Source organism: Mycobacterium sp. (genome assembly GCF_002863225.1).
Classification (GTDB): Bacteria; Actinomycetota; Actinomycetes; order Mycobacteriales; family Mycobacteriaceae; genus Mycobacterium.
Map to the genome: position 1 here is coordinate 1 of NZ_PKEK01000005.1, position 55367 is coordinate 55367.

The 55367-nt window shown below is 66.8% G+C and carries 62 protein-coding genes and 1 pseudogene (1 of these 63 running past the window's edge); 26 read left to right on the forward strand and 37 right to left on the reverse strand.

Translation table 11 applies throughout. From position 1 onward, the window contains the following. Positions 1-285: pseudogene (locus CYU59_RS00345) on the forward strand (hypothetical protein); the annotation flags it as partial. Here the strand turns inward: CYU59_RS00345 and CYU59_RS00350 are convergent. From CYU59_RS00350 to CYU59_RS00365, 4 genes are read right to left on the reverse strand one after another with little or no spacing between them, the layout of a single operon-like run. After that, a complete protein-coding gene (locus CYU59_RS00350; protein ID WP_292974734.1) occupies positions 282-638 on the reverse strand; it encodes a DUF732 domain-containing protein in 357 nt (118 codons plus the stop codon). The pseudogene CYU59_RS00345 and the gene CYU59_RS00350 sit on opposite strands and share 4 nt — an antisense overlap. A 45-nt stretch (positions 639-683) precedes the next feature. Beyond that, positions 684-1583, reverse strand: coding sequence for an alpha/beta fold hydrolase (locus CYU59_RS00355; RefSeq protein WP_292974735.1), 900 nt, complete (start codon positions 1581-1583; stop codon positions 684-686). Continuing rightward, on the reverse strand, positions 1583-1783 hold the full coding sequence (locus tag CYU59_RS00360) for a hypothetical protein (RefSeq protein ID WP_292974736.1): 201 nt from the start codon (positions 1781-1783) through the stop codon (positions 1583-1585). Before CYU59_RS00360 ends, CYU59_RS00355 begins: the two co-directional genes overlap by 1 nt. Before the next feature lie 49 nt (positions 1784-1832). Then, on the reverse strand, positions 1833-2306 hold the full coding sequence (locus tag CYU59_RS00365; RefSeq protein ID WP_292974737.1) for a VOC family protein: 474 nt from the start codon (positions 2304-2306) through the stop codon (positions 1833-1835). A 106-nt stretch (positions 2307-2412) separates the two neighbouring features. On the opposite strand from CYU59_RS00365, the gene CYU59_RS00370 reads away from it, so the two are divergent. Beyond that, positions 2413-3276 (forward strand): alpha/beta hydrolase, encoded by an 864-nt coding sequence (locus CYU59_RS00370; protein WP_292974738.1) that lies wholly within the window; start codon positions 2413-2415, stop codon positions 3274-3276. Between the two features lie 21 nt (positions 3277-3297). Here the strand turns inward: CYU59_RS00370 and gnd are convergent, their stop codons facing one another. From gnd to CYU59_RS00385, 3 genes are all read right to left on the reverse strand, one after another. Next, positions 3298-4329: a phosphogluconate dehydrogenase (NAD(+)-dependent, decarboxylating) gene (gene gnd, locus CYU59_RS00375; RefSeq protein ID WP_292974739.1), complete on the reverse strand. Its 1032-nt coding sequence runs from the start codon at positions 4327-4329 to the stop codon at positions 3298-3300. Between the two features lie 16 nt (positions 4330-4345). Beyond that, complete coding sequence (locus CYU59_RS00380; protein ID WP_292974740.1) at positions 4346-5746, reverse strand: glucose-6-phosphate dehydrogenase; 1401 nt, start codon at positions 5744-5746, stop codon at positions 4346-4348. A 215-nt stretch (positions 5747-5961) separates the two neighbouring features. Continuing rightward, a complete protein-coding gene (locus CYU59_RS00385) occupies positions 5962-6408 on the reverse strand; it encodes a PaaI family thioesterase (protein WP_292974741.1) in 447 nt (148 codons plus the stop codon). A 93-nt stretch (positions 6409-6501) separates the two neighbouring features. Here CYU59_RS00385 and CYU59_RS00390 point away from each other — a divergent pair, with 93 nt between their 5' ends. After that, positions 6502-7296 (forward strand): adenylate/guanylate cyclase domain-containing protein, encoded by a 795-nt coding sequence (locus CYU59_RS00390; RefSeq protein WP_292974742.1) that lies wholly within the window; start codon positions 6502-6504, stop codon positions 7294-7296. 19 nt (positions 7297-7315) lie between these two features. Here the strand turns inward: CYU59_RS00390 and CYU59_RS00395 are convergent, their stop codons facing one another. Continuing rightward, entirely contained in the window at positions 7316-7474 is a 159-nt protein-coding gene (locus CYU59_RS00395; RefSeq protein WP_292974743.1) for a hypothetical protein, read from the reverse strand. A 59-nt stretch (positions 7475-7533) separates the two neighbouring features. Here CYU59_RS00395 and CYU59_RS00400 point away from each other — a divergent pair, with 59 nt between their 5' ends. Next, entirely contained in the window at positions 7534-8229 is a 696-nt protein-coding gene (locus tag CYU59_RS00400; protein ID WP_292974744.1) for a guanylate cyclase, read from the forward strand. Here the strand turns inward: CYU59_RS00400 and CYU59_RS00405 are convergent. Both CYU59_RS00405 and CYU59_RS00410 read right to left on the reverse strand, forming a co-directional pair. Continuing rightward, positions 8190-9251, reverse strand: coding sequence for a hypothetical protein (locus tag CYU59_RS00405; RefSeq protein WP_292974745.1), 1062 nt, complete (start codon positions 9249-9251; stop codon positions 8190-8192). The genes CYU59_RS00400 and CYU59_RS00405 overlap by 40 nt on opposite strands. Beyond that, on the reverse strand, positions 9251-10156 hold the full coding sequence (locus CYU59_RS00410) for a metal-dependent hydrolase (RefSeq protein ID WP_292974746.1): 906 nt from the start codon (positions 10154-10156) through the stop codon (positions 9251-9253). Before CYU59_RS00410 ends, CYU59_RS00405 begins: the two co-directional genes overlap by 1 nt. Before the next feature lie 87 nt (positions 10157-10243). Here CYU59_RS00410 and CYU59_RS00415 point away from each other — a divergent pair, with 87 nt between their 5' ends. Continuing rightward, positions 10244-10909, forward strand: coding sequence for a TetR/AcrR family transcriptional regulator (locus tag CYU59_RS00415; protein ID WP_292974747.1), 666 nt, complete (start codon positions 10244-10246; stop codon positions 10907-10909). On the opposite strand, the gene CYU59_RS00420 is transcribed toward CYU59_RS00415, so the two are convergent. From CYU59_RS00420 to CYU59_RS00430, 3 genes are all read right to left on the reverse strand, one after another. Continuing rightward, a complete protein-coding gene (locus CYU59_RS00420) occupies positions 10829-11227 on the reverse strand; it encodes a VOC family protein (protein ID WP_292974748.1) in 399 nt (132 codons plus the stop codon). The genes CYU59_RS00415 and CYU59_RS00420 overlap by 81 nt on opposite strands. A gap of 35 nt (positions 11228-11262) precedes the next feature. Continuing rightward, positions 11263-11562 carry a hypothetical protein gene (locus CYU59_RS00425; RefSeq protein ID WP_292974809.1) on the reverse strand — a complete coding sequence of 100 codons (300 nt, stop codon included), beginning with the start codon at positions 11560-11562 and terminating at the stop codon, positions 11263-11265. A gap of 84 nt (positions 11563-11646) precedes the next feature. Then, positions 11647-12162: a restriction endonuclease gene (locus CYU59_RS00430; protein ID WP_292974749.1), complete on the reverse strand. Its 516-nt coding sequence runs from the start codon at positions 12160-12162 to the stop codon at positions 11647-11649. Positions 12163-12423: 261 nt separating this feature from the next. On the opposite strand from CYU59_RS00430, the gene CYU59_RS00435 reads away from it, so the two are divergent. Beyond that, complete coding sequence (locus CYU59_RS00435) at positions 12424-12801, forward strand: hypothetical protein (RefSeq protein WP_292974750.1); 378 nt, start codon at positions 12424-12426, stop codon at positions 12799-12801. A gap of 55 nt (positions 12802-12856) precedes the next feature. Beyond that, entirely contained in the window at positions 12857-13804 is a 948-nt protein-coding gene (locus CYU59_RS00440; protein WP_292974751.1) for a peroxiredoxin, read from the forward strand. On the opposite strand, the gene CYU59_RS00445 is transcribed toward CYU59_RS00440, so the two are convergent. The 4 genes from CYU59_RS00445 to CYU59_RS00460 form a co-directional block, all read right to left on the reverse strand. Continuing rightward, the gene (locus CYU59_RS00445; RefSeq protein WP_292974752.1) at positions 13801-14694 is read right to left on the reverse strand and encodes a PE-PPE domain-containing protein; all 894 of its coding nucleotides are present in this window, start codon (positions 14692-14694) and stop codon (positions 13801-13803) included. The genes CYU59_RS00440 and CYU59_RS00445 overlap by 4 nt on opposite strands. A 466-nt stretch (positions 14695-15160) precedes the next feature. Next, positions 15161-15454 (reverse strand): antibiotic biosynthesis monooxygenase, encoded by a 294-nt coding sequence (locus tag CYU59_RS00450; RefSeq protein ID WP_292974753.1) that lies wholly within the window; start codon positions 15452-15454, stop codon positions 15161-15163. Next, on the reverse strand, positions 15451-15966 hold the full coding sequence (locus CYU59_RS00455; RefSeq protein WP_292974810.1) for an ATP-binding protein: 516 nt from the start codon (positions 15964-15966) through the stop codon (positions 15451-15453). Before CYU59_RS00455 ends, CYU59_RS00450 begins: the two co-directional genes overlap by 4 nt. Before the next feature lie 186 nt (positions 15967-16152). Further along, the gene (locus CYU59_RS00460; protein WP_292974754.1) at positions 16153-16788 is read right to left on the reverse strand and encodes a TetR/AcrR family transcriptional regulator; all 636 of its coding nucleotides are present in this window, start codon (positions 16786-16788) and stop codon (positions 16153-16155) included. 80 nt (positions 16789-16868) lie between these two features. On the opposite strand from CYU59_RS00460, the gene CYU59_RS00465 reads away from it, so the two are divergent. The 3 genes from CYU59_RS00465 to CYU59_RS00475 are packed head-to-tail and all read left to right on the forward strand — an operon-like array spanning position 16869 to position 20249. After that, positions 16869-18125, forward strand: a complete 1257-nt coding sequence (locus CYU59_RS00465) for a saccharopine dehydrogenase NADP-binding domain-containing protein (RefSeq protein ID WP_292974755.1) — start codon at positions 16869-16871, stop codon at positions 18123-18125. Between the two features lie 13 nt (positions 18126-18138). Further along, the gene (locus CYU59_RS00470; protein ID WP_292974756.1) at positions 18139-18831 is read left to right on the forward strand and encodes a transporter; all 693 of its coding nucleotides are present in this window, start codon (positions 18139-18141) and stop codon (positions 18829-18831) included. Positions 18832-18875: 44 nt separating this feature from the next. Next, complete coding sequence (locus CYU59_RS00475; RefSeq protein WP_292974757.1) at positions 18876-20249, forward strand: FAD-dependent oxidoreductase; 1374 nt, start codon at positions 18876-18878, stop codon at positions 20247-20249. Between the two features lie 165 nt (positions 20250-20414). On the opposite strand, the gene ychF is transcribed toward CYU59_RS00475, so the two are convergent. After that, positions 20415-21488 (reverse strand): redox-regulated ATPase YchF, encoded by a 1074-nt coding sequence (gene ychF, locus CYU59_RS00480; RefSeq protein WP_292974758.1) that lies wholly within the window; start codon positions 21486-21488, stop codon positions 20415-20417. Between the two features lie 87 nt (positions 21489-21575). Here ychF and CYU59_RS00485 point away from each other — a divergent pair, with 87 nt between their 5' ends. After that, on the forward strand, positions 21576-22655 hold the full coding sequence (locus CYU59_RS00485; RefSeq protein WP_292974759.1) for a DUF6542 domain-containing protein: 1080 nt from the start codon (positions 21576-21578) through the stop codon (positions 22653-22655). A gap of 13 nt (positions 22656-22668) precedes the next feature. Here the strand turns inward: CYU59_RS00485 and CYU59_RS00490 are convergent, their stop codons facing one another. Next, complete coding sequence (locus CYU59_RS00490; RefSeq protein ID WP_292974760.1) at positions 22669-23673, reverse strand: 4-hydroxy-3-methylbut-2-enyl diphosphate reductase; 1005 nt, start codon at positions 23671-23673, stop codon at positions 22669-22671. An 87-nt stretch (positions 23674-23760) separates the two neighbouring features. Between CYU59_RS00490 and CYU59_RS00495 the strand changes: the two genes are divergently transcribed. The 7 genes from CYU59_RS00495 to CYU59_RS00525 all read left to right on the forward strand — a co-directional run bounded on the left by CYU59_RS00495 (position 23761) and on the right by CYU59_RS00525 (position 29696). Beyond that, positions 23761-24321 carry a lipid droplet-associated protein gene (locus tag CYU59_RS00495; RefSeq protein ID WP_292974761.1) on the forward strand — a complete coding sequence of 187 codons (561 nt, stop codon included), beginning with the start codon at positions 23761-23763 and terminating at the stop codon, positions 24319-24321. Then, positions 24318-25592: an exodeoxyribonuclease VII large subunit gene (gene xseA, locus CYU59_RS00500; RefSeq protein ID WP_292974762.1), complete on the forward strand. Its 1275-nt coding sequence runs from the start codon at positions 24318-24320 to the stop codon at positions 25590-25592. Before CYU59_RS00495 ends, xseA begins: the two co-directional genes overlap by 4 nt. Continuing rightward, complete coding sequence (locus CYU59_RS00505) at positions 25546-25809, forward strand: exodeoxyribonuclease VII small subunit (RefSeq protein WP_292974763.1); 264 nt, start codon at positions 25546-25548, stop codon at positions 25807-25809. The genes xseA and CYU59_RS00505 overlap by 47 nt, the downstream gene beginning before the upstream one ends. Before the next feature lie 63 nt (positions 25810-25872). After that, on the forward strand, positions 25873-26991 hold the full coding sequence (locus CYU59_RS00510) for an NAD-dependent epimerase/dehydratase family protein (RefSeq protein ID WP_292974764.1): 1119 nt from the start codon (positions 25873-25875) through the stop codon (positions 26989-26991). A 37-nt stretch (positions 26992-27028) separates the two neighbouring features. Next, positions 27029-28105 carry an NAD(P)-dependent oxidoreductase gene (locus CYU59_RS00515; protein ID WP_292974765.1) on the forward strand — a complete coding sequence of 359 codons (1077 nt, stop codon included), beginning with the start codon at positions 27029-27031 and terminating at the stop codon, positions 28103-28105. After that, the gene (locus tag CYU59_RS00520) at positions 28102-28857 is read left to right on the forward strand and encodes an SDR family NAD(P)-dependent oxidoreductase (protein WP_292974766.1); all 756 of its coding nucleotides are present in this window, start codon (positions 28102-28104) and stop codon (positions 28855-28857) included. The genes CYU59_RS00515 and CYU59_RS00520 overlap by 4 nt, the downstream gene beginning before the upstream one ends. Beyond that, a complete protein-coding gene (locus CYU59_RS00525; protein ID WP_292974767.1) occupies positions 28854-29696 on the forward strand; it encodes an SDR family oxidoreductase in 843 nt (280 codons plus the stop codon). Before CYU59_RS00520 ends, CYU59_RS00525 begins: the two co-directional genes overlap by 4 nt. On the opposite strand, the gene CYU59_RS00530 is transcribed toward CYU59_RS00525, so the two are convergent. Together CYU59_RS00530 and CYU59_RS00535 are read right to left on the reverse strand one after the other, a co-directional pair. Further along, positions 29677-30474 (reverse strand): dienelactone hydrolase family protein, encoded by a 798-nt coding sequence (locus CYU59_RS00530; RefSeq protein ID WP_292974768.1) that lies wholly within the window; start codon positions 30472-30474, stop codon positions 29677-29679. The genes CYU59_RS00525 and CYU59_RS00530 overlap by 20 nt on opposite strands. Beyond that, the gene (locus CYU59_RS00535) at positions 30471-31142 is read right to left on the reverse strand and encodes a DUF4245 domain-containing protein (RefSeq protein WP_292974769.1); all 672 of its coding nucleotides are present in this window, start codon (positions 31140-31142) and stop codon (positions 30471-30473) included. Before CYU59_RS00535 ends, CYU59_RS00530 begins: the two co-directional genes overlap by 4 nt. A gap of 112 nt (positions 31143-31254) precedes the next feature. On the opposite strand from CYU59_RS00535, the gene glpX reads away from it, so the two are divergent. The 3 genes from glpX to CYU59_RS00550 are packed head-to-tail and all read left to right on the forward strand — an operon-like array spanning position 31255 to position 34176. Continuing rightward, the gene (glpX, locus tag CYU59_RS00540) at positions 31255-32283 is read left to right on the forward strand and encodes a class II fructose-bisphosphatase (protein ID WP_292974811.1); all 1029 of its coding nucleotides are present in this window, start codon (positions 31255-31257) and stop codon (positions 32281-32283) included. Between the two features lie 25 nt (positions 32284-32308). Next, positions 32309-33709, forward strand: coding sequence for a class II fumarate hydratase (locus tag CYU59_RS00545; protein WP_292974770.1), 1401 nt, complete (start codon positions 32309-32311; stop codon positions 33707-33709). 2 nt (positions 33710-33711) lie between these two features. Continuing rightward, positions 33712-34176, forward strand: coding sequence for an ester cyclase (locus CYU59_RS00550; protein WP_292974771.1), 465 nt, complete (start codon positions 33712-33714; stop codon positions 34174-34176). 43 nt (positions 34177-34219) lie between these two features. Here CYU59_RS00550 and CYU59_RS00555 read toward each other — a convergent pair whose 3' ends face one another. From CYU59_RS00555 to CYU59_RS00575, 5 genes are all read right to left on the reverse strand, one after another. After that, positions 34220-35104, reverse strand: coding sequence for a polysaccharide deacetylase family protein (locus CYU59_RS00555; protein ID WP_292974772.1), 885 nt, complete (start codon positions 35102-35104; stop codon positions 34220-34222). A 36-nt stretch (positions 35105-35140) separates the two neighbouring features. Then, the gene (locus tag CYU59_RS00560; RefSeq protein ID WP_292974812.1) at positions 35141-36436 is read right to left on the reverse strand and encodes a PhoH family protein; all 1296 of its coding nucleotides are present in this window, start codon (positions 36434-36436) and stop codon (positions 35141-35143) included. A gap of 433 nt (positions 36437-36869) precedes the next feature. After that, positions 36870-37700, reverse strand: coding sequence for an acyl-ACP desaturase (locus CYU59_RS00565; RefSeq protein WP_292974773.1), 831 nt, complete (start codon positions 37698-37700; stop codon positions 36870-36872). A gap of 82 nt (positions 37701-37782) precedes the next feature. Next, positions 37783-39057 (reverse strand): serine hydroxymethyltransferase, encoded by a 1275-nt coding sequence (gene glyA, locus CYU59_RS00570; protein WP_292974813.1) that lies wholly within the window; start codon positions 39055-39057, stop codon positions 37783-37785. Between the two features lie 49 nt (positions 39058-39106). Continuing rightward, the gene (locus tag CYU59_RS00575; protein WP_292974774.1) at positions 39107-40315 is read right to left on the reverse strand and encodes a DUF885 domain-containing protein; all 1209 of its coding nucleotides are present in this window, start codon (positions 40313-40315) and stop codon (positions 39107-39109) included. Positions 40316-40449: 134 nt separating this feature from the next. Here CYU59_RS00575 and coaA point away from each other — a divergent pair, with 134 nt between their 5' ends. Together coaA and CYU59_RS00585 are read left to right on the forward strand one after the other, a co-directional pair. Then, positions 40450-41388: a type I pantothenate kinase gene (gene coaA, locus CYU59_RS00580; RefSeq protein WP_292974775.1), complete on the forward strand. Its 939-nt coding sequence runs from the start codon at positions 40450-40452 to the stop codon at positions 41386-41388. Then, positions 41385-42230: an NHL repeat-containing protein gene (locus CYU59_RS00585; protein WP_292974776.1), complete on the forward strand. Its 846-nt coding sequence runs from the start codon at positions 41385-41387 to the stop codon at positions 42228-42230. Before coaA ends, CYU59_RS00585 begins: the two co-directional genes overlap by 4 nt. 76 nt (positions 42231-42306) lie before the next feature. Here CYU59_RS00585 and CYU59_RS00590 read toward each other — a convergent pair whose 3' ends face one another. From CYU59_RS00590 to CYU59_RS00600, 3 genes are all read right to left on the reverse strand, one after another. Next, on the reverse strand, positions 42307-42729 hold the full coding sequence (locus tag CYU59_RS00590) for a hypothetical protein (RefSeq protein ID WP_292974777.1): 423 nt from the start codon (positions 42727-42729) through the stop codon (positions 42307-42309). 200 nt (positions 42730-42929) lie between these two features. After that, positions 42930-44294 (reverse strand): hypothetical protein, encoded by a 1365-nt coding sequence (locus tag CYU59_RS00595; protein WP_292974778.1) that lies wholly within the window; start codon positions 44292-44294, stop codon positions 42930-42932. Between the two features lie 20 nt (positions 44295-44314). Next, on the reverse strand, positions 44315-45118 hold the full coding sequence (locus CYU59_RS00600; RefSeq protein WP_292974779.1) for a (2Z,6E)-farnesyl diphosphate synthase: 804 nt from the start codon (positions 45116-45118) through the stop codon (positions 44315-44317). 122 nt (positions 45119-45240) lie between these two features. Here CYU59_RS00600 and CYU59_RS00605 point away from each other — a divergent pair, with 122 nt between their 5' ends. Continuing rightward, positions 45241-45957: a hemolysin III family protein gene (locus CYU59_RS00605; RefSeq protein ID WP_292974814.1), complete on the forward strand. Its 717-nt coding sequence runs from the start codon at positions 45241-45243 to the stop codon at positions 45955-45957. A 12-nt stretch (positions 45958-45969) separates the two neighbouring features. Here CYU59_RS00605 and CYU59_RS00610 read toward each other — a convergent pair whose 3' ends face one another. The 5 genes from CYU59_RS00610 to mca form a co-directional block, all read right to left on the reverse strand. Continuing rightward, positions 45970-46341 carry a nuclear transport factor 2 family protein gene (locus CYU59_RS00610; protein WP_292974780.1) on the reverse strand — a complete coding sequence of 124 codons (372 nt, stop codon included), beginning with the start codon at positions 46339-46341 and terminating at the stop codon, positions 45970-45972. Positions 46342-46425: 84 nt separating this feature from the next. Then, positions 46426-47514, reverse strand: coding sequence for an FAD-binding domain-containing protein (locus CYU59_RS00615; RefSeq protein WP_292974781.1), 1089 nt, complete (start codon positions 47512-47514; stop codon positions 46426-46428). A gap of 190 nt (positions 47515-47704) precedes the next feature. Further along, the gene (locus tag CYU59_RS00620) at positions 47705-49690 is read right to left on the reverse strand and encodes a thioredoxin domain-containing protein (protein ID WP_292974815.1); all 1986 of its coding nucleotides are present in this window, start codon (positions 49688-49690) and stop codon (positions 47705-47707) included. A 125-nt stretch (positions 49691-49815) separates the two neighbouring features. After that, entirely contained in the window at positions 49816-50070 is a 255-nt protein-coding gene (locus tag CYU59_RS00625; RefSeq protein ID WP_292974782.1) for a hypothetical protein, read from the reverse strand. Next, a complete protein-coding gene (gene mca, locus CYU59_RS00630) occupies positions 50067-50939 on the reverse strand; it encodes a mycothiol conjugate amidase Mca (RefSeq protein WP_292974783.1) in 873 nt (290 codons plus the stop codon). The genes CYU59_RS00625 and mca overlap by 4 nt, the downstream gene beginning before the upstream one ends. A 123-nt stretch (positions 50940-51062) precedes the next feature. Here mca and CYU59_RS00635 point away from each other — a divergent pair, with 123 nt between their 5' ends. Together CYU59_RS00635 and greA are read left to right on the forward strand one after the other, a co-directional pair. Beyond that, entirely contained in the window at positions 51063-51494 is a 432-nt protein-coding gene (locus tag CYU59_RS00635; RefSeq protein ID WP_292974784.1) for a DUF4307 domain-containing protein, read from the forward strand. Positions 51495-51756: 262 nt separating this feature from the next. Then, complete coding sequence (greA, locus tag CYU59_RS00640; protein ID WP_292974785.1) at positions 51757-52251, forward strand: transcription elongation factor GreA; 495 nt, start codon at positions 51757-51759, stop codon at positions 52249-52251. Between the two features lie 85 nt (positions 52252-52336). Here greA and CYU59_RS00645 read toward each other — a convergent pair whose 3' ends face one another. The 3 genes in view from CYU59_RS00645 to CYU59_RS00655 are tightly spaced (at most 25 nt apart) and all read right to left on the reverse strand, a layout consistent with a single transcriptional unit that may run on beyond the window. Then, positions 52337-53497 carry a cystathionine gamma-synthase gene (locus CYU59_RS00645; protein WP_292974786.1) on the reverse strand — a complete coding sequence of 387 codons (1161 nt, stop codon included), beginning with the start codon at positions 53495-53497 and terminating at the stop codon, positions 52337-52339. 11 nt (positions 53498-53508) lie between these two features. Continuing rightward, on the reverse strand, positions 53509-54177 hold the full coding sequence (locus CYU59_RS00650; protein WP_292974787.1) for an RDD family protein: 669 nt from the start codon (positions 54175-54177) through the stop codon (positions 53509-53511). Positions 54178-54202: 25 nt separating this feature from the next. Then, positions 54203-55367, reverse strand: partial view of a cystathionine beta-synthase gene (locus CYU59_RS00655; RefSeq protein ID WP_292974788.1) — the 3' portion only. It continues 227 nt past the right edge of the window; only the last 1165 of its 1392 coding nucleotides appear in the window; the start codon falls outside the window, past its right edge; it ends in the stop codon at positions 54203-54205.

Sequence of the window (55367 nt, forward strand, 5' to 3'; positions counted from 1 at the left end):
GCCAGAGACCGCGGCTGCACCTTCCCCGGCTGCACCGTGCCCGCCTACCAGTGCCAGGTCCACCACAACAACCCCTACCGCACCCACCCCGAAACCGACGCCAACACCATGACCCTGACCTGCAGCCCCAACCACGACCTCACCGAGAAGGGCTGGACCACCCACAACAACACCCACGGCCAAACCGAATGGATCCCACCACCCCACCTCGACCACGGCCAACCCCGCACCAACACCTACCACCACCCCGAAAAACTCCTCCGAGACGACGACGAAGAGCCCTAACTATGGGCGCCCGGACAGTAGACGCTGATGGCATCAAGCAAAAACGGCCGCACCTGTGGACCGCTCAGGCCCTGACTTTCCAGCTTGGCCGAGAGCTGCAGCTGCGCGGTGCTGAACGGGCTGGGCCAGGCGCCGAGACGAAGCGTGAATATGTTTGAGCGAGAGAGATTCTCGTTGTCGCACCGCTCGTGTGCCAACGCAATCAGCTGGTCTGGCGGGCCGGCGGTGATGCCGTCTCTCGCCAGCAGCTTCAAGAACTCGTCGTCCTGCGGGTCGGCGTGGGCAACGACTCCGGCTAGTAGCACCACCGCCGCGCTGGCAGCGGCAAACGCGACGGACGAGTGGACGATCATGGCTAAGGGTGGCACCAATCGTGCCGGCTTGCGACCCGAAACGAATTATTTCGCGGACCCGATGAAACCCAACACCAGATCGGCGACCTTGTCCGGCTCGTCGAGCTGCATGAAGTGCCCGGCACTGTCGACGATGCTCACGTCGCTGTCGGCGGGAAGCGCGTCGGGCACCCAGCGGGTGAAAGCCGATGTCACGCAACCGTCGTTGCGGCCGTGCAAATACAGGCTCGGTAGTTTCGGCCGTGACGTCCAGTGCCGGTGCAGGTCGCGGTATTGCGCTGGCGGACGGGTGTTTCGGACCGTCGCCCGGTACGGCCCGAGCGCGGCGCGCCAGCTCTCCGGTGTACCGATCGCCGCGTCGACGTGACGGAGATCCACCTTGGCGTCGTACCCCGGCGACCACTTCTTCCACAGCCGCGGCAGCACCCAGGAGGCGGAACGCTCAGGCAGCCAGGGCAATTGGAAATACATGATGTACCAACTGCGAAGCAGCTGCGGCGGGAACTGGGCCAGCAGCCGAGCGGTGTCGGGGATTTGACCCCGAAGCGCCCCCACCGGGGGCACCGACATGATCACTGCCTTGGCGAATGGGCTGTCCGGAATCGCGGCCAACCCATTGGCGGCCATCGCTCCCCAGTCGTGGCCGATCACCACGTCATGTTCGGTGCCGCCGATCGCGGCGCGCACCTGAAGCGCGTCGTCCATCAGCGCGCCGATGTGGTAGCTGCCGTCGGAGGGAATCGACGACGGCGCGTAACCGCGCATGAATGGCGCCACTACCCGCCAGCCGGATTCGGCCAGCCGCGGCGCGACCTTGCGCCAGCCGTACGCGGTGTCAGGAAAACCGTGCAGGCACAACGCGATTGGACCGTCAGGAGGCCCCCACGTCAGGGCCTTCAGCTCTACGGCCGGAGCTTTGACGTCGATCCAGCGGTGTTTGGACATCACCTGAACCCTCCCTGCACGAAGAGGCTGCGCTGCGCCTCCCGGCTTTGCGCCTCAGCGGTCCGGAACCAGAGCCAGCCGACCAGTCCCGCCAGCGCCACCGCCGCGATCACGCCTGCGATCAGCGCGATTCGTTCCACCTGGACGGCAGGCTGGGTCGGTCGCAGATATACGACGTCCGCCGGCGCATCGTCGGGCATGTTTTCCAACGTACGTGGTTAGCGCACACCGCACGTCGTGGTGCGGAACTCAGACCGATGCCGCGGCTTTCTCGAGATCGGCGACGACGATCTTGCGCATGCCGTACATGGCCTGGGTGGCGGCGGTGGCACGCGCCGGATCCGGGTGGCTGACCAGTTCATAGAGCCGGTCGGGCACCACCTGCCAACTCAGGCCGAATCGGTCTTTGCACCAGCCGCACTGCGACTCCTCGCCGCCGTCGGTCAGCCGGTCCCAGTAGAAGTCGACCTCGTCCTGGTCTTTGCAGTTGATCGTGAAGGACACCGCTTCGTTGAACGTGAAGTGCGGACCGCCATTGATTCCGATGAACCGCGCACCATCCAATACGAAGGTGGCCGAGAGCAGCGACCCAGGCTCACCGGGACCGGCGTCGGTGCTGCGGTTGAGCTGCTCGAAGTGCGAGTTCGGGAAGACCGAGGCATAGAACTCCACTGCCTCTTCCAGGTTGTTGTCGAACCACAGCGAGGGCGTGATCGCAGGCACGGGCGTCTCCTAAAGCGTTGTCGTAGTTGTCTGAAGAGGTAGACCCCGGCGAACACCGAAACTCATCTGAGTAACGTCGAAGAGCGATCGACCGAGAGGACCGCCCGTGACTGCCGTGCGCAACACTCCCAAGACTGCCGAGTTCTCCGGGATTCAGGGCCTCACCCTGGTCGCGGACGAGTGGGGCCGCGGCTCCGACACGGCCGCCGACCGGCCGAGCATCCTGATGCTGCACGGCGGCGGCCAGAACCGGCACTCCTGGAAGAACACCGGACAGGTGCTGGCTGACCACGGCTTTCACGTGGTCGCCGTCGACAGCCGCGGCCACGGCGACAGCGACCGCTCGCCCGACGCCGACTACGACGTCGAGACGCTGACCGCCGACGTCATGGCAGTCCTCGACGCCATCGCCCGGCCGGTGATCCTGATCGGCGCCAGCATGGGTGGGCTGACCGGCATTCTCGTCGCGGACCGCGCCGGGCCCGACCGGGTGACGCGGCTGATCCTCGTCGACGTCGTACCGCGGTTCGAGAAGGACGGCAGCGCACGCATCCGCGACTTCATGTTCAGCGGGCTGCACGGGTTCGCCACCCTCGACGAGGCCGCCGACGCCGTCGCCGATTACCTGCCACACCGCACGCGGCCGCGCAGCCCGGAAGGGCTGAAGAAGAACCTCCGACTGCGGGACGGCCGCTGGTACTGGCATTGGGATCCGGCGTTCATGACCAAGCCCGGCGACGACCCGGAGTTGCGCACCGAGAGCTTCGAGCGCGCCGCGGCCGACCTGAAGATCCCGGTGCTGCTGATCCGCGGCAAGCTCTCCGACGTGGTGAGCCCCGAGGGCGTGAAGCACTTCCTCGACACCGTGCCAAACGCGGAGTTCGTCGAGCTGTCCGGTGCCGGTCACACCGCGGCCGGCGACGACAACGACGCGTTCAGCGACGTCGTGGTCACCTTCGCGACCCGCTAGGCGGATCGCCGCCGGGCCCGGTTACCCGCCGACGCCTGGTTTCTCGGCGTGACCGCCGAACTGCTTGCGCATCGCCGACAGCGCCTTGTTCGCGAAGTCGTCGAGGCTGCGCGAGGCGAAGCGGGACTGCAGCGCTGTCGTGAGCACCGGAGCGGGAACGCCTTCGTCGATCGCGGCGATGGCTGTCCAGCGGCCCTCGCCGGAGTCGGACACCCGCCCCGAGAACTCCTTGAGTTCCGGCGACTCGTTCAGCGCGATCGCGGTCAGATCCAGCAGCCACGACCCGACCACGCTGCCCCGGCGCCACACCTCGGCGACGTCGGCGATGTCGAATTCGTATTGGTAGGCCTCGGGATTCGACAGCGGTGCGGTTTCCGCATCACCGGCTTCGATGATCCGCTTGCCGATGTCGGCGTTGCGCAGGATGTTCAGCCCCTCGGCGAGGCTCGCCATCATCCCGTACTCGATACCGTTGTGCACCATCTTGACGAAGTGCCCGGCGCCGGTCGGCCCGCAGTGCAGATAACCCTTCTCGGGCTGGGCGACCTCACCTTCCCGGCCGGGGGTACGCGGTGCCGTATCGACACCCGGCGCGATGACCGAGAACAGCGGCTCGGCGTGCTCGAAGGCGTAGTCGTCGCCGCCGATCATCAGACAGTAACCGCGCTCGCGCCCCCACACGCCACCGCTGGTTCCGCAGTCGATGAGATGAATGCCCTTCTCGGACAGCGTTTTTGCGTGTGTGATGTCGTCGCGGTAGTAGGAGTTGCCGCCGTCGATGACGATGTCGCCCTCGTCCAGCGTCTCGGCCAGTTCGTCGATCACCCCGGTCGTGATCGTCCCGGCGGGCACCATGACCCAGACAACCCTTGGTGCACTGAGCTTTTCCGCCAACTCGGCCAGCGAGGACGCCCCAGTGATGTTGTCGACGCCTTCGAACAGTTTCACGACGTCCGGATCGTGGTCGTAGACCACACCCTCGTGTCCGGCATCCACCACTCGGCGGATGATGTTGCCGCCCATTCGGCCCAGGCCGATCATTCCCAGCTGCATGGCGTCGTGTCTCTCCTTAGTGGTGGTTACCGGCTAGCCACGGCTGTTGCCAGCCGCGATGTCCTCGTAGCAAATCCCCCGCCGCGTCCGGTCCCCACGAACCGGGTTCGTACTCACGGACCGGCCCCGGGCGGTCCAGCAGCGGCTGCACGATCCGCCAAGTCTCCTCGATGCCGTCCTCGCGGGCGAACAGTTGATGATCACCCGTCAGCGCTCCCTGCAACAACCGCTCGTACGGCAGCAAAGGCTGGCCGAGGTCGGCCATGAACGACGAGTCGAGATGCAGGTCGCGCCAACGGTCGCCCTCGAGCGCGGTCAGCTGCAGTCGCAACCCCGGGTCGGGGTCGATGCGCAACACGATCTGGTTCGACTGGGCCCGTCGGCGGTCCGGCAGGAAGGCCAACGAAGGGACGCGGTGGGTGAACAGTCGCACCTCGGTGACTCGCTCGGTCAGCGCCTTGCCGGCCCGCAGGAAGATCGGCACCCCGGCCCAGCGCCAGTTGTCGATCTCGACCCGCAGCGCCACGAACGTCTCGGTCTCGGAATCCTTCGCCACCCCGTCGATGTCGCGATAGCCGCGATACTGGCCGCGCACCGTGCGTTCCGGGTCGATCTCCGGTATCGCCCGCAGGACGTCGGCCTTCTTGTCGTTGAGGTCGTCCGCAGCCGGCCCGACCGGCGGCTCCATCGCCACGCCGGCGAGCACCTGCAACAAGTGGTTCTGCACGACGTCCCGCAGGGCGCCGACCCCGTCATAGAAGCTGCCCCGGTCTTCCACGCCGAAATCCTCGGCCATGGTGATCTGGATTTCGGAGATGCTGGTGCGGTTCCAGATCTCGGCCAGGGCCAGGTTCCCGAACCGTAGATACTCCAGTTCGACCACCGGCTCCTTGCCGAGGAAGTGGTCGACCCGGAAGATCTGGTCCTCGTCCAGCACCGCGCGCAGGCGGGCATTGAGCTCGCCCGCGGACTTCAGGTCGTGGCCGAACGGCTTTTCCACCGCGACGCGGGAATGGGTCAGCAGTTGCGCCGCGGCCAGATTCTCCACGATGGGCGCGAACAGCTTGGGCGGCATTTCCAGGTAGAAGGTGCAACGGCGGCCCGAGCCGATCTCGCGGGCCAGTGCGTCGTAGAGCGCGGAGTCGGTGACATCGCCGGACAGGTAGGACAGGCGCTTGGCGAACCGCGCGAACACCGTCTCGTCGATTTCGTCACCGGCGCCCTCGACCGCCGCGCGCGCCCGCTTGGTCAGCTCGTCGACGTCGATGTCGTCGCTGGCGACGCCGAGAATCGGGCACTGCAGAAGTTTCCGGCGCTCCAGTCGGTACAGGGCCTGGAAGGTCATCTTGCGCGCAAGATCGCCGGTGATTCCGAAAATCACCAGCAAATCCGAGGCATTCGCGCCGGGTTCGGCCAACAGGGACCTCCACGAGTATTCGACTCGGCTCCCGCCGTGGCCAGCTACAACCCTAAACACTGCCGATCGGACCGACAACCGGAGATCGGTCTACGTAGCCGCTAACCCGGTCCGCCAAACACGCGGGCTGCAGAATTCGCGGAATATACACGCCCAGTTGACCTTTCGCTCTCTGAGCGGAAAGGCGGCAGGTCTAGCGAGTGGCCGTGGGTGGACTAGCCCGGCTCGGCGATGCCGGTCATGGTAGCCAGGATGGTGGCCACATGCTTCTGACTCTCGCCGACTCCGGTGTAGGCGTCGCCGCGGCAAACGGTGAGATTTCGACCGGGTCGTATCACTTCACCACGCGCCCTGAGTGAGTCGCCGACGGCCGGGGCGAGAAGGTTGACCTTGAGTTCCACGGTCAGCACGCGCGTTCCCGGTGCCATCAGCGTGAGTGCCGCGTATCCACAGGCACTGTCGAGAACGGCGATACCTACCCCGGCGTGAAAGAAGTCGTCCTGCTGGGTGAGCTTCGGCGAAAACGGCACCTCGATCTCCACCACGCCGGGCTGCACGCGGAGGAGTCCGGCCGCGAACGTGGTCATCAGGCCCTGACGGGCGAAGCTGTCCCGAACGCGTTGCTCGAACTCGGGATCGCGGGGCTCGAAAGCGGCAGCCATCCGCCGAACATTACCGAGCGCGGTCAGTCGTCTCGGCGGGCCGACGGGCAAAGCTCGACCTGGCGGCCGACGGGACGTGTTGAATAGTGCACCGTGGGTGATGTGCTGCATCTCGCGGTCTACGTCTTGGCCGGAACTGCTGTTGCCGAGGCAGTGGCCATCGGCATCCTGTGGCGCCAACTGTCCCGCAGCAAGGCACTGGTCGAGGAACTCCAGCGGCCACCCGACTTGCTGAGCTTCGGGTCGAAAGCGGTCAAAACGGTCTGGCAGACCGCGAACCTGGTGCGCAAGGAGGGGTTCGGCGCCGTGGTGCGCAGCTCGATCGAGGACCTCGCCGACTGGGCCGAGGTGGAGCGCCCCGACCTGGCCCGCGTGACGCAAGACGGCAAGGTCGCGATCCTGTTCTCCGATATCGAGGAGTCCACCGCGCTCAACGAACGGGTGGGCGACCGGGCCTGGGTGCGGCTGATCGGCGAGCACGACAAGCAGGTGCGCAAGCTGGTCAAGGCGCACTCGGGGCACGTGGTGAAAAGTCAGGGTGACGGGTTCATGATCGCGTTTTCCCAGGCCGAAGAGGCGGTGCGGTGCGGCATCGACATGCAGGATGCGCTACATCGGGACGCACAGCGCAAGCGGCGCAACGGAATACGAGTTCGGATCGGTGTCCATGTCGGACGATCGGTGCGCCGCGGCGACGACCTGTTCGGCCGCAATGTCGCCATGGCGGCCCGGGTGGCCGCGGAGGCCTGCGGCGGCGAGGTGTTGGTGAGCGACACCGTGCGCGACGCGCTCAGCGATTGCACCGACCTCGAATTCGACGGCGGCCGCGACACCGAGCTGAAAGGGTTCGCCGGCACGCATCGGCTCTACGCCGTGGCCGCCGCCTAGTCTCCACCGGCTTCGGCGCCTAGCCTTCACCGGCTTCGGCAAGGCGCTGCTGCAGCCGGTCGCGGATTTCGTTGGGGGTGTAGGCCCGCCTACGGCGTTGATCGCGGGCGACCAGTACGCCACCGGCCGCCACCCCGACGACCCCGGCCAATCCCAGCAGCTTCCAGACGGTGCGCATCGCAACAGGTTATTCGCGAGCGCGTCCCGGCGGGAACCGTATGTGCATATGGTGCGGTGGTGGAAACGCACACCGTGAGCTTGAGCCAAGCCCTGGAGCACACCAGGACCGGCGACATCTGGCTGTTCCGCGGGCATTCCGGGCCCGACCGCGCGATCCAGACGATGTCGAACAGCCCGGTCAACCACGTCGGGATGACGGTCGCGATCGAGGATTTGCCACCGCTGATGTGGCACGCCGAACTCGGCGACAAGCTGACCGACGTCTGGACCGCGACCAATCACCGTGGCGTGCAGCTCAACGATGCGCGCGAAGCCGTCGAACGATGGCTGACCCGCTACGGGCAACGCTGCTGGTTTCGGCAGATGACCCCGGAGGTCGACCGCGATCAGGAGAACCGGTTACTGCGGGTCATCGCACGAATGGACGGCACGCCGTTTCCGTCGACGACCCGGCTCACCCTGCGGTGGTTACGTGGCCAGCTTCCGACCAGATACGACTGGGTGCGCGGCCTCCCGTGGATCGACGCGAAGGTCCGCGAATCGACGCGCAGGCGCAGGGCCGAGCAGCGGCAGGGCGGCTTCGAATCCGCCTACTGCGCAGAGACAGTCGCCGTCACCTTCGAGGAGATGGGCCTGATCGAAACCGAGAAGCGGACGAATTGGTTTGACCCAGGCCGGTTTTGGAGCGGCGATGATCTTCCGCTGATCGCACCCTACCGGCTAGGCAGCGAAATCGCTGTCGTCGCCGACTGATCGACCGTTCGGCGGGGCCACCCGACGGCAGCCACGCCGAGCCCGGCCGGGACGAAACACACAGCGGCGTAGGTCAGGTTTCCGGTCGGCGGGAACGCGGTGATCCAGAGCGCTGCGAGCACAACCAGATACAGCGGACCGAAGACCCGGACAAACTGGTTGGGCTGTGGCTTGATCCGCCGCGCCTGGTGCCACAAGACCGGCACCGCGACCAGCGCGACCGCCGCCAATTCGATGGTGAAGATCGTCGCCTGGACGCCGGTGTGCGGGTGCGGGCCACCGAACAGTGAGGTCGGGATGCTGAGCACGGCAATGCCGATGGGCACCAGCATGCCGGCGATCACCGTCCGCCCCGCTCGATGCGACCCCCGAACGATCCGCAGGACGAGCGCTGTGACGACGATCGGTCCGAGCGTGGCGAAAATGAACACACTCGTCATCGGCACCGTGGTCAGCATCGGCCGGTTGATCGGGTTGGCGCTGTTCCATGCCCACCAGTGCAATTGGGGCCCGAGTTGGTCGAAGATCTCGTAGAGGCAGTGATGAACGAATCCGACACACACAGCGCCGACCACGATTCCACGATCGCGGAACACACCGAGCTCCCGCACGATCTCATAGGCAAGGCTGACGACGGCCGGGTACAGGGCGACGATGTAGAGCGGTAGCCGATCGAACAGAAAATCGACTGTGAAGACGTTGTGCACGAACACGATTCCGAGCTGGTCCTGAATCCCGAAAACGTTCGGAAAGTACAGCGGGATCTCGATCACGAACAGATAGACGACGGTGGCGAACCACAGGGCGAGATTGGTCGGATCGCCCTCGCGACGAAGTCTGCGGATGCCGTGGATCAAAGCCATGATCGCGCCGGCCACCATCATCAGTTCCAGCACCGGCAACGTGCCGTTGGTCAGGTGTAGCGGATTACGTAGGTGGATCAACGCCAGTGCATTTCGACAGCTGAAGTCGCCGAGCGGCCCGGCGATCGCGTCGAACGCCGCGGTGCACTGGCCGGGCATCAGGACGCCACCTGACCGGTGTACCAGCGGGTCACGTCACCGCCGGAGTTCCATCGGTCGAACCACCCGTCGGCGAACGGCGGCAGCGGCTGATGCTCCGGATTGTGATACGGCGTCTGGCTCAACAGGACTCGGCCCACAGCGAGCAGGCGCTGCCTGCGGGGCACGGTAGCGAAGGCGTTCGGGATCGTCGAGCGCCTGCGGGCCAACCTGTCGCGCAGGCCTTGCTTCAATCCGAACGTCGGCAGCAACGTACGGGCATCGAGGCGATCCGCCTCGGGCACATGAGTATTCACGCCCTCGGCGATGATCCGCGTCACCGCGACCAGGTGGGCGAATATCCTGGGCAGAGCCCGGATCCGGAACCAGCTCTCACCAATCACGGCGTCGTAGATGACCAATGCCGAGCTTCGGTGCTCGACCTCTTCGACGAAGTGCCACAACAACAATGACGCCACCCGGTCGTCACCGGGGCGGAACAACGTGGCCTCGTTGTCCAGCATCATCTTGAAGCTCGGCGTGAAGGTCGCCTCCAGGTCGGCGATATAGGCGAGCCGGAACTTCAGCGACGTGGTCCTGGTGACCTCGTCGAAGCTGGCGGTCGCGGCATCGAAGGTCTGCTGGAGTCCGGGGTACCGCTTGATCAGTGCGGACACGTGTTTGCGGTGGGTGCTGGAATGCTGCGCCTCCTGGCGCAGGAATTGCGTCGCCTCGGCCGCCACTTCCGGGTCGGTGATCAGCGGCTTGGCCTCTTGTACCGCGGCCACGATGAATTGTTCGAAGCAGATCGCGATCATCGATGTCGCGTTCATGAAGAAGGAGAACTGCGGGTTGGCCGGGTTCCACTCCCACGGCACGTCGCCGGTGAAGTCGAACTTCGGCCGGCGGACTTCAAGGGCGGTCATCGCAACTCCCGGTAGTCATTGCACACAATGCTCACACATGTGTTATGTGTGTATTCTTGGCTCAGTCGAGCGGAAGAGTCAAGGCTGATGGGCCGAAAAGGATGGGCGGGATCACCGCCGACGGACGACGCGGAGGCGCGCAAGCGCATCATCGACGCGGCGTTGCACCTGGTCGATCGGCGCGGCGCGGGACAGACCACGGTGTCCGACATCGCCGACGCGTTGGGCATCACCCGGCGCACGGTTTACCGCTACTTCGCGGGGACCGAGGAGTTGTTCACCGCTGTTGCCGAGGTGGCGCTCGGCAGCTTCGTCGCACAGATCGATCAGCTGGTCGCCGACCTGGACGTCACCAGTCAGCTCGTCGAAGTCGTCGCTTACATCGTGGAGCGGCTGCCACACGAACCGCAGTTGGTGTTACTTCTGGCCAATGACCGATCCAATGTGTTCAGCCGCGCCATGCTGTCGACCGACGTGATCGGGCGATGCCGGGCAATCCTGCACCATGCTCAGATCGACTGGGAAGAACTGGGTTTCGACGACCGCACGATCGACGAACTGATCGAGTTTTTGTTGCGTGTCATTCAGTCGATGGTGATTGCGCCCCCGGACCCGCCGCGGTCGGCGACCGAGCTTCGTGCCTACCTGCGTCGCTGGGTCGGCCCGGCGCTCTCACACCCCGAACTTGGCTCGCGCGTCGTCGGTGAACGGAGTGAAGAGGTTGACGAGGTTGCCGTCAGGGTCACGGAATAGCAGCGCCCGGTTGCCCCACGGCATCGTCGTCGGGGCCGTGACGATCTCCCCCACGTCTGTCCGCAATCGCTGGTACTCGGCATCCACGTCGTCGACCAGGAACTCGATGATCGCGCTCCGATTTGCCGCCGGCTCGGCCGATCCCGCTCCGAATAGCGGAACGGTCTTGTCGCTGCCGATGGCCAAAGTCCCTACAGGCGTGGGGATCTCGGCGAAAACCTCGTTGCCCCAGACGGCCACCGTGCCGGTCACCTTTTCGTAGAACGTGACCAGCCGCATGACGTCGGCGGTGATGAGTCGGGTCGATACGAATTTCATGGCGGGAATGCTAGGCGCGACCTACGACAAGAACGTCAGATCGGCGTCCAGACGGCGTTGTTCCAGAATCCCCACGCCCGGGCGGTCATGTTCCACATCACCTGGGCGCCCGGTGCCCACGGTGGCGGCCCGGGCTGCGCAGGTGCCCATACCGGTGGAACACCCCACGGCCCGTTGCCCATCGGAACGCCTTGGCCGGGCCCGCGCTGCCAGTCGTGGCAGCGGTTCCAGTCCCAGTCGTAGATGCTGCCCCAGCCCGGGTCCCACGCCTGACCGGGGCACCAGTGGTAGCTCGGCGCGGCCTGCGCGCTGCCGCTGGTCAACCCGGCCAACACCGTGCCCGCCAGCAGGCCGGCTGCCGCCGCATGCTTGATGATCGCCACCCTCAGAGTGTGCCCTAGCCCGACTCGGGTCAGACCCTAAACCGCACGTCTGGCCGGGGGTGGCACCCAACCCTGCAGGGCGCGTCTGCCGATCAACTGGCAGTTGTGGGTGAAGGCCAGCTTCTTGGCGGCGTCGGTGAATTCCTGATTGCTGATGACGATGCTCTTCGCGCAGTCGTGGTGACGGGCACCGGAGACCACCTGCTGGACAGCCGCGACACCGACGGGCTTGCTCAGCCGCTTGCACTGCACCGCGACCGATCTGTCGTTGCGCCGGGCTATCAGGTCGACCCCGTAATCACCGCTGGCCGCGGTGAACGTCACCCGCCAGCCGGCCCGCTGCAAGCGGGTCGCGACATAGCGCTCGAAGTCCGTTCCGCTCATCGCGTCGATCGCCGTCATACCGTCGCGGGGCCGCAGGCGTTCTGCCGACAACAGCACGGCCAGAAGCAAACCCACGCCCGCGCCGGCCAGGCCGATCTTCACAGTGTGTCCGACGAGACCCGCGAAGAGCCCGAAGTAGACCGGGAGAAACAAGTAGGTGATCTTCATGTCGCGCCGATGATAAGGACGGTCACCGACATCCGCGCGTGACTGTGAGTCGCCAGCGGAAATCGCTGGGTCTCAGGAACTTTCACCACTAACGTTTCTCTATCGCATTCTTGTTGCGCGCAAAGAGTATTGATAACGGGCTCACATTTCTGGACCTATCCAAATGTCGGGTAATTGCAGCACGGTTTCGCAGTTCTCGTCCACGACAGCAACGGCATGCCGCACGATCGATTCATCATCGTTGCCAAGAAAGGTCGAGCAATGAACACAAGCCGAATCGTCATGAGTGTGACGGCCGCGGTGCTGGTGTCGGGCGCACTGTCGGGCCTTGGCCCGGTCGGTGTCACCGCGCACGCGCGGCCGGGTGCTCCGGCTCCGACGGACGACAACGGTTGGGGCCCGGCCCACCACTGGTGCCCCGGCGAAGAACCCCGGCCCGCCACCGGAAACCACGTCACGGACCCGCTGATCTGGGACTGGAATGTGTGCCACACCTACTACTTCCTTTGGCCGGGAATGGGCAACGTCTCCAGCCTGATCTGGGACGGCGACAACCCGCCACCGCGGCCCGGTACACCTCCGGGTCTCTACTGCGACCCCGAGACCTTCCGGAATTGCCGCATCGACACCCACCCGTAGGCCGGGATCGTCGAACTCCTGCTTCGCGCCGAGCTTCCCGCGTTAGTCTTTGCCGATGATCGCGGGCGATCGGGCGCCTGACTTCACCCTGTACGACCACACCGGTCGGCCTCGGACACTGTCCGCGCTGCTCTCGGGTGGTCCGGTTGCGCTGTTCTTCTTCCCGCTGGCGTCCTCTCCCATCTGCACCGCCCAGGCCTGTCACTTCCGGAATCTGAGCGACGAGTTCGCCAGGGTGGGCGCACAGCGGGTCGGCATCAGCACCGACACCGTCGACCGGCAGGCCCACTTCGCCCGGCAACGCTCGTTCGACTATCCGCTGCTGTCCGACGCCGACAGTGTGGTGTCCGAGCTGTTCGGTGTGCGCCGCGGCAGGCTCGCGTCTTTGCGTAGATCCGTCATGGCGCGCGAGGCATCCGGCCGAGGCCGGCACACGCGACGTCGCGGCGTGCTCGCCCGGCTGCTACCGGTCAGGCGGGTCACTTTCGTCATCGACACCGACCGCACCATTCTGAAGGTCATCTCCAATGAAGTGCGGGCGTCGGTGCACGCCGACGAGGCGTTGCGGTTCTTGCGGGGCCATCAGCCGCGACCGCCGCTGCGCGACGACGAAACAGACTGGTTCACCGAGCCGGAGACCGCCGAAGAGCCGAGCCTGGTGCGACCGTTCACACTGTCGACGGGCCGGATCGATTCCGGTGTCGACCTGGCCCTCGAAGCGCCGATCGAGGCTCTCGGCACCGCAACGAAGCCGCCGCGCTGGCGGAAAAACGATGTGCGGGGCCAGATCCTGACGTCGTGTGCGCAGAGCCCCTCGGTCGCCGAGATTGCCTCCACCCTGTCACTACCACTCGGCGCGACCCGATTCCTGGTCGATGACCTTGCGGCACAGGGATATCTGCGAGTACACGCCCCACAGGGTGACGCCATGCCGATCGACGAACGACGTGAACTGATCGAACGGACACTGCGCGGCCTGCGGGCCCTGCGACCCAGCTCCTAGACCCCCGCGGGATAGGCGTTGAGCAGTGCCTGCCACAGCTCGGTCATGGTGAGCGTCTCGATTTCGTTGATGGTCGTCATGCCGTCGACCGTGGTTGTGGCCGAGGCGATTTGTTCCGCCGACAGACCGAGGTAGGCCTCGTGGAGTTGCATGCCGAGGAAGATGTCCTGCCACGACGTGCCCAGCGAGCCGGGATCCGCCCACGCGTCGCCGTCGATGTTGTAGATCTCGGTCGGGAACAGGTCGGTGGGAACACCGAGTGGGTTGGCCCCCAGCATCACGAAACGTAAAGCGTCGCTTGGGATTCCCTGATCGGAGAGCTGCTCTTGGGCGAGCGCGGCGATGGCGGCGCTCTGGGAATACGTGAAAATGGTCAGCGGGTCGGAGCACACGCCGGAAACGTCGCATCCCATGTTTCCGGCTTCGTAGTCGGCGGTGATCGCATTGATCAGAATCTGCTGGCCCTCGGCCACACTGGCTTCGTAGTCAGTGGTCTGCGGGGTGGTCAGCGCAATTGTCGTCGCGGTATCGCCGTCGTATCCATTCGGGAACAGGTAGAGGTTCATCGCGGCGCTGATGTAGGCGGCATTCGGTGTCGGAACGCCGGTGGCGCCCAAGATGAGGGCGTGCGTTGATCCCTCCAGGAAGTCGGGATCGTCCAGCAGAGCGCCGGCGCCGTCCTCCACGCTGGGCACACCGAACAGCCAGCTGAAGGCGTTACTCCAGTCGCCCAGCAAGTTGGTGGTGGTGTCGGCGGCGCCGGACGTCGTCCCGGACCACCAGTCGCCGGTCAAGGCGGACCACCAGTCGGTGCCATTGTCGGCGTTTGCCGGCGCTGCCAATGCAATGCCCGCGCCGCATAATGCGGCGCCCAGAATCATTTTCTTCATCGGTCCCCCTTGGTTTCAAGAACACAGATGGTGGTGTGGTGCCGCGTTCGAACTGCACGGCTGCTGCTGCCTGTCCGACACACCCCCGCGGATGCCGTGAAACTTCTCAGGTAGAGCTAAGCTATCGCTCAAGTTTTGTGCGAGTAAAGCGAATCAGAATTAAACCTGCGGACTTTTTTGAATGGCTTATTGATGCCGTCTGAAGCTTTTCCGGCGAATTGAATAACGCCTTCGAACTGGGGAAACAGCGAGCAGCGCCCGCTAGTCGGCTATCGAATCAGACCTAAGATCCAGAATGTTGGACGGGCAAACCGATCCATGGAAATAACGGCTGGAAACCGTAGGTATCCGTTGGGCCGAAAATCATCGAAAACGGGGCTCGACGCGTGTTCGGTTAGCCGTCATGTTGACCCGAAATTCGGCCATGTCGCGGCTCGATCGGTGCGAAAGCGCGCCTCGGGCGCAGTCAACGGATCGAGTATCGGCGTTCGATTCCGGCAGTGACCTCACCCCATTTGCTGGCGGCGACTCGTGCCTGATGCGCATCCAAAGCCGCTCTGTCGACGAATCGCTCGTCGACCTGCCAGACGTAGCGGTCATCGGTCTGGTGCACCTCGAATGAGATGCATCCCGGCTCGGCACGCGTCAGGTCGATGTGTTGCGGCAGATGCCGTTGTACGACGGCCACCTCTTCGTCACTCGCGCAGACGAGCTGCCCGCTGAGCGCGACCTGCGACGGCAACTCGTCGTTGCCGGTCATAGTCGCCGACGAATCTGCTCGGCGCACTCGATTGGAGTGAGGTGCGTGGTGTCGACGACGTCGGCCTGTGCGTGCAGCCAGGTGCGGGCCGCGTCCGCGTACACATCCACATGCGCGTGGCGGAACGCCGAGGAGCCGAGAAGTGTATCGCTGTCGATGCGCCCGCGCAGGATCTCGTCATCGGCATGAAGGACGAAGTGCCGCAACGGGATTCCGTATTGCTCGAGGCCGGAGCTGATCTCGCGCCAGTACTGCTCGACCAGCACGGTCATCGGCATCACCAAGGTGCCGCCGGTGTAGTCGAGTACGCGCCGAGCGGTCTCGACGACAAGCGGGCGCCACGGGGGCCAGTGCTGGAAGTTGTCGGTCTCGGGCAGACCCGGCTTGATGTCCATCAGCGTCTGGCCGACCTTCTCGGCGTCGAACACCCGGGAGTCCGGGATCAGCGGCTGCAGAAGCGCACTCGTCGTCGTCTTCCCTACGCCGTGGGTGCCGTTGAGCCATACGATCACAGCCCGCAACGCTAGCAATCGTCGCGCCGGGCGAACTCAGGCGTTGAAGCGGAACTCTGCGACGTGACGACGGACCCGAAATAGCCTGTGGTCAATGGCCAATCGGGCGGGACGGCATAGTCGCCATGGCTCAGTTGACGCATCAGGTCGGCCCGTCAAGCATTGAGCCCTCTGCGGTCGCGACCTTCAGCGAGTATCGCTTTGAGAAGGCGCGTGACGGCCGGCGACTGGTCGGCCGTACAGCGTCGAAGACCAGATGTTCACCAGCACATCGGCGACTCGCTGCGGATCGGTCGAGGGTTGAGCAACGATTGACCGCAGGAGGTAGCGCTCGTCGAGAGAGACGAGCGCGCGGGCGGTCTCCTCGGCGTCGAGGTCGGCGCGCACCAGGCCGGACGCCTGCTCGGCAAGGATGCGTTTACGTGTGGCATCGATGAATTGCTCGACCACCTTGTTGTACGCAGCTTCGACTGCCTTGTCGCCCGCTGCCGCGTCACCGAGCGCGCGCAGTACGTGGCCGTGGCGTGCGTAGACCTCGGCCATTCCGAGTATTGATGCTCGGCCATCGCGCTCGAAGTCGTCGCCCTGAAGCCAGCGGTCCATCATCGCTGACACTTCGTCGGCGATCCTTTCGAATATCCGCAACATCAGATCGTGACGGTCGCGGAAATGCACGTAGAACGCGGGACGCTTGAGCCCGGTCCGGGTCATGACCGCGTCGACGGTGAGCTCGCGAAACGGCTGCTCACGAAGTAAATCGTCTGCAGCGGAGAGGATCTCGCGCTCGGACTCCTTCGGGTCATGCTTGGGCCGCCTAGCCATGCCAAGGAGCTTAACGCAAACACATCTCCAATGACACGACGTCATTGACACAGCGTAATTGAATACTTATGGTGGAGAACATGGACTCAGCTCGCAGGATCGTCGTCATTGGGGCCGCTGGTGAGATGTGCCGGGTCGCGATCGAACGCTTCGCGGTCGCGGAGGGGCATTGGAAGCTCGCGCTCTACGACATCCGCCCTGACTTACTCGATCCTCTGGTCGCGAAATTGCCCACAGGCCGCGCGAGCGCGTCAAAGCTGGACCTGTACGACTCGCAGGGGCTGCGCGCCGCCGTCGAGGGCGCAGCGCTCGTCGTGCTTGGCGCCGGGCCGTACAACCGCACGGCCGGACCCGTGTTGCAAGCGTGCATCGAGGCCAAGGTTCCCTATCTCGACTTCGACGACGACATCGAAAGCACCGTGCACGCCCTCTCGCTACACGACAAAGCGCGCGAAGCGGGCGTGCCGATATACATCGGCTGCGGACTGTCACCAGGGATGACCAACGTGCTCGCCGCCGACGCCGCCGGCGAACTCGACAGTGTCGAGAACATCGACGTCTACTGGGTCATCGGTGACGAACGCGGATCGATCGGCCGCGCGGTACTCGACCACATGTTCCGGGTAGCAGCAGGACCCTGCCTGAGCTGGGTGAACGGCGGACCGGCCATACATCAGTCCTGGCTAGAGACCCGCTGGACGGAGATGGGTGGCGGACTGGGGCTGACCATGGTGCATGAGACGGCGCACCCAGAGCCGGTCACGCTGCCACGAAAATACCCCGACGCCAAAAACATTCGCTGCTTCGGCGGGCTAGATCCAGCGCCCTACAACGGTCTGGCCCGCGGCCTCAGCCTCGCCGTGCAGCGGGGGAAGATGACCATGAACGACGCCGTCGACTTCGCTGAAGCCGTCCTGACGAACAAGCTCGGCAGCATAAAAGGCTGGCGGCACGCGCTTTCGGGGGTGGGAAACCTAAGGCGAACCGGTGAGGCCACGCGCATCGAGATCATCAAGTTCCTCGCACTCGCAGCGGTCAACCACACCTTCCCCCACCGATCGGGGGTGAAAGTCGAGGTGACCGGGATGCGTGATGGTCTGCCAGCGGTGATCACCCGCCGCAATCCGGTCAGCGGGCCCGGCACCTACCTGTTCACCGATATGGCCGCCGCAACAGGAACCGCGTGCGCCGCCTTCATGGTCGTCGCCCTCGACGACCAGTCCGCAACCCGCGCAGGGGTTTTCACCCCCGAAGACTGGGCTGACCCCGGACTTTTCTATACCGCGCTCGAACGCGTCGGCACACCGCGCAGCGAGATCCTCGACAGCGCTCACTAGAGCAGAAGACGACATGCTCTCCAAGGAACTCCACTTCGCGCTCGCCGACGTTTGGATGATCGCCGTCGGCCTCGTCTATGGAATCAAGTTCATTCGTCACCATCGGAATTATCTGCTCGGTATCGAATGGCTCATCATGGCGACCTCGGGAACGAACTTCCTGATCTACGGCGCCCTCGGCGGCGACCACGACAGTCCGATGTATTCGATCGCCTACTTCCTCGACGCGTTTTCCCGCTCCATTGGGTTCACCCTGATCCTGGTCCTCGGCCTGATGAAGGTCACGCACCGCTACAAGCCGTCCGTCGCAACGGATCTCGGTGCGTTCACCCTGGCTGCCGTGGCCGGCTTCATCTTGTTCCACTACGCCGACGCACTCGGCACCGCCGGCAAAATCGTCTTCCTCGTGACCGCCGCACTCACCACCACCTATCTCGCCTACTTCATCGCGCGGCTATGGGCGATCGGGGAACGCGGTCACGCCGCGTGGGTCGCACTGAGCACCGCCGCCAACATCGTCATCGCCGGGATGTACGACTTCGTCCACATCCCCGGCGACGACGCCAACCGCACGCTCTTCTACACCTTGGCGTTGCTCACCTGGGGCTTAGCGATGTTCACGCTGTACCGCGCCTACCGGGCATTCGACACTCACAATCGCAGCGCCGCCGCCCTATCGGCCGCACCGCGCGAACCTCACCCGTGACCGCCAGGCACCACCCGTCATCAAAGACAGAGAAGAGGTCATCGATGGATGTCGACGTAGCGGTCGTCGGAGCGGGAATCTCGGGCCTGACGGCCGCCCGCCGACTCGCCGAACGCGGTGCCACCGTCATAGTTCTCGAGGCATCCGATCGCGCCGGCGGACGGTTGCTCAACCTTGCAGTCGCCGACGGCGTGATTACCGAAGGCGGTGGCCAATGGATAGGGCCCCTGCACGATCGGATGTTCGCGCTGATCGACGAACTCGGGTTGTCCACATTCCCCACGTACACCGAGGGCAAGACGATCTACCTTCACCGCGGCAAGCGCAAGACGTTTCGTGGATCGGTACCGTCGATAAGCCCGCTGGCGTTAGCGGATTTCGCCCAGGCCAGCACCCGGCTGGAGTGGATGGCCAAGAAAGTGCCCATCGACCGACCGTGGGAGGCTCCCAAAGCTGTCGCGTGGGATTCGACGACCCTGGGCCATTGGTTGGATGCCAACTCCCGCATCGCCGAATCGCGTCACCTCTTCGACATCGGCTTCACGATGCCGTTCGCTGAGGAACCGCATCAGGTTTCCCTACTGAAAGCGCTGCACCAAATCAGGACTTCTGGAGGTATCCAGTTCATGATCAGCACCGCCGACGGTGCTCAAGAGACGCGAGTGGTCGGCGGTACGCAACAGATCACCGACGCTCTCGCGGGTCTCATCGAAGACCGACTGTTCCTGAATTCACCGGTGACACGCATCGAGCAACTCGCAGACCGCGTTCGGATCGCCACACCCTCAAGGACGCTCACCTGCCAACACGTCATCGTCGCCATGACACCCGCTGACGCCCAGCGCATCACCTTCTCGCCCGACCTCCCGACACGCCGGACGAAACTTCAGCGCGCGTGGCGTAACGGACTCGAACGCAAGATCTTCGCCGTCTACGACCGTCCATTCTGGCGCGACCAAGGACTCAGCGGATCGGCCATCACCGACCTACCCGTCGCCCATTTCATCGCCGATAACTCGCCACCCGACGCGAGCGTCGGCATCATCGTGTCATTCGTGGGTACCGCCAGCGCCGGCCCCGGGCTGACGGCCCCCGACGCTGTGCTCGACAACAAAGACGCACGGCGCGCGGCCTTCGTCGACGATCTGGTCACCATCTTCGGCAGTCAAGCCCGCAACCCCACCAACTACCTCGAACACTCGTGGATCGACCAACCGTGGATCGCCGGCGTTGCCGGCATCCGCACTCCCGGCGTCATCACCAGCTGCACCGACGCCGGACAAGCCCCCGTCGGTCGAATTCACTGGGCCGGAGCAGAATCCTCGACGGAATTCGAGTCCTACCTGGAAGGCGCCGTGCGTGCCGCAGAGCGCGCCGCGCACGAGGTCCAGCAGCAGCTACGGCCGCTCAACCTGTGAGGCTGGCTCGCCATCACCCGCCCCCAGCCCTCTGCGCGGTCCCGTGTACTCACCGAACAACGATCTCCGTTCGCCGTGGAACAGTTCACGGGGTCCGGCCAGACCAAACTTCGGACCGTCTGCTGACCAACAATTGCGAAACCATTGCTGAGCTGAGCTACTACCTCAGACGTTGAAGCGGAACTCCACCACGTCGCCGTCGGCCATCACGTAATCCTTGCCCTCCATGCGCACCTTGCCGGCCGCCTTGGCCGACGCCATCGAACCCGCGGCGATCAGGTCGTCGTAGGACACGATTTCGGCTTTGATGAAGCCCTTTTCGAAGTCGGTGTGAATCACCCCGGCCGCCTTCGGCGCGGTGTCGCCCTGGTGAATTGTCCACGCCCGCGACTCTTTTGGCCCGGCGGTCAGGTAGGTCTGCAGCTTCAAGGTGTGAAAACCGGCTCGCGCCAACGCATCCAAGCCACGCTCGGTCTGGCCGATCGACTCGAGCAACTCGGCGGCAGACTCCTCGTCCAGCTCGATCAGCTCGGATTCGATCTTGGCGTCAAGAAAGACCGCGTCGGCGGGCGCGACCAGTGCGCGCAGCTCGGTCTTGCGGGCCTCGTCCGTCAGCACCGACTCGTCGGCGTTGAACACATAGAGAAACGGCTTGGTGGTCATCAGGTTCAGCTCGCGCAGCAGCGACGCGTCGACGCCCGCAGCGAACAGAGTCTTGCCCGAATCCAGCACTGCCTCCGCGGCGACGGCCGCATCGAGCAGCGGCTTGCGCTCCTTGTTGTTGCGGGCTTCCTTCTCGAGCCGCGGAACGGCCTTCTCCAACGTCTGGAGGTCAGCCAGGATCAGCTCCGTTTCGATCACCTCGATGTCGGCGCTCGGGTCCACCTTGCCGTCGACGTGCACCACGTCGTCGTCGGCGAACACCCGAACCACCTGACAGATGGCGTCGCATTCGCGGATGTTGGCCAGGAATTTGTTGCCCAGACCCGCGCCCTCGGAGGCGCCTTTCACGATTCCGGCGATGTCGACGAACGTGACCGGCGCCGGCACGATCTTCTCGGAAACGAACAGTTCGGCGAGTTTGGTCAGCCGCGGGTCGGGCAGCGGCACCACGCCTTCATTCGGCTCGATGGTCGCGAAAGGGTAGTTCGCGGCGACCACGTTGTTTCTGGTCAACGCGTTGAACAGGGTCGATTTGCCGACATTCGGCAGACCCACGATCCCGAGGCTGAGGCTCACAGGGAATCAAGTGTAGGAGTGGCGCGCCCAGGTATTGCTAACGAGGTCGTTACGCGTCTTTCGACGTCCAGCCGGTACGGTCGACATGTGTCACAACAGCGGGCCCGGTCGGCGGTGGCAGCGGATGACCGCTCGATCGTCCCAGGTATTCACGGCGTGCCGTGGTGGGCCGCGATCCTCATAGCGGTCACCGGAGTCGCGGTCGGCTTTGCGTTCGACGCGGGCTCCGGCAAAGACCTGACCATCGTCTTCGCCGGGCTGTACGTATTAGGGTGCGTGGCCGCGGTGCTCGCCGTCCAGCAGGCCGGCGTCTTCACCGCCGTCATCCAGCCTCCGCTGATCCTGTTCGTCGCTGTTCCCGGTGCTTACTTCCTGTTCCACGGCGCCAAGTTCACCGGCGTCAAAGACCTGGTGATCAACTGCGGTTACCCCTTGATCGAGCGCTTCCCGTTGATGCTGCTCACCTCGGCCGGCGTGCTGCTGATCGGCCTGATCCGATGGCTGCTGGGCAGATTCGACACCAGCGAGGCCGACGTCAGCGAATCCGACGAATCCGCCGAGGCCTCCGACACCGCTGACAGCGGCCGGGTCGGTGTGGTCGCGAAGTTGGTCGCGCTGTTCAACCGCGACTCCACGGTCGACGAGACGCCGGATCGGCCCACCCGGCCGCGCCCGCGCCTCGAGCACGCGGTGGAGCGGTCCGCACGCCCGTCAGCCGAGCGCAGGAACGGTAGGCGTCCGGCAGGGTCGACGCGCACCCGGCGACCGCGTCCCCCGATCGACGACGACGAGCCGACCCGCGACCGGGCCCGCCGGCGTCGCCCGGCCGGCGAATTCGATGCCAGCGAGCCCCCGCGCCGAAGCAGCCGTCAGCCGCGCGATCCAGAACAGCGCGGTCGTCCGTCACGGGACGTCCGGCGCGATCCGGCCGCACGCCGGGCCCGATCGGCCACTCGCAGCAGCAGCCGGTTCGACGCCTACGAGCCGGCCGAGCCGTTGGACGCTCCCGCGCCCCGGCCGCGGCGTCGGCCCTCCTCGAACGGGGCCGGCCCGAACCATCACCCGATCTCACAGGTCAGGTACCGGGCGTCCGGCGGCGACGAGCCGGGCAACGGACGCCCGCGCCGACCGCGCAAGCCGTCGGCCGACTGGGACTTCGACGACTAGTTCGTCGGACCGCTTAGGAGCTGCGGGGCTGCCTGATCTCTCGGGGCAGCGCGAACACCAGAGTCTCGTTGGCGGTGGTCACCGGTTGCACCACGTCGTAGCCGTGCTCGGCCAACCGCTCCAGCACGCCTCGCACCAGCACCTCGGGCACCGACGCGCCGGACGTGACCCCGACCGTGGTGACGCCTTCCAGCCACGCCGGATCGATGTCGTCGGCGTAGTCGACCAGGTGTGAGGCGTCAGCCCCGGCGCCGAGCGCAACCTCGACCAACCGCACCGAGTTCGACGAGTTCTGCGAGCCGACGACGATCACCAGGTCGCATTCCGGCGCCATCGCCTTCACCGCGACCTGACGGTTCTGCGTCGCGTAGCAGATGTCGTCGCTGGGTGGGTCCTGCAGCTTCGGGAAGCGGGCCCGCAGCCGCTGCACGGTTTCCATCGTCTCGTCGACCGACAGGGTGGTCTGCGACAGCCAGATGACTTTGTCCTCGTCGCGGACCGTCACCGCGTCGACCGCGCTCGGCCCGTCGACCAGCTGCACGTGGTCGGGGGCTTCGCCGGCGGTCCCGACGACCTCCTCGTGGCCCTCGTGGCCGATCAGCAGGATGTCGTAGTCGGCGCGGGCGAAGCGTTTCGCTTCGTTGTGCACCTTGGTGACCAGCGGGCAGGTCGCGTCGATGACCTTCAACTGGCGCTCGGCAGCCGTGGTGTGCACGGTCGGCGCGACGCCATGGGCGGAGAAGACCACGATGGAACCCTCGGGAACCTCGTCGGTCTCGTCGACGAAGATTGCGCCGGCCTTGGCGAGCGTCTCGACGACGTGGACGTTGTGCACGATCTCGTGCCGCACGTAGACCGGCGCGCCATGCTTTTCCAGCGCACGTTCGACGGTCTCGACGGCGCGATCGACGCCGGCGCAGTATCCGCGCGGCTCGGCCAGCAGCACCCGTTTACCGGTGACCGGTTCGGCTACCGCAGCGGTCGCGCCCGGAATGCCCATGTTCACAGTTGGTGGCATGCGACCAGGGTACTTTCCGGCGGCTGGGGCTAGCCAACTCGCGCGCTCAGCTTGGAGTTGTCCGCCGGTTAAGGCAGGCTTGACGGCATGGGTACTGCACCTTATGGGGTTCGGCTGCTGGTCGGCGCCGCGACGATGGCTGTCGAGGAGACGATTCGCCTCCCGAAAACCATCCTGATGTATCCGATGACGCTGGCCAGCACGGCCGCGCACGTTGTGATGCGCTTCCAGCAGAACGTCGCCGAACTGGTGATCAAGGGCGACGCCACCCTGGAGCAGATCTTCCCGCCCAAGGACGAGCAGCCGGAGTGGGCGACGTTCGACGAGGACGTCTCCGACGACGGCGACGACGGCCCGGCACCTGACCCGGAACGTCGCGCCGAGGGCCGGTTCGCGCTGTACTCCCAGCCTGAGCCGGGCGACAACCGACCCGTCGCGAAGCCGGCGAAGCAGTCGACCGAGTCGGCGCCTGCGGTGGTCGAGGAACTGGACTACGAGCAGCTGACCCTGGCCCAGCTGCGGGCAAGGCTGCAGTCACTCGATGTCACCGAGCTGGAGACCCTGCTGGCCTACGAGGAGGCCACCAAGGGCCGTGCCCCGTTCCAGACGCTGCTTGCCAACAGGATCACGCGCGCGACGGCGAAGTGACCGGAAACCCCGCGGAGGCTCGGGCTCAACGATCGGCCAAGTCGGCCAATTCGGCCGATGAACCGTTTCCGGTTCGCGCGGTCGCGACCCGGATCGCCGCCTGGATCGACAAGCTGGGCGTGGTCTGGGTCGAGGGTCAGCTCACCCAGATCAACATCCGGCCGGGCGCCCGGACCGTCTTCATGGTGTTGCGCGATCCGGCGGCCGACATGTCGCTGAGCGTGACCGCGCCGCGCAGCCTGGTCGACGGCGCGCCCGTCAAGCTCGTCGAGGGCGTGCAGGTCGTGGTCTGCGGGAAGCCGAACTTCTTCACCGGCCGCGGCACTCTCACGTTGCGGCTCAGCGAAATACGCGCGGTCGGAATCGGCGAGCTGTTGGCCCGTATCGAGCGGCTGCGTCAACTGTTGGCCGCCGAGGGGTTGTTCGACCCGCGGCTCAAGCGCCCGATTCCGTTCCTGCCCAACATGATCGGCCTGATCACCGGCCGGGCCAGTGCGGCCGAGCACGACGTGACAACCGTCGCCGCCACGCGGTGGCCGGCCGTGCAGTTCGTCGTCCGCAACACCGCGGTGCAGGGGCCGACGGCGGTGTCGCAGATCGTCAAGGCGTTGCGCGACTTGGATTCTGACGCCTCAGTGGACGTCATCGTGTTGGCTCGCGGTGGCGGCAGCGTCGAGGACCTGTTGCCGTTCTCCGACGAGACACTCTGCCGGGCCATCGCCGCGTGCCGTACGCCGGTGGTCAGCGCGGTCGGCCATGAGCCGGACAACCCGCTGTGCGACCTGGTCGCCGACCTGCGCGCCGCCACCCCGACCGACGCAGCCAAACGGATCGTCCCCGACACCGTCGCCGAGCAGCATCTGCTCGACGATCTGCGGCGGCGTAGCGCGCAGGCGCTGCGCAACTGGGTGGGCCGTGAGGAGCGGGTGCTCGCACAGTTGCGCAGTCGGCCGGTGCTGGCCGAGCCGTTGGCGGCGCTGGCTACGCGCGCCGACGAGATTCACCGGGCCCGGTCCGCGGTACGCCGGGACATCACCCGGCTGATCGATGTGCAGGCCGAACGCGTCGGTCATCTGTCGGCCCGCTTGACGACACTGGGACCGGCGGCCACCCTGGCGCGGGGTTACGCCGTGGTCCAGAGGGTCGGCGCCGATGGTTCGGCAGCGGTGCTGCGGAACGTCGATGACGCACCTGCGGGGAGCCGGCTGCGGGTACGGGTCGGTGATGGCGCGATCGCGGCGACGAGTGAGGGACCAGCCGATGGCAGATGACGAAGTGACGCCTATTAGTCAGCTCGGTTACGAGCAATGCCGCGACGAGCTGATCGAGGTGGTCCGGCTGCTCGAGCAAGGAGGGCTGGACCTCGACGCATCGCTGCAGCTTTGGGAAAGAGGCGAGCAGCTGGCCAAACGTTGCGAAGAGCACTTAGCTGGAGCACGCCAGCGAGTAGCCGACGCGTTGGCCGCCGGCGACGCGCAGGATTCTTGACGGCGCAAGCATTTCTTCGGCGTTCATTCGAAACTGGAACACGTTTCAGTTATCCTCGGCGGCATGACTGAAGACTCCACCACCACGCCGACCGCCCATCTCGGCCGGGTGCTGGTCACCGGCGGCTCGGGATTCGTCGGCGCGAACCTGGTGACCACCCTGCTGAATCAGGGTCATCAGGTGCGATCGTTCGATCGGGCGCCGTCGCCGCTGCAGGCGCAACCCGGCTTGGACGTGCTGCAGGGCGACATCTGCGACCGGGACGTCGTCGCCGCCGCGGTGGCCGGGATCGACACGGTGTTCCACACCGCGGCGCTGATCGAGTTGATGGGCGGCGCTTCGGTGACCGACGAATACCGCCAGCGCAGCTTCGCCGTGAACGTCGAGGGCACCAAGAACCTGGTGCACGCCGCTCAGGCCGCCGGCGTCAGGCGATTCGTCTACACGTCGTCCAACAGCGTGGTGATGGGTGGCCGGCCCATCGCGGGTGGCGACGAGACGCTGCCCTACACCGATCGCTTCGCCGATCTCTACACCGAGACGAAGGTCGTCGCCGAGCGATTCGTGCTGTCCCAGAACGGCATTGACGAGCTGCTGACCTGTGCGATCCGCCCGAGCGGGATCTGGGGCCGCGGCGATCAGACGATGTTCCGCAAAGTTTTCGAAAGTGTGCTGGCCGGCCACGTCAAGGTGCTGGTCGGCCGCAAGTCCGCACGGCTGGACAACTCCTACGTGCACAACCTGATTCACGGATTCATCCTGGCCGCGCAGCATCTGGTCCCGGGCGGGACGGCCCCGGGGCAGGCCTACTTCATCAACGACGCCGAGCCCATCAACATGTTCGAATTCGCCCGCCCGGTGGTGGCGGCGTGCGGGCAGCGGCTGCCGCGACTGCGCATCTCCGGCGCCGCGGTGCGCGCTGCAATGCTGGGTTGGCAGCGGCTGCATTTCCGATTCGGGCTCCCCCAGCCGCCGCTGGAACCGTTGGCCGTCGAGCGGCTGTATCTGGACAACTACTTCTCGGTGGCCAAGGCCACCCGCGATCTCGGCTACCGGCCGTTGTTCACCACCGAGCAGGCGATGGTCGAGTGCCTGCCGTACTACACCGAATTGTTCGACCGGATGAAGGCCGCGGCCAAGCCCGCGCCGGTGGCCGTCGTCGCACCCGCGGTCGCGGAATAACCGAGCTGTTCCGAGTCGGCGTGTAGCGTAATGCGCCATGCGCGCCGGCGACGATGCGAAGCGGATTCTGGTCACCGGTGCGTTCGGGCTCGTCGGCTCGGAGACCGTTCGCCAGCTCATGGTCGAAGGACCTCACGTGATCGCCACCGACCTCGACGTGCCTGCCAATCGCAAGGCGGCCGAGGCGATGCCCTCGACCGAGGTGCACTGGGCCGACCTCACCGATCCCGACGCGGTTTCCCAACTGCTGCAAGAGGTTTCACCGACAGTGATCATCCACCTCGCCGCGATCATCCCGCCGGTCTGCTACGCCCGGCCGGAGCTGGCCCGTCGGGTGAACGTGGACGCGACCAGACTGCTGCTCGACGCCGCCGCCGCGCTGCCGAACCCGCCGCGGTTCGTGCAGGCCTCGAGCATCGCGGCCTACGGACCCCGCAATCCGCACCGCATCAGCGACCTGCTCACCGCCGACACCCCGCTGCGACCCTCGGACATCTACGGCAGCCACAAGGCCGAGGCCGAGACGCTGGTGCGGGCGTCGGCGCTGGAGTGGGTGGTGTTGCGACTGGGCGGTGTGCTCACCTCTGATCCGCAGTTCGACCTCGATCTGGACACCATCTACTTCGAAGCGTCGCTGCCGATCGACGGACGCATCCAGACCGTCGACGTGCGCGACGTCGCGCGGGCCTTCATCGCGGCGACCACCGCGCCGGTCGTCGGTGAGACGCTGCTGATCGGTGGTGACGAGTCGCACCGGTTGGTGCAGGGTGACATCGCCCAGTCGATCGCGGCCGCGATGGGCCTGGTCGGCGGCATCCCGATCGGCCGCAGGGGTGATCCGGACAGCGACACCGACTGGTTCGCCACCGACTGGATGGACACCACACACTCGGCGAAAGTTCTGGATTTCCAGCGGATTTCGTGGCCGCAATTGCTGACCGAGACCGCCGCGCGGATGGGCTGGCGGCGTCATCCGGCGCGGGTGATCGCCCCGCTGACCCACGCTCTGCTGAAGCGCCGTTCGCCGTATCACCGTCACCCGGGCCGCTACGCCGACCCATGGGGCGTCGTCGATGCCAAGTGGCCACACTCCTCTGACGGGCAACACCGATGACCGATCGCAGTGCCGTCGTCGTCGGCGGCGCCTCGGGCATCGGCAAGGCAGTTGCGCACGCGCTGGCCGCCGACGGGTGCCGGGTGATCGTCGCCGACCGCAATGCCGACGGAGCACGTTGCGTCGCAACCGAACTCGGTGATCCGCACAGCGCCGCGACGGTCGAGGTCACCGACGAGGACTCGGTGCGAACACTGTTCGCCGAGGCAGGGGCGCTCGACATCGTGGTCAACACCGCGGGTTACAGCGCACTAGGACTGATCACCGAACTGGCCGCCGAAGACTTCCGCGGGGTCGTCGACGTCTGTCTCAACGGCGCCTTCCTGGTGATCAAGCACGCCGCCCCGCAGCTACGCGACGGCGGTGCCCTGGTGTCGATCAGCTCGCTGAACGGGCGCCAGCCCGCCGCGGCGATGAGCGCCTACTGCGCCGCGAAGGCCGGCCTGTCGATGCTGACCCAGGTTGCCGCGCTCGAGCTTGCGCCGCAGGGCATTCGGGTCAATGCCGTCGCGCCCGGATTCGTCCACACCCCGCTCACCGAGGCGGCCGCCCTGATCCCCGGCATCGTCGAGGAGTACGTCGAGAACACGCCGCTGGGCCGGGCCGGCACACCGGAGGACATCGCCGACGCCGTGCTGTTCCTGTGCAAGGCGCCATGGCTGACCGGCGAAGTGCTCGACATCAACGGCGGCGCCCACATGAAGCGCTATCCCGACCTGATGGGCCACATCATGAAGCTTGCGGAGCAATGACTTTCAAAGACTTCACCGGCAGGCAGGCGATCGTCACCGGCGCGGGCTCGGGCATCGGTGCGGCACTGTGCCGGGCGCTGGTCGCCGCGGGCGCGGACGTGCTCTGCACCGACGTCGACGGCGCCGCCGCGGCCCGCACCGCCGAGGGGCTGGCGGGTCCGGGCACCGCGACGTCGGCCACCCTTGATGTCACCGACCCGGCCGCGGTCCAGGCCGCCGTCGACGGCGTGGTGGCCCGCGCCGGACGCCTCGACCTGATGTTCAACAACGCCGGAATCGCTTGGGGCGGTGACACCGAACTGCTGACGCTGGAGCAGTGGAACGCGATCATCGACGTCAACATCCGCGGCGTCGTGCACGGGGTGACCGCCGCCTACCCGGTGATGCTGCGGCAGGGCGACGGACACATCGTCAACACCGCGTCGATGGCCGGGCTGGCCGCGGCCGGTCAGATCACCAGCTACGTGACGACCAAGCACGCGATCGTCGGGCTGTCGCTGGCCCTGCGCTCGGAAGCCGTCTCACGCGGCGTCGGCGTGCTGGCGGTGTGCCCCGGCGCCGTCGAAACCCCGATCCTGGACAAGGGAGCGATCGGCGGCTTCGTCGGCCGCGACTATTACCTGCGTGGGCAGGGCATGAAGAATGCCTACAGCGCTGACACATTGGCCGTCGACACGTTGCGGGCGATCACCCGCAACAAGGCGCTGTTGGTCAAGCCCCGGCAGGCCTACGCTTCCTGGGTGTTCGCCCGGCTGGCGCCGAACCTGTTGCAGCGCATGTCGATCCGATTCATCGCCGACCAGCGCAAGCGCCAGGCTGCTAACGCAGCCGCTCGTTGAAGAACTCGACGACCCGCTTGCGCGCCTCGTAGGCCGGCTGCCCGTTGACCTCGCGCACCTCGTCGGTCAGCACCGAGTGCGCCAGCCGTGAGAACCCGTGCGCGTTGCCGGGTTTGGAGTCGATTTCGATCACCTCGAACGCGTCGCCCAGGCGGTCCTTGAGCGTCTTGAACCGCTCGCCCGGCGCCAACCTGTCCTCGCTGAACCTCAGCCCGATCGCGCACAGTCCCTCGTTGACGGCACGGTCCTTGAACGCGTTCAACTCCAGGTCGCTCACGCCGGCGTCGCGCCGCTGGCGCGGCGTCAGCGGAAACGGCACCGACGGCTGGCTGAGCACAGGCGCGAGCACGCTGTCGTCGACCGCGGCCGCCAGCGCGAAGCCGCCGGTGAAACATTCCCCGATCACCCCGACGCCCTTGCCCGGCGTCGACTTGTTCAGGTCGCGAGCCAGCGCCCGCAGGTAGACCGCCACCGGCCGTTGTTTGTTGGTCGCCAACGCCGCGAATTCGCGTGCCACACAGGCGCGCGCGATGCTGGCGGCGAGGTAGGCGGGATCCTTGCCGCGACCCGGCTCGCCGAACAGCGACGGGATCGCGACGGTGAAACCGTTGTCCACCAAGTGGTTTCCCAGACCCAGCACGCCGGGGTGGATGCCCGGGATTTCAGGGATCAGCACGACGCCGGGCCCGTCGCCGCGGCGATAGACATCGTGGGTGTATCCGCCGCCGGTGAACGGCTCCGCAGTCCAGCCTGTGAGGTCGGCAACGGGTGCGCTCATGAATGCTTCTCCTGTCGATGCGCCGGCAGCGGTGGCTGCGACTGGGTGGCCGCCGCCAGCGTACGAAACTCGTCGGGAGTGCCGGCACCGCTGATGCCGATCTGGGCCGGACCGACCGGGCTGTTCAGCCGCGTCGTCCACACCGGCTCGACACCGTCACCCTGATAGGTGATCCAGCGGGTGCCGTTCACGTCGACGGTGCCGTTGGGGAACATCGACGGGTGAATCGCGCCGACCAGCTTGTTCTCGTCGGCGTTGCTCTGAGTCAGGCTCAGATACATTCCGCCCGGGCTGATGTAGCCGATCGTCGAGGTGACCGCGCGCAGCTTCTGTCCGGTCGAGGGGTCGGTGCGGCCGTCGGAGATGCCACCGCGCCCGCCCGAGTTGGCCTGCCAGCCCGGCGGTAGCTGAGGTAACCGGACCGGAAACCCCAGCGCCTGCGCGTCGGCATTCAGGGCGCCGGAGGCGTTGTAGGCGGGCACCGGGCCACGGTTGATCCCGCTCGGGGAGAACGAGCACATTCCTGCCACCCCGGCCAGCACGATGCAGGCGACCACGAGCGGGGCGATCGACCAGAACATGTCCCGGCCGTCCTGCAGCAACCGGGGCTTGGCCGGTTTTGCCGATGGCCGCGGCTGTTCAGCCGAGGGCGGTAGCTCTGAGGTCACAACTCGAGTATCCCAGCTCCCGAGCGGGAAGCCGCCTCTGGGACAATCGGCAGTCATGAGTGATCGCGCCGTTGCCTCCTCGCCGCCCGAAGACGGCTCGTCGTCGCCGACGGTGGGCGCCAGCCGCCGTGAGGCCCCGGACCGCAACCTCGCCCTCGAACTCGTCCGGGTCACCGAGGCAGGCGCCATGGCCGCCGGCCGCTGGGTGGGCCGCGGCGACAAGGAAGGCGGCGACGGCGCGGCTGTCGATGCCATTCGCCAGCTGGTGAACTCGGTGTCGATGCGTGGCGTCGTGGTGATCGGCGAGGGTGAAAAAGACGAAGCGCCGATGCTCTACAACGGCGAACAGGTCGGCAACGGTGACGGCCCGGAATGCGACTTCGCGGTGGACCCGGTGGACGGCACCACGCTGATGAGCAAGGGCATGCCCAACGCCATCTCGGTGCTCGCGGTGGCCGACCGTGGCGCGATGTTCGACCCGTCGGCGGTGTTCTACATGAACAAGATCGCCGTCGGGCCGGATGCCGCCCACGTTCTGGACATCACCGCGCCGATCGCCGACAACATCCGCGCGGTGGCTAAGGTCAAGGGCCTGTCGGTGCCGGACATGACGGTCTGCATCCTGGACCGGCCTCGGCACGACCAGCTGATCAAGGACGCCCGCGCGACCGGCGCCCGGATCCGGCTGATCACCGACGGTGACGTGGCCGGGGCGATCTCGGCCTGCCGGCCCGGCTCGGGCACCGACATGCTGGCCGGAATCGGCGGTACCCCGGAGGGCATCATCGCGGCCGCGGCGATCCGCTGCATGGGCGGCGAATTGCAGGCGCAGCTGGCGCCGACCGATGACGCCGAGCGGCAGAAAGCGCTCGACGCCGGCTACGACCTCGACGCGGTGCTGACGGTGCGTGACCTGGTGGCGGGTGAGAACGTCTTCTTCTGCGCCACCGGCGTCACCGACGGCGACCTGCTCAAGGGCGTGCGCTACGAGCCGGGCGGCTGCACCACGCAGTCGATCGTGATGCGGTCCAAGTCCGGCACGCTACGGATGGTCGAGGGCTTCCACCGGCTGGCCAAGCTCAACGAATACTCCGCGATCGACTTCACCGGCGACAGCAGCGCCGCGTATCCCCTCCCCTGACCACCACTCACCGAGGAGCGCCCCTGTGGCAGACGACACCGAGTACCGCATCGAGCACGACACCATGGGCGAGGTCCGGGTACCCGCAAAAGCGTTGTGGCGAGCCCAGACTCAGCGTGCCGTGGAGAACTTCCCGATCTCCGGTCGCGGCCTGGAGCGCACCCAGATCCGCGCCCTCGGCCTGCTGAAGGGCGCTTGTGCCCAGGTGAACAAGGATCTCGGGCTGCTGGACGCCGAGAAGGCCGACGCGATCATCGCGGCCGCCGCCGAGATCGCCGACGGCAAGCACGACGACCAGTTCCCGATCGACGTGTTCCAGACCGGCTCGGGCACCAGTTCCAACATGAACACCAACGAGGTGATCGCGTCCATTGCCGGCGCCAACGGCGTGTCCGTGCACCCCAACGACGACGTCAACATGTCGCAGTCGTCCAATGACACCTTCCCGACTGCCACCCACATCGCTTCCACCGAAGCCGCTGTGCGCCATCTCATTCCGGCACTGCAGGTGCTGCACGACGCGTTGGCCGGCAAGGCCCGCGAGTGGCACACCGTGGTCAAGTCGGGCCGCACCCACCTGATGGACGCGGTCCCGGTGACGCTGGGCCAGGAGTTCTCCGGGTACGCCCGCCAGATCGAAGCCGGCATCGAGCGGGTGCGCGCGACGCTGCCCCGGCTGGGCGAGCTGGCGATCGGCGGAACCGCGGTCGGCACCGGCCTCAACGCCCCCGACGGATTCGGCGCCAAGGTGGTGCAGGTGCTGGTCACCCAGACCGGTTTGGACGAATTGCGCACCGCGTCAAACTCTTTCGAGGCTCAAGCCGCCCGCGACGGACTGGTCGAGGCGTCCGGTGCACTGCGTACCATCGCGGTGTCGCTGACCAAGATCGCCAACGATGTGCGCTGGATGGGCTCCGGCCCGTTGACCGGTCTGGGCGAGATCCAGCTGCCGGACCTGCAACCGGGTAGCTCGATCATGCCGGGCAAGGTCAATCCCGTTCTGCCCGAGGCGGTTACACAGGTGGCCGCACAGGTGATCGGCAACGACGCCGCCGTCGCGGTCGGCGGGTTGTCGGGTGCGTTCGAGTTGAACGTCTACATCCCGATGATGGCCCGCAACGTTCTCGAGTCATTCAAGCTGCTGACCAACGTCTCGACACTGTTCGCCGAGCGCTGCATCGTCGGCCTGAAGGCCAACGAGGATCACCTGAAGGAGCTGGCCGAGTCGTCGCCGTCGATCGTCACGCCGCTGAACTCGGCGATCGGCTACGAGGAGGCCGCCGCGGTGGCCAAGCAGGCGCTCAAGGAGAAGAAGACCATTCGGCAAACCGTCATCGACCGCGGGTTGATCGGTGACAAACTGTCCGAGGAAGAACTCGACCGCCGTCTCGACGTGCTTGCGATGGCCAAGGTCACCGAGGAGTAGCCATGCTCGACGACGGACTCCGTCAACGCCGCCTCGCGCTCATCGAAGAGCACATGAACACCGAGGTGACCAAGGAGTTCGATCGCACCCTGGCCACGTTCAACGGGCACCCCCGCTACGAGATCATGGCCACCGGTCAGGTTTTCGACGGCGACGACGAGGTCATGAACTACTACCTGACCACCCGGACGGCGTTTCCCGACCAGCGGCACGACAACGTGCGGTTCCACTTCACCGACGACACGGTGATCACCGAATTCGATTTGCTGGGAACCAATCTCGGCGAGTTCTACGGAATGCCGCCTACCGGCAAGGCTTTCCGGGTACCGATCATCGCGGTGTTCTTCTTCGACGGCGAGCGGATCACCAACGAACGCATCTACTTCGACAGCGCCAGCCTGGTGACCCAGATCGGCCGAGGTGAGCTGTTGGCGCTGGCCGCGACGGGCGATCTGCCGGGACAGTGAGCCGGGCTGTGCAGCTCATGCACGGGACCCGCACGGCCTCGGCCTAGCTGCCGTTGTTCGGTCCGCCCGAGTTCTGGCCTGCCACATCGGTGATCGGGAAGTTCGGCATCGGCGGCGGCGACGGCGTGTTCGGCAACGACGGGATCTCCGAGGCCGGAATGTCGTGCAGCGCATTGGCCGGCGGGCCGTTCTCCCGCGACCCGTAGACACTGCCCGGCGCCCGCGATCCGAGCAGCTGACTGACCGTCACCAGGTGGTAGTTGTTGGCCTTGAGCACCGGGATGAACTGCTCGACGAGATCGACTGTGCTGGAGTAGGTGTCGTGCATCAGCACCACCGAGCCCGGCTTGATCTGGGTGAACAGCAGGAATCTGCTGGCGCCGGTGTTGGAGTCGTTGATCCAGTCGAAAGGAATGACGTCCCACAGGATGGCCGCCTGGCCGGCTTTGGCGGCCTGGTCGTTGACCGCGGCGTTGGTCAACCCGCCCGGCGGCCGCCACAGCTTCGGCGTCACCCCGGTCGCCGCGACGATCGCGTCGGTGGCGCGGGAGAACTGACTCGGCACATCGGCGGGCGGCAGCGTCGTCATGTTGGGGTGTTCCCAGGTATGGCTGCCGAGTTCCATGCCGGCCTCGACCACCCGCTTGGCGCCGGCCGGGTTGGCCGCGACCTTGTTGCCGATCTCGAAGAATGTCGCCTTGGCGTTGTTGGCCTTCAGGATGCCCAGCAACCGGTCGGTGAACGGCGTCGGCCCGTCGTCGAAGGTGAGCGCCACACACTTGACCTGTGCGCAGTCCACCTCGTCGTTGGCGTGGGCGAACCGGACGTGCCCGGTGAAGGCTCCGACCGCCACGATGACCGCGGCGGCCGCGACGCCGGCGACGGTACGCAGGTACCGCCACTTCTGGCTGTCGGGTCGTTTCGGCACGGCCGAAGCCTACCCGCGCCGGAGTGCCGGCCCGAATTACACCGGGGCGCCGCTGATCTCTTCGAGCATCTCGGTGACCAGCGCGGCGATCGGCGACCGCTCGCTACGCAGCAACGTGATGTGCGCGAACAACGGGTGGCCCTTGAGCTTTTCGACCACCGCCGCGACGCCGTCGTGCCGGCCGACGCGCAGGTTGTCACGCTGGGCGACGTCGTGGGTGAGCACCACCCGCGATCCGGCGCCAAGTCGCGACAGCACGGTCAGCAGTACGTTGCGCTCCAGCGACTGGGCCTCGTCGACGATCACGAACGAGTCGTGCAGCGAGCGACCGCGGATGTGGGTCAGCGGCAGCACCTCGAGCATGCCGCGGGACAGCACCTCCTCGAGCACCGCTGGGCTGGCCAGACCTTCGAGAGTGTCGAAGACGGCCTGGGCCCACGGGCCCATCTTCTCGCTCTCGCTGCCGGGCAGGTAGCCGAGTTCCTGGCCGCCGACCGCATACAGCGGGCGGAACACCACCACCTTGCGCTGGGTGCGGCGCTCCAGCACGGCCTCCAGGCCCGCGCACAGCGCCAACGCCGACTTGCCGGTGCCGGCTTTGCCGCCGAGCGAGACGATGCCGACCGACTCGTCGAGCAGCAGATCGAGGGCGACCCGTTGTTCGGCGGAGCGGCCGCGCAGCCCGAACACCTCACGGTCGCCGCGAACCAGTTGGACCTTCTTGTGGGCGTTCACCCGGCCAAGGGCGTGTGAACTTCCGGCGAGCAGTCGAATACCGGTGTGGCACGGCACGTCTCGTGCGGCCTCGAGGTCGACTTCGCCGTCGGCGAACAGCGCGTCGATGTCGTCGGCGCTGGTCTCCAGTTCGGTCATACCCGTCCAGCCGGACACCACGACGTCCTGGGCGTGGTATTCGTCGGCGGGCAGACCCACCGCGCCGGCCTTCACGCGCAGCGGAATATCCTTGCTGACCAACGTGACTCGCTTGCCCTCCGCGGCGAGGTTGGCCGCGCAGCACAGGATCCGGGAGTCGTTGGTGTCGGTGCGGAATCCGGCGGGCAGCACCGAAGGGTCGCTGTGGTTGAGCTCGACGTGCAGCGTACCGCCTTGTGTCCCAACGGGAATGGGCTGATCGAGTCGCCCGTGCTCGATGCGCAGGTCGTCGAACAAACGCAGAGCCTGGCGGGCGAACCAGCCGAGCTCGTGGTGGTGACGCTTGGCCTCCAACTCACTGATCACCACCAGCGGAACCACCACTTCGTGTTCGGCGAAGCGGGAGCAGGCCCAGGGATCAGACAGCAGCACCGACGTGTCGAGCACGTAAGTCCTGATGGAGTCCTGCGAAACCGCCGGCGAATCAGTCACGAGCGCTCCTCGAGCTCATCGCCCGGCTCGCTGCCACATGCGGGTGGTGGCCCCACAGCCACCCATGCGCACGAGGCTTTCGCACCGGGCTAGATGCCCGTGCGGCCCGCACGGACGAATCGGCGGGGGCCGCGGCGCAAGGACCGGGGCCGGCGGTCCTTCCGAGGTTGAGTCGAGAGGCGCCGCCCGGATAGCAGAGCATGTCGCTAGCCATCGAAAGCGACGGTACCCGCGTCTGCGCATCCGCGCCGTGCAGGCGCGCCGACGACGATGCAGAGCGCGAAGCGCGATGAGGAGGAGCGGCGCAACAAGGCCCGCCGGTGACGATGCGGAAGGGCGCAGCCCGATCCGAGAGGGACGGAGGAGCGGCGCAAAAAGCCCCGCCGACGACGATGTGCGGCTAACTGATGACGAACTGCCGCAGCGCGGGCTCGTCGGCCACGCCCCAGGCGATGATGCGGTCGGAGATGACCTTCCGGAGTTGCTCCGGGCCGAAAATCCCTGCCTCGGCGACGATTCGCACCTTGTCGGCGTAGGCGTCGATGTCGGCGCCGACGACGTCGATCTCGGCCGCGCGCGCGGCGATCGCGGCGATCGTCTCGTCCCGGCGATAGCTCAGTAGGTGCGCGACGAGGTTGCCGAAGAACTCCTCGTGCCGCACCTCGTCGCGGGCGATGTGGGTGATCAGACCCGCCAGCACCGGCTCCTCGATCTGTGCCGCCAGGTTGTTGCAGAACACCGCGCGCGAGCCCTCGAAAAGAGCCATAAAAACCAGTGTCTCGGTCTTGGAGAAGTGGTCGGCGCGATACCCCTTCACCGATACGTGCTCGAAGCGGACGTCTTCATTGGCGACCGGATCGATCTCGCGAGTCACGACGAAGTACTCGCGCAGCGCGATCGCATGCAGGTGCTCCTCGGCGGTCCAGCGGCCGATCCACTGACCCCACATGTCTTCGAGGATGAAGTGCTCGACGAACTCGCGGTGATAACCGGCGACGTTGTCTTTGTCGATCAGCAGGATTTCGCACGCATCGGTGATGGGCTTGGGCAGAGTCACCTGCGAGGAATCCCAGTCCCGCCCGCCGAGAAAAGCGAAGTTCTGCCCCTGCTCGAACGGCACGAAGTCGTGGGCGAACCAGACCTGCTCGGTACCGAGGTGACGATCCAGATTCTCCCCGACCACCGGCTCCAGCTCGATCATCAGTGCGTCAGCAACGGGTTTGACTGCCATAAAAGTTAATATAACCCGCGTACACAGATATCGTAAAATCCGCCACGCTGGGCGATTTCAGGCCGCGCTACGGCCTACGTCATCAGGCGAGCGACCAGTCCTCGAGGCCGTCGTACAGTGGAAACGCCCTGGCCAGACGGGTCACCCGGTCACGTAGGGCCGGCACGTCGGCGGCGGTGCCGGCGGCCAGCGCGGTGGCGATGATGTCGGCCACCTCGGTGAACTCGGCGTCGCCGAAGCCGCGGGTGGCCAGCGCCGGCGTGCCGATCCGGAGCCCGGACGTCACCATCGGCGGCCGCGGGTCGTTCGGCACCGCGTTGCGGTTGACGGTGATGCCGGCGTCGTGCAGCAGATCCTCGGCGGCCTGTCCATCCAGCGGTGAATCGCGCAGGTCGACCAGCACCAGGTGGACGTCGGTGCCGCCGCTGACCACCGAGACACCGGCCTTGGCCACGTCGGCTTCCAGTAACCGGTCGGCGATGATCCGGGCGCCGGTCAGCGTTCGCTGCTGACGCTCGACGAACTCCGGGGTGCCGGCGATCTTCAGCGCGACGGCCTTGGCGGCGATCACATGCATCAGCGGCCCGCCCTGCTGACCGGGGAACACCGCGGAGTTGATCGACTTGGCGTATTCCTGCTTGCCCATGATCATTCCGGACCGCGGGCCGCCCAGCGTCTTGTGCACGGTGTTGGACACGATGTCGGAGTCGGGCACCGGCGAGGGATGCAGTCCGGCGGCGACCAGGCCGGCGAAGTGCGCCATGTCCACCCACAACTTGGCGTCGACCTCGTCGGCGATCGATTTGAATGCGGCGAAGTCCAGCACGCGCGGGTACGCCGACCAGCCCGCGACGATCACCTTCGGCCGGAACTCGAGCGCCTGGGCGCGCACTTTGTCCATGTCGATCAGATGCGTGGTGTCGTCCACGCCGTAGAAGGCGTTCTCGTAGAGCTTGCCGGAGAAATTCAGCTTCATCCCGTGCGTCAGGTGTCCGCCGTTGGCCAGGTCGAGGCCCAGCAGCCGCTCCCCCGGCTTCATCAGTGCATGCAGCACCGCGGCGTTGGCCTGTGCCCCGGAATGCGGCTGGACGTTGGCGAAGTCGGCGCCGAACAGCGCCTTGGCGCGGTCGCGGGCGATGTTCTCCACCTCGTCGACGAACTCGCAGCCGCCGTAGTAGCGGCGGCCGGGCAGACCTTCGGCGTATTTGTTGGTCAGCACGCTGCCCTGGGCCTGCAGCACCGCGCGAGGTACGAAGTTCTCCGAGGCGATCATCTCGAGCGTGTCGCGCTGGCGGCCAAGCTCTTTGCCGAGCAGTTCGGCGATGTCGGGGTCGACCTCGGTCAACGGGGCCGACATGATGGAGGAGGCAGTGCGGGCGTCGGGTGCGGCAGTCACGTCCGCCAGTCTAAGCGGGCATCGTCGACGGCACGAACGGCTCGTCGAGCAACCGGCCGAACCGTTCGACAAGGCTCACCTCGGCGGGCCGGTCGTCCAACCAGCCGCGCAGCAACCGGTACCCCTCCACGTAGGTGCTGGTGTACGCGCGCCACAGCGGAGAGGACAGGAAACGCAGCATCTGCCGGGCCCGGGTGTCGTTGACCAGCAGCCAGCGCCGCAGAAACTCCGCGACCTCGTCGGCGTCGCGATGCTCGTCGTGCAGCATCAACGCCGCGTCCTGCCGCACCCCGGCCAGCGCCGCGGACGCCTCCGACACCGCTTCGGCACGGTCGCCGTCGAAACGCAGACCGAGGTCGGCATAGATCTCGGTCGCCCAGCTTCCCCAACCCGGACCGACCGCGGCGTAAAGCGCCAGGTCTGCCAGACCCTCAGCCATCAGGCACTGCGGAGTGTTGACCAGGAAGATGGTCTGCTCGTCCTGACCCCGGCGGCGCACCAGACCGGCCTCTTTGCGGCAGTGCTCGGTGTGGTGTCCGGGGTAGGACTCGTGGGCCACCAGCCGTGGCAGGTTGGACATCAGCTGTTTGAGGTCGGCGTTGACGGCGACGGTCGAGCGGTAGTCACCCAGGTAGTAGTTGAAGCCCGACCACGGTTTGTCGGTCACCACCTGGTAGTCGACGGTTTCGGTGTCCGGCAGCGGATATTCGGCGCGAACCCGGTCGCGCAACGCGCTGGAGAACGCATCGATGGCGGCCGCCAGCCGGTCCGGCGGGATCTCTTCGCCGACGCGGTGCGCCTCCATCCGGTCGGCCAGCGGACCGGTGCCGCCCAGGGCTTCGTCGAGGCGGGCATGCGCCTGCCGGTAGGACTCGGTGTCACCCTTGCCGATGCGGACGTCGAAGTAGGCGTGGACCTCGTCGACGAAGCCGATGTCGGCACCGGCGAACTTCCGCGCCGCGCATTCCAGTGCACGCAGGTGCGCGCCCACATACTCCGCACGTTGGGAGTCGAATCCGTTGCGGCGCGGCACATCTGGCAGCGCCGCGATGAGGCGGGCGGCTTGCCGGGCCAGCTCGGCCGGGTCGGGTGCGGACTCATCGGCCACCGCTCGGCGCAGCGCCGGGTCACCGGTGAAGGCGTCGACGTAGCCCGGCTCGATCCGGTCGAAACGCAAACCGAGGAGCAGGTACTCACGGATCAGCGCGTCAGGGTCCACGCCTGCCGAGTCTATTTGCCCGACTTGTCTTCCGCCGCTTCGCTGCGGCATCGTCGTCGCGCCCGCCGACTGGTCGCAGCTTTCCGGTCGCCCCAACCGACCATCGCAGGCATGAAGCTGCAAGACTGGCTGTCATGCCGCGGGCCAGCGAGCCGAGCCCCTATGTGGAGTTCGATCGAAGTCAATGGCGCGCGCTCCGTATGTCCACGCCGCAGCCGCTGACCGAAGAAGAGATCGTCGGCCTGCGCGGTATCGGCGAACAGGTCAACCTGCGCGAGGTCGAAGAGGTCTACCTGCCACTCGCTCGACTCCTGCACCTACAGGTCGCGGCCCGCCAGGGGTTGTTCTCGGCCACCGCCGAGTTCCTCGGTGAACCGCAGCAGAACCCCGACCGGCCGGTGCCGTTCATCATCGGGGTGGCGGGCAGCGTCGCGGTCGGCAAGTCGACCACGGCTCGCGTGCTGCAGGCGCTGCTGGCCCGCTGGGACCACCACCCGCGCGTCGACCTGGTCACCACTGACGGTTTCCTGTACCCCAACGCCGAGTTGAGCCGCCGAAACCTGATGCACCGCAAGGGTTTTCCAGAAAGCTACGACCGGCGTGCGCTGATGCGGTTCGTGACTTCGGTGAAGTCGGGATCGGACTACGTGTGCGCGCCGGTGTATTCGCACCTGCACTACGACCGGGTGCCGGACGCCAAGCAGGTGGTGCGCCACCCCGACATCCTGATCCTCGAGGGCCTCAACGTACTGCAGACCGGACCGACGCTGATGGTCTCGGATCTCTTCGACTTCTCGCTCTACGTCGACGCGCGGATCGAAGACATCGAGGGTTGGTACATCTCGCGCTTCCTGGCGATGCGCTCGACGGCGTTCGCCAACCCGGCGTCGCATTTCCATCACTACGCGGGGCTGACCGACCAGCAGGCCGACATCGCCGCGCGCGACATCTGGCGATCGATCAACCGGCCCAACCTGATCGAGAACATCCTGCCCACCCGGCCGCGGGCCACCCTGGTGCTGCGCAAAGACGCCGACCATGCCATCAACCGGCTGCGGCTGCGCAAACTGTGAAGCCGCGCCTGATCGCAGCGACCGCGGCGGCCCTGGTGCTCGCTGCGCTCGGTACGCCGGGGTCTGCGTCGGCCACCCGTCAGGTGGACCTGCCGTTCACCGGCCTGAAGAACCCGAACGGCGTCGCCGTCAGCGTGGGCGGCGACGTCTACGTCACCGACGCCGGCCACCGCCGGGTGCTGAAGCTCGCCGCCGGGTCGGGCACCCAGACCGAGCTGCCGTTCACCGGACTGCAGAACCTCACCGGCGTGGCCGTCGACACCGCCGGCAGCGTCTACGTCAGCTATTTCACCGACGGCTACCCCGGCGCCGGAAAAGTGCTGAAGCTGGCGCCCGACGCCACCCAGACCGAGCTGCCGTTCACCGGACTGGTCGACCCGCGGGCCCTGACGGTGGACGGCGCGGGCAACGTCTACGTGGCCGACCGTCGCACCCATCAGGTCGTCGAACTCGCGGTGGGATCGACCAGCCAGACCGTGCTGCCCCTGACCGGAGTGGACATCGTCCAGGGCGTGGCGGTCGACGGAGCCGGGAGTGTCTACGTCGGCGATACCCAGACCCACGGCGACCGGGTGGTGAAGCTCGCCGGTGGAAGTCAGACCGAGCTGCCGTTCACCGGGTTGAACCAGCCGACCGGTGTCGCGTTGGGCAATGACGGCAGCGTCTACGTGGTCGACCACAACAACCGGCGGGTGCTGAGGCTGCCGGCCGGCTCGACCAGCCAGGTCGCCCTGCCGTTGACGGGCCTGTCCTGGCCGGACGGGGTTGCGGTCGATCCCGGCGGCAACGTCTACGTCGCCGATTCGATGAACGGCCGCGTCGTCAAACTGGCCGCGGACTGAGCACGACCGCAAAGGCCGATGCGGGGACGCTCGCCGCAACCTCTGACAGCGGCGCCCCGCACCGGCGGGACGGGAGCTACGCCGTTGGGAGCCGGCGCACTCCGAGGTACTGCAGGTAGCCCATCAGCGCGAAGTAACCGCTGCCGGCCAGGGTGGCGACGACACCGGCCCCGGTCAGCGGCAGCACGCCGGTGGCGAGCACGACGAGCGTCGCCGCACTCAGGACCACGTTGCCGGCGATGACGGCGATCCCGACGCGGCGCAGATCCGGTACTGCGGCAAGCCCGTACACACCGAGGCCGCAGAACACCAGCAACGCGCCCCCGATGAATTCGGCCACCGAACTCAGACCGGTCACCGATGAGATCGAGTCCGCCAGCAAGGCGATGAAGAGGCCGACCGCGCCGCTCAGCGTTGCGTCGAGCCGCATGCCGAAGCGCAACAGGGAGTCGGTCGAGTCGTCGAACGGCCGGGTGGCCAGTGGAGTAACAGCGGTCATGTCGGAACTCCTTGCAGATATGGGGTCGAACACCTCTGAGCTTGCCGACGGGCAGCTGCCAGATCGACACGTGGCACTGCCAGGCACTGCCATTCGCAGGTCAACGGCGTGATCCAGACCACGTATTCCGTGCCTAGCCGGTCTAACCAGATCGCGAGCCGGCATCGCCACCACCGGGCCGAAGGACGACCCGGGGTTCGCTACTCGCTGGGAACCATCGCCCGGCCGCGAAGATCGGCGGCGATCAGCTTCGCGGCGGCGTTCTGCCAGTTGTGCAGGGAGCGTTGCGGCACATCGGTGACGAGCCACTGCCACGCCTGCCGGGCGGTCGGGTCCAGGCCCGCCGCGGTGGCGTTCTGGGCGTAGGCGCGCACCCCGGCGACGTACGGGAAGTACAGCGAGTTGTAGTGGCGCCATTGCTCACTCGTGCCGAAGTCGCCGCTGTCGCGCGGCTTGAGCGCCGCGATCCGGTCGGCCAGCAGCGCCTTGAGTTCGATGGCGCGTTCCAGCGGCTGATCCGGGGCACCGCGGGCGGCCAGTCGCTCGTCGATGGCGGGCAGCGCGGTCAGCGGGTTGGCCACCAGCTTGGACAAGTCGCCGTAGTGGCCCAGCGCCCGACGGGTCAGCCTGGCGAAGGTGTCGTCGTCGAAACCGTCCAGCGGATCCGCCAGCCGCAGCGGCAGGGCGGACTGGGTGCGGCGCAACGTCTCTCGATCGGCCCGCAGCATCGGGGCCCGCGAGAACACCATCCGGTCGAGCAGCCCGGCTAGCGGATCGGCCAGCACCTGGACCGACGCCGCGATCGCCAGGCTGGTGAACAGCAGCACGGTCAGCGCGGTCTGCGCGGCGCTCTGCCCGCGGGTCAACTCGATCGCGACCAGCATCTGGCCGCCGATCAGCGCGACCACCATGCCGGTGCCGGTGAACGAGCGCAGCATGTCGGCCCGTAGCGCCTGACCCTCGTCGAAGGCATCCCACAGCGCCACCGCGACACCCAGGCAGAACACGTCACAGCCCGTCGAGGCCAGCGCCAGCCAACTCGGCACCACGCCCAGCGGGATGATCAGGATTGCGTTGGCCAACGCAAAGAACATCGTCGCGGTGATGATCAGCCCGACGACCGGGATCGTCTGCGTACGACGCACCAGGGCGGCGACCATCGCGTACAGGGTGGACACCGAAATCACCAGGCACATCAGCACATGACCGATCCGCAGCGGACCCGCGACGGTGCCGGCTACCGTCGCTCCCGCCAGGGTCAGGGCCGCGACGACGCCGACTGCGAGCACCTCGACGGAACGCGCCCGGCCGCTGTCCCCCGGACGGGCCATTTCGACGAGGACGGCGAACCAGGCGACCCCCGGCACCGCAACCAGATAGATCTCCACCTGGCCCAGGAGTGCGGAGTGCGTCACCAGCCGGACCGCGTCCAGGGCGACCGCCATCGCGAAACTGCACAGACCGACCGCGGAGAACACCAGGACCGGCTTGCGTGGATTGCGGGCCAGCAGATACAGCCCCAACCACCAACTCAGCGAGAACACGAAAGCTGAGAGCGCAGCCATGCCCTCAGTCTCGCACGTAGTCAGCCGCCGTAGCGGCGGTGTCGCAAGCTGTAATCGCGCAGCGCGCGCAGGAAATCGACCCGGCGGAACGCGGGCCAGTGCGCCTCGGCGAACCACATCTCCGAATAGGCGCTCTGCCACAACAGAAAGCCGGACAGTCGCTGCTCGCCCGACGTCCGGATCACCAGGTCGGGATCGGGCTGCCCGGAGGTGTAGAGATTCTCCGAGATGGCGTCGACGGTCACGGCTTCGACGAGTTCCTCGCCGCTGGCTCCGTCGGCCAGCGCCTTGCCGAGTAACCCGCGCACCGCCTCGGCGATCTCCTGGCGGCCGCCGTAGCCGACCGCGACGTTGACGTGGAAGCTGGCGTTGCCGGTCGCGGCCGTGCCCTCGGTGCCGTTGACGGCGTCGCGCAGCCGGCGCGCCGGTTCTTCGCCGATCAGTTCCAGGTCGCCGACCGTCCGCACGCTCCAGCCGTTGACCGGCGCGCAGATCTCCTCCACGACGTCGGTGATGATCTCGATCAACGCGGCGAGCTCGGCTGGGTCGCGTCGCAGGTTTTCGGTGGAAAGCAGGTACACCGTGGCCATTTCGATGCCGGCATCCTGACACCAGCGCAGCATCTCGGCGATCTTGGCCGCGCCCATCCGGTAGCCGTAGGAGACATCCTCGTAGCCGGCGTCGCGCGCCCAGCGCCGGTTTCCGTCGCACAGCACCGCGATGTGACGCGGCAGCGCCGACTTCGACGCCGCCAGTCCCTGCCGCAGCCGCAGCTCGTAGAGCCGATACAACGGTTCCTTGACGCGCGGCGGGATGATCTCCACAGGGAACCAGATTACTGTGGGCCACAATGCTCATCGGCGATCCTGCCGCAACTCATGGAGGGCGATTGAGCCGCGAGACCGACGTGGCCCCCACGGCTCACGACACGGAAGCTACCCACGGTGTGGGTGACGTCGCCGAGCACATCGCCGAGGGCGTCAAGGACACCGCACAGGCACTGGTCAAGCCCCGGGCGCGGGGCTGGATCCACTTGGTGTCGGCGGTGATCGCGCTGTTCGCCGGCGTCTCACTGATCGCGGTGTCGTGGCCGATGGAAGGCCTCAAGGCGGGTCTGGCGACGTTCATCTACACCGTCGCGGTGGTGGGCATGTTCACCACCAGCGCGGTCTACCACCGGGTCACCTGGACGTCGCCCCGGGCCCGCATGTGGATGAAGCGGCTCGACCACTCGATGATCTTCGTGCTGATCGCGGGTACCTACACGCCGTTCGCGTTGCTGGCGATGCCGCACGACTCCGGAGAGTTGGTGCTGTGGATGGTTTGGGGCGGCGCCCTCGCCGGGGTGCTGCTCAAGCTGTGCTGGCCGGCCGCACCGCGCTGGGTCGGCGTGCCGCTCTACCTTGTCCTCGGCTGGGTCTCGGCGTTCTACATCGCGGTGATCCTGCACAACGCCGGGGTGGCCGCGATGGTGCTGCTGGCCGTCGGCGGGGCCCTGTACAGCATCGGCGGCATCATGTACGCGATGCACTGGCCGGATCCGTGGCCCAGGACATTCGGCTACCACGAGTTCTTCCATGCGTGCACCGCGGTGGCCGCGATCTGCCACTACATCGCGATCTGGTTCGCAGTGTTCAACGTCGACGTGCCGCTGGGGCGCTAGAGCGGAGGCTCGCTAGAGCTGCGTGACGCTCTCCGGCGACCAGTAGGCCTTCATCGCGGCGATCTTGCCTTCGCCGTCGAACACCATCACATCGATCGGCTCGATCAGCATCCGGCTCTCGCCCGCGGTGATGGTGAGCTTGAAGTGGAACGCCGCCTCGTGACCGGCCACCCGCAGTGTGACCAACTCGCAGTGCCGCCGCACCGCCTCCATCGCGGAGTAGAAGCCGTGGATGGCCTGGCGCCCGATGTGCACCTCGCCGCCGACCGGATCCTCGACGGTGGCGTCGTCGGCGTACAACTCGACGAGATCATCCGCGGTGCCGTTGTTGACCAGGCTGATGTAGCGGTTGACGACTTCGGTGATCTGTTCCGCGCGTGGCATAGGTCGAGACGTTACCGGCATCGTCACCGGGCCGCGTTGACCGGCCCGTACTGTCACCGGCTCATCATCCGACCTGAGGCCGGCTTACCGGCTGAGCGCTTTTTGACATTGCTTCCAGAAACTTGTGAACGAGCTGTAGGACCTCTCCGGGACCCGAGGGAACATCCGCGGCATCTCGTCGCCGGTTCCGCGCCAGTGCGAGACCGAAGGATGGCGCATGAAGGCGACGCGGTCGCCGAGCTGCAGATCGTCGAAATCAGCGACGACGATGTGCGCGCCGGGGATTTCCTGCGCACAGCGCACGAGGTACTCCGTCACGTGCGGGGCGACAGGGAACCGTGCGAACCAGCTGGGCTCGAACACGACGAGGCGGTTGGCATTTTCGTGTTCGCGCCAGCTCGCATTCAGCCAGAACGGGTGATATAGCAGCGTCGGCTTGGACGGATCGATCGACGGCCTGCCGCCCGATGCCGGCGGCAGCCAACTCAGCTCGAGGTCGGCGCGTTCACCGAGCCGATCGGGTACGGCCATATCGGCCAGCGTGCCGTAGCCGTGGTCGATGAAAGTTCCGTGTTGCTTGCGCGGCGAATACTTGTTGACGTTCGCCTGGGCGGGCACGTACTTCTTGTGGCTGTTGGTGCCGGCCACCCACTGCCACGACAGCATGTTGCTCGCCGGATCACCGTCAAGCAGGTGGTAGTAAAGCCACCGACTGGGTTGCCACCAGTGCGTACGACCGATGTTGCAGATCAGACCGGCCAACCACATGCGCTCGTGGTTGTGCATGTACCCGGTCGCGTAGAGATTTCGCACGGCGTCGTCGAAGGCCTCGATTCCGGTGTCGGCGTCAAGCACTGCCCGCGGGATGCGACGGGAGCTGACTGGGTGCTGAGGTCGCTTGAGGTCGCTGAAGATGGAATCGCCGAGGAATGTCCATTCCCGCTGCCAATACTCGCGCCAGGCCAACTCGAAGACGAACTTGTACGCCGCACTAGGTGAGTGCCGGGAGAGGATCAGGTCGCGCACCTCGGGCAGCGTGACCAACCCGCGCGTCAGGAAAGGCGAGATCTCCGTTCCACCGTCGGTGAAGTTGCGCTGCCGGGCATAGGTGGCGGCGTCGATGCGCGATATTCGATCGAGAATTTCCGAGCGGGAGGCGGGGAACGGCGACACGCTGCCGAGCTTAGGCAGCTGCTCCGACACGGCTCCGCGGTTAGCGCGGCTCCGCCGGACTCGTGCTGCGGCTGACCGATGGTCCCGTCGTCGACGGCCTGATCCGGCTCGGGATGCTGCGGGTCGAACGACTCCGGCAGCTTGTTCAGGTGCCGGTTCATCGAGCGCACCAGAACCACCGACCGCATCGTCACCGGGCGAGCGCAACCGCCAGCGCTTCGGCGGTGGTGACCGGCAGATCGCAGACCCGGCCGCGGCAGACGTAAGCGGCGTCGGCCCCGGCGACCCGGTCGCGGCCGGCAAGCAACTCCGAGGAATCCGCCGCGCCACCGACAACGATCGCGCCACCGGGGGCCAGCCGGCGGGCATCGGCCAGCAGCGGCGAGCCCGGGCCGGAGCAGGCCACCGCGATCTGCAGCGGCCCGCGAACGGCAGCCTCGGCCACCGCCAGCCAGTGGCCGGCCGAGCGTGGCGCGCGGGCCAGCAGCGGTGAATGTGCTTGCAGCGCATCGGCCGCCGCCCGCCGGTAGCGCTCCTCCCCGCCGATATGGGCCGCGGTCAACAGAGCCTCGGCGATCGACGATGCGCCCGACGGCGTGGCGCCGTCGTACGGGTCGGCGGGCCGCAGCAGCAGTTGCTCGCCGTCGTCGGCGCTGTCGAACCAGCGGCCCGGGTTGTCGGAATCGGCGAAGTGCGTCAAAGCGATATCGAGTAGGTCGGCGGCGGTCGACTGCCAATGAGCTTGGCCGTCAAGCTGATACAGCGCGAGCAGGCCGGTGGCCAGCATCGCGTGGTCGTCGAGGATCGCGGCGCTCTCGCCGACGACACCACCGAGGCTGGCCCGACGCAGCCGTCCGTCCACCAGATGCAGCGCAGTCAACGCCGTCGCGCAATCCGTTGCGGCGTCGGCTAATTCGGGCGCGTCCAGCGCCACGCTGGCCTCGGCCAGCGCGGTGATCGCCAGCCCGTTCCAGCCGGTGACGATCTTGTCGTCGCGGCCCGGCTGCGGCCGGCTCGACCGGGCGGCCAGCAGCGCCGATCGCACCGCCTCGAAGCGGACCGGATCAGCCGCGTCGGCCGGACGCTGCAGGACCGACGCACCGTCTTCGAAGGTGCCGGTCGTCGTCACGGCGAAAACCGAAGCGGCCCAATCCCCGTCGCTGTCACCGAGGGTTTCGGCGAGCTGCTCCGGCGTCCACACGTAGGTCGACCCCTCGCGGCCGTCGGCGTCGGCGTCCAGCGAGGAGATGAACAGCGGGCCGTCGCGCAACTCGTCGAGCAGGAAACGGGCGGTCTCGGCGGCGACGCGACGAGCCAGTGGATCGCCCGTTCGACGGGCCCAGTGCGCGTAGGCGCGCAACAGCAACGCGTTGTCGTAGAGCATCTTTTCGAAATGCGGTACCACCCAGTCATTGTCGACGCTGTAGCGGGCGAACCCGCCGGCCAGTTGGTCGTAGATGCCACCGCGGGCCATTGCGGTTCCGGTCCGCTGAACGGCCGTCAGCGCCTGCGGTGAGCCCGTACGCTCCCAATGCCGCAGCAATGCCTCCAGCAACGCCGACGGCGGGAATTTCGGTGCGCCACCGAATCCGCCGCGGGCGGTGTCCTCGTCGCGCAGCACCCCGGCGACGGCGTGGTCACACAGCGCGGGCTCGACCGGTGGCCCGCCGCGAAACGAGCCCGACATCGACCGCAGCTCGGTCGCGATCTGATCGGACGTCTGCTCGACGTCGGCCCGTCGGTCCCGCCAGGTTGTCGATACCGCCGAAAGTAGTTGCAGGAAAGCAGCTTTGGGGTAGTAGGTGCCGCAGAAGAACGGCCGCCCGTCGGGTGTCAGAAAACAGGTCATCGGCCAACCGCCCTGCCCGGTCAGCGCAACGGTGGCGTTCATGTAGACCGCGTCGATGTCGGGGCGCTCCTCGCGGTCCACCTTCACGCAGACGAAGCCGGCGTTCATCGCGGCGGCTACCTCGGCGTCGTCGAACGATTCGTGGGCCATCACGTGGCACCAGTGGCAGGCGGCATAGCCGATGGAGAGCAGGATCGGCACGTCACGCTCTGCCGCCTCGGCCAGCGCGGCCGGCGACCACTGCTGCCAGTGCACCGGGTTGCCGGCGTGCTGGCGCAGGTAGGGGCTGGCGGCCCCGGCTAGCTCGTTCTGCCCGCTGGTTGCAATTGCCCTGCTCCTCGGCGGCTCAGCGCGGCTCAATGGCGCTGCTCCTCCGCATCGCTGCGCTCTGCATCGTCGTCAGTGCGGCTCAATTGCGCTGCTCCTCCGCATCGCTGCGCTCTGCATCGTCGTCAGCGCGGCTCGTGCGGCGGCTGATCGATGGTCCCGTCGTCGACGGCCTGATCCGGCTCGGGATGCTGCGGGTCGAACGACTCCGGCAGCTTCTTCAGGTGCCGGTTCATCGAGCGCACCAGAAAAACCACCGCGATCAGCAGCAGCACGACGAGCAGCAGGCCGAACGGGCTGGCTTTGCCGAAGTCGGGTCCGCTGTTGCGCGGCCCCTGGTCAGCCAGCAACGCCCACGCGGCCAGATGAAGGTGGGTCACGACTCGTCCTCGATTCCGGCGAACAGGTCTGTCTCCGGCAGCCGCACCGGGACGCGCGAGCGGGCCAGCTCGAACTCTTCGGTCGGCCACAGCTCCTGCTGCCAGGAGATCGGCGCAGCGAAGAAGTCACCGTTCGGATCGATCTGGGTGGCATGCGCCCGCAGTGCGTCGTCGCGCTGCGAGAAGTACGCCGAGCATTCGACGCGTGTCGTCACCCGGTCGGCGTGCACGTCGTGCGCGGGATCCCAGTGCTTGAGCCATTTCTCGAACGGACCGGTCTGCCCGCGCTTGGCGAACTCGTCCTGCAGCCGCTGCATGCGCTGACGCAGGAACCCGTGGTTGTAGTACAGCTTGGCGACCGACCACACCGGGCCGGCGTCCGGAAAGCGGCGGTAATCACCGGCCGCCTCGTAGGCGGCCACCGAAACCTGGTGGCAGCGAATGTGATCGGGGTGCGGGTAGCCGCCGTTTTCGTCGTAGGTGGTCATCACGTGCGGGCGGAACTCGCGCACCACCCGGACCAGCGCCTCGGTGGACACCTCCAGCGGGACCAGCGCGAAGCTGTCCTTCGGCAGCGGCGGCAGCGGATCTCCCTGCGGCAGACCGGAGTCGACGAAACCCAGCCAGGTGTGCTCGACCCCCAGGATCTCGGCGGCCTTGGCCATCTCGTCGCGACGGACGTCCGCGATACGCCCGTGCACCTCCGGCAGGTCCATCGCCGGGTTCAGGATGTCGCCGCGCTCACCGCCGGTCAGGGTCACCACCAATACGCGGTGCCCCTCGTCCGCGTAGCGGGCAAGGGTGGCGGCGCCCTTACTGGACTCGTCGTCCGGGTGGGCGTGTACCGCCATCAACCGCAGTTCGCTCACGTGCTCCCTGACTGTGTGCCGCTGTCTTCTGCGCCTATAGTTCCAGGACCAATAGTTCCATCCCGGATTCCGGGTCCCGAGCCCACTCCTGTGGCCCGGCCCCGGCACCGACCGCCACACATCATGACCGATACCTCCTCATCGACACCGGATACCCGGTACGGCCGCGGTCGTTCGCTGCGCCCGTCACGGCGCCGTGCCTCCCTGCTCGCCATCGTGGTCGCCGCGGTCGGAGTCGTCATCGCCGCCGTCGGCTATCTGCGGCTCGGCCGCAGCGACGTCGAGGGGACGCTGGCCGGCTATCGACTGATCGACAGCCAGACCGTGTCAGTAACGATCAGCGTGACGCGAAAAGACCCGCGCCGCCCGGTCGATTGCATCGTGCGGGTCCGCGCGAAAGACGGCAGCGAAACCGGCCGGCGGGAGGTGCTGGTGGCGCCGTCGCCCCGGGCAACGGTGCAGGTGACGACGGTGCTGAAATCGAGCAAGCCGGCCGTCGTCGGCGACGTCTACGGCTGCGGCACCGATGTGCCCGGTTACCTGCGCGAGCCGTAGTCCAACCGCGGCCCCGGCAAACTCGGCGATGAAGGCCGAACTGCGTAAATGCCCTCGTCCGGCTTCGCCTCGGTGGTAAGCTTGTCCGATGCACGGTTCCGGCTGGGACCGTGTATTGCTGCATTAGCGGCCAGCTGCGCCGCGCAGGGGGTACACCCGATTACGGGGGTCGGCAGTACACGCGGTGCCTCCGCCCGCAGTACGACCGACAGCCTGCAGAGGCGGAATTCCGCCCGATTGACACAACAAGGAGCACGACAAGATGACGGACACCCAGGTGACCTGGTTGACCCAGGAGTCACACGACCGACTGAAGGCCGAGCTCGATCAGTTGATCGCGAACCGTCCGGTCATCGCTGCGGAGATCAACGACCGCCGCGAGGAAGGCGACCTGCGTGAGAACGGCGGCTACCACGCCGCGCGTGAAGAGCAGGGCCAGCAGGAGGCGCGGATTCGTCAGCTGCAGGACCTGCTGAACAACGCCAAGGTCGGCGAGGCTCCGAAGCAGTCGGGCGTCGCACTGCCCGGATCGGTGGTCAAGGTGTACTACGACGGCGACAAGTCGGACACCGAAACCTTCCTGATCGGCACCCGCGAGCAGGCCGTGCACGACGGCAAGCTCGAGGTCTACTCGCCCGCCTCACCGCTGGGCGGCGCGCTGATCGACGCCAAGGTCGGCGAGACGAAGAAGTACACCGTGCCGAACGGCAACACCGTCGAGGTGACGCTGGTCAGCGCGGAGCCCTACCACTCCTGAGGCGGCGCTTTCCTCGGCGAGCGTGCGTTGTCCGACGTTCGCGCGGCGAGTTGCGTCGCAGGATTCACGGTCGGCGCCCCGAAACTCAGCCGAGCGCCTGCTCCAGGTCGGCGATCAGGTCGGCGATGTCCTCGATGCCGACGGACAGCCGCACCAGGTCGTCGGGAACCTCCAACTGCGAACCGGCCGTCGACGCATGCGTCATCGCTCCGGGGTGCTCGATCAGCGACTCCACTCCGCCGAGCGATTCGGCGAGGATGAACACCCGGGTGTCGGCGCACAGCGCCTGGGCCGCAGCACGTCCGCCGCGCATCCGCACCGACACCATGCCGCCGAACCCGTGCATCTGCCGCGCGGCGACCTGGTGACCGGGATGATCCGGCAGACCCGGATACAGCACCGTGTCCACCGACGGGTGCTCGGCTAGGAATTGCGCTACCGCAGCGCCGTTTTCGCTGTGCCGCTGCATCCGCAGCACCAGCGTCTTGAGGCCGCGCAGGGTCAGGTAGGCGTCGAACGGCCCCGGCACCGCGCCGGCGCCGTTCTGCAGAAAGCCGAACGCCGCGTCCAACTCCTCGTCGCTGGTGACCAGCGCACCACCGACCACATCGGAGTGCCCGCCGATGTATTTCGTGGTGGAGTGCAACACGATGTCCGCGCCGAGGGTCAGCGGCTGCTGCAACGCCGGCGAAGCAAAAGTGTTGTCCACCAACACCTTTGCACCGGTGTCGGTGCCGATCTGGGCGATTCCGGCGATATCGGCGATCGACAGCAGCGGGTTGGTGGGCGTCTCGACCCAGATCAGCCGGGTCTGCGGCGTGACCGCTGCCCGCACCGCGTCGAGATCGGACAACGCGACCGGGGTGTGCTGCACGCCCCAGTGCGTGAAGACCTTGTCGATCAACCGGAACGTCCCGCCGTAGGCGTCGTCGGGAATCACCACGTGGTCGCCGGGACGCAGCACCGCGCGCAGCACGCAGTCGCTGGCCGCCATACCGGAGCTGAACGCGCGGCCGAAGGTGCCGTCCTCGACAGCCGCCAGTGCGGTTTCCAGCGCCGCACGCGTCGGGTTGCCGGTGCGGGCGTACTCGAATCCGCCGCGCAGACCGCCGACGCCGTCCTGAGCGAACGTGCTGCTGGCGTAGATCGGGGCGTTGACCGCGCCGGTCGCCGGGTCGGGCCGGTAACCGGCGTGGATGGCCTTGGTGGCCGGGCCCGCTTTTGCGAAGAGTTCGTGATCGCTCATCGACGACCAGCCTAGTGAGCGGTCCCCGCTGCATCGGCCGTCCGGTCGCGCGGCAGGCACACCGTGGCGATCATCTTGTCGGCCAGCGTCTGGCGCTTGGCATCCCAGAGCGGGAACAGGTACCCGACGTAGAAGATGGCCGCATCGACGGCGTGCGCAAACGCGCGCAGCACCGACAAGCCGAACCCGATTGGCTCCCCGGTCTTCTCGCTGACGACGCGGAATCCCAGCACCGACTTACCGATGCTGGATCCGGTGGTGCCCTGCCGGTAGCCGAAGTTCCAGACGAAGTAGCCCACCGCCGCCAGCACCGCTATCCACATCACGGTGAGTCCAAGTGACGACGGCCCGGTCGAGCAGATCTGCTCTACCGACGTCATCGTGAGGTTGGTCAGACACGCACTGTCGACGGAGTTCTCCAGCACCAACCAGCCGACGCCGAGGATCAGCGCCAGCGGCAGGTGGTCGATGACGTAGGCCGCGACCCGGGTCAGCCACGGGGTGAAAGCCTCGCGCGGCAGACCGCGCAGGACGGGTCCGGGCGGCGGGGGCGCGTATCCCCCCGACGACGGCGGCGGCGGGGGCGGGTAGTTGCCTCCCCCTGGTGGCGGCGGAGGCGGCGGGTAACTACCGCCGCCGGACTGCGCGGGCGGGAACGACGACGATGGTTGTTCGGTCATCAGCTACTTTCTTCTGTGTGCACTGCTACTTGCGTACTGCGCCGGTGGACAGGAAGCCCAGCAGGTCGTACCGGGTGATGACGCCGACCGGCTTGCCTTCCTCGACGACCATGACGGCGTCCAGATCTCGCAGTGTCTCGGCCAGCGCGCTGACCTGCTCACCGGCGCCGATGATCGGCAGCGGGGGGCTCATGTGCGACCCGACGGCGTCGGCCAGACTGGCGCGACCCTCGAAGACGGCCGAGAGCAGTTCGCGCTCGGAGACACTGCCGGCCACCTCGCCGGCCATCACCGGCGGTTCGGCTCCGACGACCGGCATCTGCGACACCCCGTACTCGCGCAGGATGCTGATCGCGTCGCGCACGGTTTCCGATGGATGGGTGTGCACCAGATCGGGCAGGTGGCCGGATTTGCCGCGCAACACGTCGCCCACCGTCGGCTCCAGTGAGCCGTCCAGCCTGTTCCGCAGGAATCCGTATGACGACATCCAGGCGTCGTTGAAGATCTTCGACATGTAGCCGCGGCCCCCGTCCGGCAGCAGCACGACCACCAGCGCGTCGGGCCCGGCCTGCTCGGCCACTTTCAGCGCCGCCACGACCGCCATCCCGCACGAGCCGCCGACCAGCAGGGCCTCCTCGCGGGCCAGCCGCCTGGTCATGTTGAACGAATCGGAGTCCGACACCGCGATGATCTCGTCGGCGACGGCGGGGTCGTAGGCCTTCGGCCAGAAGTCCTCGCCGACGCCCTCGACCAGGTACGGCCGTCCGGTGCCGCCGGAATACACCGAGCCCTCAGGATCGGCGCCGATCACGCGCACCTTCCCGCCGGAGGCGTCTTTGAGGTAGCGGCCGGCTCCGGTGATCGTTCCGCCGGTTCCGATCCCGGCGACGAAATGGGTGATCTGGCCGTCGGTGTCGGCCCAGATCTCCGGCCCGGTGGTCTCGTAGTGGCTGGCCGGTCCCTGCGGGTTGGAGTATTGATCAGGCTTCCAGGCGCCGTCGATCTCGTCGACCAGTCGGTCGGAGACGTTGTAGTAGCTGTCCGGGTGCTCGGGTGGAACGGCGGTCGGGCACACCACTACCTCGGCGCCGTAGGCGCGCAGCGCGTTCCGCTTGTCCTCGCTGACCTTGTCGGGGCAGACGAAAACGCAACGGTAGCCCCGCTTCTGGGCGACCAGCGCCAGCCCGACG

Bases quoted from the DNA above. Each gene is read 5' to 3' on its own strand.
- CYU59_RS00350 (WP_292974734.1), bottom strand. From the start codon at position 638: ATGATCGTCCACTCGTCCGTCGCGTTTGCCGCTGCCAGCGCGGCGGTG.
- CYU59_RS00355 (WP_292974735.1), bottom strand. From the start codon at position 1,583: ATGTCCAAACACCGCTGGATCGACGTCAAAGCTCCGGCCGTAGAGCTG.
- CYU59_RS00360 (WP_292974736.1), bottom strand. From the start codon at position 1,783: ATGCCCGACGATGCGCCGGCGGACGTCGTATATCTGCGACCGACCCAG.
- gnd (WP_292974739.1), bottom strand. From the start codon at position 4,329: ATGCAGCTGGGAATGATCGGCCTGGGCCGAATGGGCGGCAACATCATC.
- CYU59_RS00385 (WP_292974741.1), bottom strand. From the start codon at position 6,408: ATGGCTGCCGCTTTCGAGCCCCGCGATCCCGAGTTCGAGCAACGCGTT.
- CYU59_RS00395 (WP_292974743.1), bottom strand. From the start codon at position 7,474: ATGCGCACCGTCTGGAAGCTGCTGGGATTGGCCGGGGTCGTCGGGGTG.
- CYU59_RS00405 (WP_292974745.1), bottom strand. From the start codon at position 9,251: ATGCCCGGCCAGTGCACCGCGGCGTTCGACGCGATCGCCGGGCCGCTC.
- CYU59_RS00410 (WP_292974746.1), bottom strand. From the start codon at position 10,156: ATGACCGCCCTTGAAGTCCGCCGGCCGAAGTTCGACTTCACCGGCGAC.
- CYU59_RS00415 (WP_292974747.1), top strand. From the start codon at position 10,244: ATGGGCCGAAAAGGATGGGCGGGATCACCGCCGACGGACGACGCGGAG.
- CYU59_RS00420 (WP_292974748.1), bottom strand. From the start codon at position 11,227: ATGAAATTCGTATCGACCCGACTCATCACCGCCGACGTCATGCGGCTG.
- CYU59_RS00430 (WP_292974749.1), bottom strand. From the start codon at position 12,162: ATGAAGATCACCTACTTGTTTCTCCCGGTCTACTTCGGGCTCTTCGCG.
- CYU59_RS00435 (WP_292974750.1), top strand. From the start codon at position 12,424: ATGAACACAAGCCGAATCGTCATGAGTGTGACGGCCGCGGTGCTGGTG.
- CYU59_RS00440 (WP_292974751.1), top strand. From the start codon at position 12,857: ATGATCGCGGGCGATCGGGCGCCTGACTTCACCCTGTACGACCACACC.
- CYU59_RS00445 (WP_292974752.1), bottom strand. From the start codon at position 14,694: ATGAAGAAAATGATTCTGGGCGCCGCATTATGCGGCGCGGGCATTGCA.
- CYU59_RS00450 (WP_292974753.1), bottom strand. From the start codon at position 15,454: ATGACCGGCAACGACGAGTTGCCGTCGCAGGTCGCGCTCAGCGGGCAG.
- CYU59_RS00460 (WP_292974754.1), bottom strand. From the start codon at position 16,788: ATGGCTAGGCGGCCCAAGCATGACCCGAAGGAGTCCGAGCGCGAGATC.
- CYU59_RS00465 (WP_292974755.1), top strand. From the start codon at position 16,869: ATGGACTCAGCTCGCAGGATCGTCGTCATTGGGGCCGCTGGTGAGATG.
- CYU59_RS00470 (WP_292974756.1), top strand. From the start codon at position 18,139: ATGCTCTCCAAGGAACTCCACTTCGCGCTCGCCGACGTTTGGATGATC.
- CYU59_RS00475 (WP_292974757.1), top strand. From the start codon at position 18,876: ATGGATGTCGACGTAGCGGTCGTCGGAGCGGGAATCTCGGGCCTGACG.
- CYU59_RS00490 (WP_292974760.1), bottom strand. From the start codon at position 23,673: ATGCCACCAACTGTGAACATGGGCATTCCGGGCGCGACCGCTGCGGTA.
- CYU59_RS00495 (WP_292974761.1), top strand. From the start codon at position 23,761: ATGGGTACTGCACCTTATGGGGTTCGGCTGCTGGTCGGCGCCGCGACG.
- CYU59_RS00505 (WP_292974763.1), top strand. From the start codon at position 25,546: ATGGCGCGATCGCGGCGACGAGTGAGGGACCAGCCGATGGCAGATGAC.
- CYU59_RS00510 (WP_292974764.1), top strand. From the start codon at position 25,873: ATGACTGAAGACTCCACCACCACGCCGACCGCCCATCTCGGCCGGGTG.
- CYU59_RS00515 (WP_292974765.1), top strand. From the start codon at position 27,029: ATGCGCGCCGGCGACGATGCGAAGCGGATTCTGGTCACCGGTGCGTTC.
- CYU59_RS00520 (WP_292974766.1), top strand. From the start codon at position 28,102: ATGACCGATCGCAGTGCCGTCGTCGTCGGCGGCGCCTCGGGCATCGGC.
- CYU59_RS00525 (WP_292974767.1), top strand. From the start codon at position 28,854: ATGACTTTCAAAGACTTCACCGGCAGGCAGGCGATCGTCACCGGCGCG.
- CYU59_RS00530 (WP_292974768.1), bottom strand. From the start codon at position 30,474: ATGAGCGCACCCGTTGCCGACCTCACAGGCTGGACTGCGGAGCCGTTC.
- CYU59_RS00550 (WP_292974771.1), top strand. From the start codon at position 33,712: ATGCTCGACGACGGACTCCGTCAACGCCGCCTCGCGCTCATCGAAGAG.
- CYU59_RS00565 (WP_292974773.1), bottom strand. From the start codon at position 37,700: ATGGCAGTCAAACCCGTTGCTGACGCACTGATGATCGAGCTGGAGCCG.
- glyA (WP_292974813.1), bottom strand. From the start codon at position 39,057: ATGTCGGCCCCGTTGACCGAGGTCGACCCCGACATCGCCGAACTGCTC.
- coaA (WP_292974775.1), top strand. From the start codon at position 40,450: ATGCCGCGGGCCAGCGAGCCGAGCCCCTATGTGGAGTTCGATCGAAGT.
- CYU59_RS00590 (WP_292974777.1), bottom strand. From the start codon at position 42,729: ATGACCGCTGTTACTCCACTGGCCACCCGGCCGTTCGACGACTCGACC.
- CYU59_RS00595 (WP_292974778.1), bottom strand. From the start codon at position 44,294: ATGGCTGCGCTCTCAGCTTTCGTGTTCTCGCTGAGTTGGTGGTTGGGG.
- CYU59_RS00610 (WP_292974780.1), bottom strand. From the start codon at position 46,341: ATGCCACGCGCGGAACAGATCACCGAAGTCGTCAACCGCTACATCAGC.
- CYU59_RS00635 (WP_292974784.1), top strand. From the start codon at position 51,063: ATGACCGATACCTCCTCATCGACACCGGATACCCGGTACGGCCGCGGT.
- greA (WP_292974785.1), top strand. From the start codon at position 51,757: ATGACGGACACCCAGGTGACCTGGTTGACCCAGGAGTCACACGACCGA.
- CYU59_RS00645 (WP_292974786.1), bottom strand. From the start codon at position 53,497: ATGAGCGATCACGAACTCTTCGCAAAAGCGGGCCCGGCCACCAAGGCC.
- CYU59_RS00650 (WP_292974787.1), bottom strand. From the start codon at position 54,177: ATGACCGAACAACCATCGTCGTCGTTCCCGCCCGCGCAGTCCGGCGGC.